The sequence below is a fragment of the Candidatus Chloroploca sp. Khr17 genome (genome assembly GCF_004138165.1).
Lineage (GTDB): Bacteria > Chloroflexota > Chloroflexia > Chloroflexales > Chloroflexaceae > Chloroploca.
The window spans coordinates 1-57671 of record NZ_RYFF01000003.1 but is presented as its reverse complement, the minus strand read 5'-3'; the positions used below and the strand labels follow the sequence as shown (position 1 = coordinate 57671).

Annotated in this window: 44 protein-coding genes, 1 tRNA gene and 1 pseudogene (1 of these 46 running past the window's edge); 17 read left to right on the top strand and 29 right to left on the bottom strand. The window is 60.0% G+C overall.

What is annotated here, in order from left to right:
* Together pulA and EKD05_RS02795 are read right to left on the bottom strand one after the other, a co-directional pair.
* On the bottom strand, nt 1–1181 hold the 5' portion of the coding sequence (gene pulA, locus EKD05_RS02800; protein WP_129670793.1) for a pullulanase-type alpha-1,6-glucosidase. 5455 nt of this gene lie to the left of the window's left edge; the window shows 1181 of its 6636 coding nt (coding positions 1–1181); the start codon lies at nt 1179–1181; its stop codon lies beyond the left edge, outside the window.
* A 563-nt stretch (nt 1182–1744) separates the two neighbouring features.
* Nucleotides 1745–2599: pseudogene (locus EKD05_RS02795) on the bottom strand (transposase).
* A gap of 624 nt (nt 2600–3223) precedes the next feature.
* On the opposite strand from EKD05_RS02795, the gene EKD05_RS02785 reads away from it, so the two are divergent.
* The 3 genes from EKD05_RS02785 to EKD05_RS02775 all read left to right on the top strand — a co-directional run bounded on the left by EKD05_RS02785 (nt 3224) and on the right by EKD05_RS02775 (nt 4362).
* The gene (locus EKD05_RS02785) at nt 3224–3493 is read left to right on the top strand and encodes a hypothetical protein (protein WP_129670790.1); all 270 of its coding nucleotides are present in this window, start codon (nt 3224–3226) and stop codon (nt 3491–3493) included.
* Nucleotides 3490–3888, top strand: coding sequence for a type II toxin-antitoxin system VapC family toxin (locus EKD05_RS02780; protein WP_129670789.1), 399 nt, complete (start codon nt 3490–3492; stop codon nt 3886–3888). Before EKD05_RS02785 ends, EKD05_RS02780 begins: the two co-directional genes overlap by 4 nt.
* Nucleotides 3889–4140: 252 nt before the next feature.
* Nucleotides 4141–4362 (top strand): hypothetical protein, encoded by a 222-nt coding sequence (locus tag EKD05_RS02775; RefSeq protein WP_129670788.1) that lies wholly within the window; start codon nt 4141–4143, stop codon nt 4360–4362.
* Nucleotides 4363–4445: 83 nt separating this feature from the next.
* On the opposite strand, the gene EKD05_RS02770 is transcribed toward EKD05_RS02775, so the two are convergent.
* From EKD05_RS02770 to EKD05_RS02700, 15 genes are all read right to left on the bottom strand, one after another.
* Entirely contained in the window at nt 4446–6500 is a 2055-nt protein-coding gene (locus tag EKD05_RS02770; protein WP_129670787.1) for a hypothetical protein, read from the bottom strand.
* Nucleotides 6501–6505: 5 nt separating this feature from the next.
* The gene (locus EKD05_RS02765; RefSeq protein ID WP_129670786.1) at nt 6506–7174 is read right to left on the bottom strand and encodes a nitroreductase family protein; all 669 of its coding nucleotides are present in this window, start codon (nt 7172–7174) and stop codon (nt 6506–6508) included.
* 14 nt (nt 7175–7188) lie between these two features.
* Nucleotides 7189–7407 (bottom strand): Franean1_4349 family RiPP, encoded by a 219-nt coding sequence (locus EKD05_RS02760; protein ID WP_129670785.1) that lies wholly within the window; start codon nt 7405–7407, stop codon nt 7189–7191.
* 512 nt (nt 7408–7919) lie between these two features.
* Complete coding sequence (locus EKD05_RS02755) at nt 7920–12401, bottom strand: adenylate/guanylate cyclase domain-containing protein (protein ID WP_240695602.1); 4482 nt, start codon at nt 12399–12401, stop codon at nt 7920–7922.
* Between the two features lie 67 nt (nt 12402–12468).
* Nucleotides 12469–13887 carry an MFS transporter gene (locus EKD05_RS02750; RefSeq protein WP_129670784.1) on the bottom strand — a complete coding sequence of 473 codons (1419 nt, stop codon included), beginning with the start codon at nt 13885–13887 and terminating at the stop codon, nt 12469–12471.
* A 218-nt stretch (nt 13888–14105) separates the two neighbouring features.
* A complete protein-coding gene (locus EKD05_RS02745; RefSeq protein WP_205703849.1) occupies nt 14106–14915 on the bottom strand; it encodes an ABC transporter permease in 810 nt (269 codons plus the stop codon).
* A complete protein-coding gene (locus tag EKD05_RS02740; RefSeq protein ID WP_240695601.1) occupies nt 14905–15762 on the bottom strand; it encodes an ABC transporter ATP-binding protein in 858 nt (285 codons plus the stop codon). The genes EKD05_RS02745 and EKD05_RS02740 overlap by 11 nt, the downstream gene beginning before the upstream one ends.
* Before the next feature lie 18 nt (nt 15763–15780).
* Entirely contained in the window at nt 15781–16815 is a 1035-nt protein-coding gene (locus tag EKD05_RS02735) for an ABC transporter substrate-binding protein (protein ID WP_205703848.1), read from the bottom strand.
* Nucleotides 16812–17498, bottom strand: a complete 687-nt coding sequence (gene lipB / locus EKD05_RS02730; protein WP_129670783.1) for a lipoyl(octanoyl) transferase LipB — start codon at nt 17496–17498, stop codon at nt 16812–16814. Before lipB ends, EKD05_RS02735 begins: the two co-directional genes overlap by 4 nt.
* Nucleotides 17498–18385 carry a DUF58 domain-containing protein gene (locus EKD05_RS02725; protein WP_129670782.1) on the bottom strand — a complete coding sequence of 296 codons (888 nt, stop codon included), beginning with the start codon at nt 18383–18385 and terminating at the stop codon, nt 17498–17500. Before EKD05_RS02725 ends, lipB begins: the two co-directional genes overlap by 1 nt.
* A gap of 9 nt (nt 18386–18394) precedes the next feature.
* On the bottom strand, nt 18395–19408 hold the full coding sequence (locus EKD05_RS02720; protein ID WP_129670781.1) for a MoxR family ATPase: 1014 nt from the start codon (nt 19406–19408) through the stop codon (nt 18395–18397).
* A gap of 292 nt (nt 19409–19700) precedes the next feature.
* Nucleotides 19701–21443: a hypothetical protein gene (locus EKD05_RS25630; RefSeq protein WP_240695600.1), complete on the bottom strand. Its 1743-nt coding sequence runs from the start codon at nt 21441–21443 to the stop codon at nt 19701–19703.
* A gap of 5 nt (nt 21444–21448) precedes the next feature.
* Nucleotides 21449–21826 (bottom strand): zinc ribbon domain-containing protein, encoded by a 378-nt coding sequence (locus EKD05_RS02710; RefSeq protein ID WP_240695599.1) that lies wholly within the window; start codon nt 21824–21826, stop codon nt 21449–21451.
* A gap of 130 nt (nt 21827–21956) precedes the next feature.
* Nucleotides 21957–22742, bottom strand: a complete 786-nt coding sequence (gene tatC / locus EKD05_RS02705) for a twin-arginine translocase subunit TatC (protein WP_240695598.1) — start codon at nt 22740–22742, stop codon at nt 21957–21959.
* Complete coding sequence (locus EKD05_RS02700) at nt 22739–23611, bottom strand: twin-arginine translocase TatA/TatE family subunit (RefSeq protein WP_129670779.1); 873 nt, start codon at nt 23609–23611, stop codon at nt 22739–22741. The genes tatC and EKD05_RS02700 overlap by 4 nt, the downstream gene beginning before the upstream one ends.
* Before the next feature lie 134 nt (nt 23612–23745).
* Between EKD05_RS02700 and EKD05_RS02695 the strand changes: the two genes are divergently transcribed.
* The 7 genes from EKD05_RS02695 (at nt 23746) to EKD05_RS02665 (ending at nt 30786) form a co-directional block, all read left to right on the top strand.
* Complete coding sequence (locus EKD05_RS02695; RefSeq protein ID WP_129670953.1) at nt 23746–24390, top strand: ABC transporter permease; 645 nt, start codon at nt 23746–23748, stop codon at nt 24388–24390.
* Nucleotides 24391–24402: 12 nt separating this feature from the next.
* Nucleotides 24403–25341, top strand: coding sequence for a glycine betaine ABC transporter substrate-binding protein (locus tag EKD05_RS02690; RefSeq protein WP_129670778.1), 939 nt, complete (start codon nt 24403–24405; stop codon nt 25339–25341).
* Between the two features lie 89 nt (nt 25342–25430).
* Entirely contained in the window at nt 25431–26414 is a 984-nt protein-coding gene (locus tag EKD05_RS02685; protein WP_129670777.1) for an ABC transporter ATP-binding protein, read from the top strand.
* Nucleotides 26411–27034 (top strand): ABC transporter permease, encoded by a 624-nt coding sequence (locus EKD05_RS02680; protein ID WP_129670776.1) that lies wholly within the window; start codon nt 26411–26413, stop codon nt 27032–27034. The genes EKD05_RS02685 and EKD05_RS02680 overlap by 4 nt, the downstream gene beginning before the upstream one ends.
* A gap of 110 nt (nt 27035–27144) precedes the next feature.
* Nucleotides 27145–27630 carry a hypothetical protein gene (locus EKD05_RS02675; RefSeq protein ID WP_129670775.1) on the top strand — a complete coding sequence of 162 codons (486 nt, stop codon included), beginning with the start codon at nt 27145–27147 and terminating at the stop codon, nt 27628–27630.
* Nucleotides 27631–28185: 555 nt separating this feature from the next.
* Nucleotides 28186–29322 carry an RNA polymerase sigma factor RpoD gene (rpoD, locus tag EKD05_RS02670; protein ID WP_129670951.1) on the top strand — a complete coding sequence of 379 codons (1137 nt, stop codon included), beginning with the start codon at nt 28186–28188 and terminating at the stop codon, nt 29320–29322.
* A gap of 216 nt (nt 29323–29538) precedes the next feature.
* A complete protein-coding gene (locus tag EKD05_RS02665) occupies nt 29539–30786 on the top strand; it encodes a hypothetical protein (RefSeq protein WP_129670774.1) in 1248 nt (415 codons plus the stop codon).
* A 73-nt stretch (nt 30787–30859) separates the two neighbouring features.
* Here EKD05_RS02665 and EKD05_RS02660 read toward each other — a convergent pair whose 3' ends face one another.
* Nucleotides 30860–33595 carry a collagen binding domain-containing protein gene (locus tag EKD05_RS02660; protein ID WP_165360553.1) on the bottom strand — a complete coding sequence of 912 codons (2736 nt, stop codon included), beginning with the start codon at nt 33593–33595 and terminating at the stop codon, nt 30860–30862.
* Nucleotides 33596–34016: 421 nt separating this feature from the next.
* On the opposite strand from EKD05_RS02660, the gene EKD05_RS02655 reads away from it, so the two are divergent.
* The gene (locus tag EKD05_RS02655; RefSeq protein ID WP_129670772.1) at nt 34017–35231 is read left to right on the top strand and encodes a radical SAM protein; all 1215 of its coding nucleotides are present in this window, start codon (nt 34017–34019) and stop codon (nt 35229–35231) included.
* A 25-nt stretch (nt 35232–35256) separates the two neighbouring features.
* A complete protein-coding gene (locus tag EKD05_RS02650; protein WP_129670771.1) occupies nt 35257–36816 on the top strand; it encodes a YdiU family protein in 1560 nt (519 codons plus the stop codon).
* Between the two features lie 93 nt (nt 36817–36909).
* On the opposite strand, the gene EKD05_RS02645 is transcribed toward EKD05_RS02650, so the two are convergent.
* Complete coding sequence (locus tag EKD05_RS02645; RefSeq protein ID WP_129670770.1) at nt 36910–38070, bottom strand: RNA-guided endonuclease TnpB family protein; 1161 nt, start codon at nt 38068–38070, stop codon at nt 36910–36912.
* 175 nt (nt 38071–38245) lie between these two features.
* Between EKD05_RS02645 and EKD05_RS02640 the strand changes: the two genes are divergently transcribed.
* A complete protein-coding gene (locus tag EKD05_RS02640) occupies nt 38246–39769 on the top strand; it encodes a DUF512 domain-containing protein (RefSeq protein WP_129670769.1) in 1524 nt (507 codons plus the stop codon).
* Between the two features lie 34 nt (nt 39770–39803).
* Nucleotides 39804–41519, top strand: a complete 1716-nt coding sequence (locus tag EKD05_RS02635) for an HD domain-containing phosphohydrolase (protein WP_129670768.1) — start codon at nt 39804–39806, stop codon at nt 41517–41519.
* On the opposite strand, the gene recJ is transcribed toward EKD05_RS02635, so the two are convergent.
* From recJ to EKD05_RS02615, 4 genes are all read right to left on the bottom strand, one after another.
* Nucleotides 41494–43200, bottom strand: a complete 1707-nt coding sequence (gene recJ, locus EKD05_RS02630; RefSeq protein WP_129670767.1) for a single-stranded-DNA-specific exonuclease RecJ — start codon at nt 43198–43200, stop codon at nt 41494–41496. The genes EKD05_RS02635 and recJ overlap by 26 nt on opposite strands.
* A gap of 333 nt (nt 43201–43533) precedes the next feature.
* Nucleotides 43534–44100, bottom strand: a complete 567-nt coding sequence (rfbC, locus tag EKD05_RS02625; protein ID WP_129670766.1) for a dTDP-4-dehydrorhamnose 3,5-epimerase — start codon at nt 44098–44100, stop codon at nt 43534–43536.
* A gap of 124 nt (nt 44101–44224) precedes the next feature.
* Nucleotides 44225–44299, bottom strand: a tRNA-Ile gene (locus EKD05_RS02620).
* Between the two features lie 177 nt (nt 44300–44476).
* Nucleotides 44477–44680, bottom strand: coding sequence for a hypothetical protein (locus tag EKD05_RS02615; RefSeq protein WP_129670765.1), 204 nt, complete (start codon nt 44678–44680; stop codon nt 44477–44479).
* 116 nt (nt 44681–44796) lie between these two features.
* On the opposite strand from EKD05_RS02615, the gene EKD05_RS02610 reads away from it, so the two are divergent.
* Entirely contained in the window at nt 44797–48270 is a 3474-nt protein-coding gene (locus EKD05_RS02610) for a cyclic nucleotide-binding domain-containing protein (protein WP_129670764.1), read from the top strand.
* 118 nt (nt 48271–48388) lie between these two features.
* Here the strand turns inward: EKD05_RS02610 and dnaG are convergent, their stop codons facing one another.
* From dnaG to EKD05_RS02590, 4 genes are read right to left on the bottom strand one after another with little or no spacing between them, the layout of a single operon-like run.
* Nucleotides 48389–50419 (bottom strand): DNA primase, encoded by a 2031-nt coding sequence (gene dnaG, locus EKD05_RS02605; protein WP_129670763.1) that lies wholly within the window; start codon nt 50417–50419, stop codon nt 48389–48391.
* A complete protein-coding gene (locus tag EKD05_RS02600; protein ID WP_240695597.1) occupies nt 50406–51974 on the bottom strand; it encodes an MFS transporter in 1569 nt (522 codons plus the stop codon). The genes dnaG and EKD05_RS02600 overlap by 14 nt, the downstream gene beginning before the upstream one ends.
* Nucleotides 51971–52690, bottom strand: coding sequence for an LppX_LprAFG lipoprotein (locus tag EKD05_RS02595; RefSeq protein WP_240695596.1), 720 nt, complete (start codon nt 52688–52690; stop codon nt 51971–51973). Before EKD05_RS02595 ends, EKD05_RS02600 begins: the two co-directional genes overlap by 4 nt.
* 22 nt (nt 52691–52712) lie before the next feature.
* Nucleotides 52713–53498, bottom strand: a complete 786-nt coding sequence (locus tag EKD05_RS02590) for a hypothetical protein (RefSeq protein WP_129670762.1) — start codon at nt 53496–53498, stop codon at nt 52713–52715.
* 335 nt (nt 53499–53833) lie between these two features.
* Between EKD05_RS02590 and tyrS the strand changes: the two genes are divergently transcribed.
* Nucleotides 53834–55006, top strand: a complete 1173-nt coding sequence (gene tyrS, locus EKD05_RS02585) for a tyrosine--tRNA ligase (protein WP_129670761.1) — start codon at nt 53834–53836, stop codon at nt 55004–55006.
* Between the two features lie 23 nt (nt 55007–55029).
* Nucleotides 55030–56487: an Asp-tRNA(Asn)/Glu-tRNA(Gln) amidotransferase subunit GatB gene (gatB, locus tag EKD05_RS02580; RefSeq protein WP_129670760.1), complete on the top strand. Its 1458-nt coding sequence runs from the start codon at nt 55030–55032 to the stop codon at nt 56485–56487.
* Between the two features lie 64 nt (nt 56488–56551).
* On the opposite strand, the gene EKD05_RS02575 is transcribed toward gatB, so the two are convergent.
* Together EKD05_RS02575 and EKD05_RS02570 are read right to left on the bottom strand one after the other, a co-directional pair.
* A complete protein-coding gene (locus tag EKD05_RS02575; RefSeq protein WP_129670759.1) occupies nt 56552–57145 on the bottom strand; it encodes a hypothetical protein in 594 nt (197 codons plus the stop codon).
* Between the two features lie 110 nt (nt 57146–57255).
* Nucleotides 57256–57591, bottom strand: a complete 336-nt coding sequence (locus EKD05_RS02570) for an FCD domain-containing protein (protein ID WP_165360552.1) — start codon at nt 57589–57591, stop codon at nt 57256–57258.
* Nucleotides 57592–57671: the final 80 nt, after the last annotated feature.

Sequence of the window (57671 nt, the reverse complement as noted above, 5' to 3'; positions counted from 1 at the left end):
AAATGGGGGGCGATCTGCGTGAAATCGACCGGCCAGTAGCCATGATACCCCGCCGAACAGTCGTCAATTGATGGCTCCTTGGTGCGGTCACACTGCACGGGCTTATTCTTGAACATGGGCGTCATCCAGATCGCGGTGACCCCAAGGTTCTCAATGTAGTCAAGGTTGGCCTGGAGCCCGGCCAGGTCGCCGCCGTGGTAGTAGCCCTTATTGGTGGGCAAAAAGCCCGTCTGAAGCGGATCATCACCGACGATGCCACCGCGATCATTGGACGGCTCGCCATTGGCAAAGCGGTCGGGCATCACAAAATAGAAGATCTCGCCCTGGTTGATGGCATCACTGACCGGGGGTTGGATCAAAGCGGCGTCTTCGGCAGGCGGCGGCGGCGGTGGCGTCGTCGCAATAACCTCGACGCTCACCGTATTGTCGGCGGTATCGAAGCTAAAAACCACTTCAGCGGTATCTTCGCCCACCGTGAAGGGGACATTATTGCCGTTGTCGCCGTAGTTCGGATTGCCCCAATCCTCGTTGGTCGCAACTTTGAACCCGTAACTCCCGATGGGAATAGCGTCACTGCGGAAGGTATAGACGCCATCAGCGTCCACATCGCTCATCAGCGTGCGCAAGCAATCGGCCTGCCAATCGCCAGAACAGCCAAGTTCGCTATTGAAATCACCAGGAACGGTATAGATCGTATTGGCGAAGCTATTCGCGATGTAGTGAGTCTTGTGGTCATAGAAAAACCTGACCGAAGTTGTCGTGGTCAGGTTCAGCGTAAAGTTGGGGCCATTTTGTTGGAAATCACTGCCGTAGTTCTCGTCCCACGCCCCATTGAGCGCGATCTTGAACTCGTAATTGCCTGCTGGGATCGGGCCAAGGGTGCGCGCCCAGACCTCGTTGCCCTGATCTTGCAGGTCGTTGCCCTCGGGGGGCGTCGGGGTAACTGGCGTGACTCCGGGGTTCGTGGTACACCCGGGTTCCCAATCACCGCCAGCATTGCTACTCGTAGCCGTGCAGCCAAGTTCGCTATTAAAACTCCCAGGAACCGTCACGCGGGTAGGGGCAGCGGTTTGCTGAGCCAGGGTAAGGGGTGTCGCTGCCCCGGGGATCCCAAGCATGCTGAACAGAAGGGCAAACGCACAGAGGATCTGCACGGCCCGCCATGGCGTCCGACGTCGCATAGGTCGCTCCTTACAAAAAAACTTCAGCCCAACCGGGACGCAACAGCGCAATCCCGGAGACAGAAAGACGTGGCTGAAGAAAGCACGGGTCCTAACCCGCCCCCAACGCTGGGGAGATCAAAAGTTCTGTGAAGGATGCTGGATAGTTGCATTAGGAATTATATGGCTTATCGTAGGAGGTTGTCAAGCAACAGCCGTGGGCGGCTAGGGCTGATGCAGCTTCTTCCGTCGCCGTAAACGGCTCGACTTTTGGTTTGACGCGAAGGCGCAAAGGCGCAAAGGCGCAAAGGCGCAAAGATTGGAGCGTAGGAGCGCTGACCCTTCGCGGCTTCGCGGCTTCGCGTGAGCTTCTAGGAGCGCTGACCCTTCGCGCCTTCGCGGCTTCGCGTGAGCTTCTGTGCATGGTAGCGGAGTCGCATGCGCCGCGTAGCACGATGAACGCGGCGTGTTCGCGGTATAGCATAGACAAGACCATTTCGGTGGTACAATTACCTCGTATAGCACAGGTATAGCGGGTATAGGTGGTAAAAATGCTGTCTACTTCATCAATACCCTCGCCAAAATCATACCGCGATCGCCTCCGTTTCAGCCGGATGAATCCGACCAATGCCCGTTCTTCGGGTGATGGTGCGCTTCAATAAACTCGGCTCTGGGATTTCCGGAAGCATTTGTATCGTTTCCTCGACATATTTCAGGCCACGCTCGTGCGCCTTCAGATCCAACAGGCTGAATTCCGGATCGCGCTCGCGGCAGGGTCGGAGCAGACAGTACGAGAGATGACACAGAAAGAGCGCCATTTTGCGCGGGCGTCCGGGCTTGCGTTTGGGCGGGTCGGGCGTGGGCTGGGGTGCCGCGTCTTTGCGCGGGCGTCCGGGCTTGCGTTTGGGCGGGTCAGCACTCGGCCTGGTGGGGCCATCCGAACGCGAGGTGGGATGATTCGCATCCGGCGTGGGGGTGGCGTTCGCCGCGTCGTCTGGTTCGTTCCGCGCACGGAACATCTGGACAACCTGCATGGGGAACGAGATGCGCTGCTTGGGACTGATCAGCGCCAGGGTGAAGAAGGCCAGCCCCGGCACCGGCTTGCCCGCCAGGCTGGAAAAGAAGCGATCGAGTCCATGGGTCTCCGTTCCGGCTTTGGCCACGATCGTTTCATCACCAGCGAGGCTGGAGACATCGTCCGGATCGAGCAGATGCGTACAAAAGAAGTTCTAAAACAGATCGTCCCAGGGCAGGATCGAGGCGAAGAAGCGTTGGATGGTGCGATAGCTTCCGCCAGCGCCCGTCCAGCGGGAGATGCCCAGCATGGTGACCCGACCCGTCATCGCGAGGATCGCGGAGGTGATCCGGCTCCATTGCCGCAGGGTGACGGCCTTCACGAACGGGGCCAAACAACGCAAGCGTGTGAGAGGATCGTCCATGGGCTTTTGTGGTACTTTCGTTGGTGTTGGTTTGTTACCCCAACGAACGATACGACAAAAGCCCTTTGTGCGCTACGCTTCAGGCACGGCGTCTCACGTAGGCCGACGAAAATAGGACATGTATTCGATTTTCAAGGGGCCGATTTTGGCGAAGGTATTGCAAACTCCAGAGCCGCGTTTATTTGCGCGCATTATCGCCCGACGAACGGGTATTGGTCGGATTCATCCGGCTGAAACGGAGGCGATCGCGGTATGATTTTGGCGAGGGTATTGACAAGAGGCAAAGAGTTATGAAGGCGTTACTGAATCGCCTCGATACAAGCGGGATAGAGCAGTAACCAAGCCGCCCAACATCGGCTCGCACCTGACGCCGCTGGCGCGTCCGGGAACCTGGTGCGTTTTTCAAGCGCGTGGCGTGCCAACGCACGGTGCGATCTATCGAACCTGCCAGCGGCACCGCTGAAGCCCGGTGTTAGGCGGCAACCTTCAAGGCGGTAGCACATTTCAGCTCCCCTGGTACGCGCATATGTTCTATTTATGGTCATCTCACCATTTGCGCAAACCGCTTGCCTTCGGTACAATAGACCATCGTAGGCGTGAAAATCCTGACAAGGGAGGCCGTCCATGACCGCAAGCGTTGAACGCGTATTGCAGGCGGCGCAGCATCTGTCGCCCGCAGAACAATTAGAATTGATTCAAGCCATCTCGCAATCGCTGTTGCGCCAGTACCGACAAACGCCGTCGGATGCGATCCCTCGGCATGTGAAACGGACTGCACCAGTCACCGATCTGGCCCAGCTTACGGCCGATTTCTGGCCGGAGGACGAGTCGGCTGACGATATTAACGACTATATCGCGCAACAACGCCGTGAGGATCGGATGCGCGACCTATGACCACGGTCCTCCTGGATACCAATATTGTCTCGTACCTCTTCAAGCGCGACAGTCGTGCGGCGTTGTATGCTCCGCATCTCTTGAAGCGCGAGTTGGCGATCGCCATGATGACGATTGCGGAACTATTCCAATGGGCTGCTCTTCGCAACTGGGGGCAGTCCCGCGTGCAGCGACTCGAACAGCACGTGGAGCACTACACCATTTTGCCCGTCGATATCGATCTGTGTCGAGAGTGGGCCGAGGTACGCGCTACGCGGAGTAGAGCGGGCTTGCCGATTTCGCCGCAAGATGCGTGGATTGCCGCAACAGCGCTGCGCTACAAACTAGCGCTCGTCACCCATAATCCCGATGATTACCAAGCCATCCCAGGATTGACGATTATCACCGAAGCATAAGGTTGTTCCAGAACCAACTTGCGAAAAAACCGCATCCGAAAGCCGTAATGCGATTGCCGCCCAACCCGGCGTTGCAGTTGGCCCGCGCCGCGAGCGGCCCTCTTCAAGATCGTCGGCATACGGAAATCATTAACCAAGCGAAAGACCATCTGTCACTGACGGACGCCATCGAACAACGGGCAAACGATTTTACGCTCAGCGGTATCAAGCCCGTTGATGCCTTGCACCTCGCACTCGCCGAAGCTGGTTCGTATGAGTACCACCACTTATCTGGCCTTAACCGAAATAAACGAGATTGCCGTACGCGTGCTGGTGCAGGAACTCGGCATCGCGAACACCGCACGCTTTATCAACCAATTCACACGCGGTGTCGGCGATTCGCTTGCCGAAAAAGATCGCCTGTTTGGTCATATGACCGTGGCCGAGCTTGCTGCAGCAATTCGTCAAACAACAACGCCGCCCGGATCAAAATAACCGGAAGGAGATGGAGCGTTGGGCGGCGGCGTAACGGGCTGCGAGCACAGTGGAGTTCGTGTACCAACGGCGTTACGCACCCATCACAACGCCCCCGGCGGCAACAGATACCAGAGCACCCGGTTGCCCCAGGCGCTCAGGCTTTGCCAGAAGAGCCAGATGAGCAAGAGGCTGACGGTGATGCGCCCGGCTCGGCCCCGTTGCCAGAGCCACGCGCACCCGAGGCCGCTCAGCAGCGCGACCAGCGGGGCAATGAAGACCATGTGTTTGTTCCAGAGCCCGAACCATTGCTCGGCCACCGAGGTGGCGATCAGCAGCGCGGCGTAGCCAAGCCCCAGGTGCGTGATGAAGCGGTTCCGCCAGTTCCCCACCAGCACGATGAGCACAAGCCCAGCGAGCATGACCGGCCAGAGGCGAAAGTGCGCCGCGAGATGTTCGGGGAAGCTGTTGATCGGGGTGCCAAAAAAGCTGTCGCTGCCCCGCCCGACGCTCCCTTCGCTCGCGATGAGCCCAAGATAGGCTGGGATGGTGCGCTGAATGAGGGTGATGGTGTAGCTGCGGTAGACAATGACCCAGCCGACCAGAAAGGCTAGGCCGACGGCAGGCAGCAGGATCAGACCTTGACGCCGCGTGCGGCTTTCGCCCAAGAAAAAGAGGCTGCTCGCGATGGCAACGATGAGAAAGGGGATAAAGGCAAGATGCGTGACATAGGCGGCAATCGCGATGCCGAGCAGCATGATGGCGCTGCTCCAGCGAAACCACGCCTGGCCCTGCGGTGCCGGTTCCAGCGCCCATTGCAGCGCAACCAGAGCGAGCAGGGTGAGCCAGATGCCGATGGTGGTTGGGAAGCTGCCGTCGTGAAAGAAGAGGTAGCCGACCGGCAAGCCGGCGTAGATCAGGCCGCCCCACGCTGCCCCCCACATCCGCTGTGGCCCCTGGCGCATCAAGGCCAGAAAGAGAAGCGGGAAGGTCGCTTCGAGCAGGGCCGTGACGATTTTGACGGCCTTGATCAACTCAAAGGGGCTACCCCAGACGACGGTGAGCGGCAAGAGCAGGTAGTAGGTGACGAGGCTGTAAGGCACCGGTTCGCGGGTGCCCCATTCGTATTGTTGCTCGAGCCGCTCGCGCACGACCGCTTCTTGCCCATCGGCAATCAGCAGCAACTGATTTGCGCGGAGGCCATGGTCAATGTTGATAAACTGCGGGTGGAGCATCCCGGCAAGCCGGAAGACAAAGATGAGCAAGACGGCGAGCCGTAGCAGGGTCAGTGCCTGAGCATTGGGCGTCGGTCGGCGTTGGCGGAGATCGGGCAAACGAAGGATCAACGCGAGCACGAGCGCGTAGGTGAGCACCTCGACCAGCACGGACAGCGCCAGGGCGGCCTGCAGACGCAACGCGATACTCGTGCTCCCGCCCCCCGCGACCAACAGGCCCACCCCGAGACAGAGCAACCCACTAAGGCCCAGCGCGATCCGCGTTGCCACCCCGCTGATCCGCAGAGCCAGCAGGCTCAAGAGGGCTACGAGGCCGAGTTGCAGCGCCATCCCTGAAGGCGGCGGCACCACCCCTTGTTGGCGTGAGGCAAGCGTCAGTCGGTCGAGCGAGACGCCAAGCAAGCGCGGGTCATCGGCAACCCGAAAGCCGGGCACCTCAAGGTTCAGCCCAAAATCGCCACTGACCGGATCGCCCAAACCCGCCGGCACCAGCACCCACACCTCTTGCCTACCGTGGCGTACCTCTACCTCGGCGAGCACCTGCGCCCCACTGCTCAGACGTACCACCCGTCCGGGGGGCGCATCAGGAGGCCCAAAAAAGCGCAGGCGCACCTCGAAGGGGGCCGAACCAACGCCAGGCACACGGATCTGCGCCTGCTCGGTTGTCCAGCGCTGAAACCCAAACGCCCCCGCCTCAGGCGGATAGACGCCACGGAAGCTGAGGGGCGACGGGTTCGCGGCGAGCGCCTCATTGACCGTGACCGGGAACTGGTACCCCGCCACGATCATCAGCCAGGCCAAGAAAGGCACAACCAGCAGCGCCAACCAGAGTTGATCGATCAGCCTTTGGTGGGAAGAAGAACCGGCTGGCCGGGTTGCCTCCTGCCCACGCACGGCCTGGAGCAACGCGCTTGATCTGCCCATCCAGTTCAGGTTCCCTCGCCGGGCTCATCAGGCACACGGCGTTGCTTCCAGCCATTCCAGTGCGTACGTTCGCTGGCCGAGGCACGCTGCGCTGGGCGAAAATCGTCGCCGGTATAGTAGGCCACCGGCAACAGCACCGCCTGCGTCAGATGCGCCGGAAGCCCCAACAGCGCCGCGACCTCGGCTTCTTCCTGCAAGTGCAACGTTGTCCAGACCGCGCCGAGCCCCCGCGAGCGCAGGGCCAACATAAAAGACCAGGCCGCTGGCAAGATCGACCCATAGAGTGAAGCCTGGGCCGTAACACCTTGCTCTTCGACGCGCCCCTCGTAACAGAAGAGCACCATCACCGGAATTTCATGAAAATGCTCGGCCAGATAGATCGCCGAAGCTTGCAAAGCATTCGTCGGCGTATAACGCCCCCCGTGCGGACCCTGCGGCGCACCAAAATAGGCGGCAAACGAGCGCCGGTAGATCTCGGCGATGCTTTGGCGCAGCGTCGCATCAGTAATCACGACAAAATGCCAACGCTGGCGATCCGAGCCACTCGGTGCCTGAGTCGCGATCTCTAGACAGCGCTCGATCAACTCAGGTTCAACGGGGCGGGTCAGATCAAGCCGTTTGCGCACCGAACGGGTTGTCGTAAGCAAATGATCAATTGTCGCAAGATCAAACATAGCTTCTCTGCAACCTAAATAAAACCACGTCCGGCACTCTTCGACAGACGCGGATCGAGCGTCCCGGCAAACGCCTTCAAACTCTCGGCATCAAGCGCATCAAGCGCATCGAGTTCATCGTCGGTCAGTTCATAGTCGGCACACGCACTACGCGCATCTTCAATCAACTGCTGACAAAACTCAACATCGGTAATCGCCCGCCCGATAACCTGTTGTACAACATCCAGTGACATAGAGAGCCTCCTTTGGTATGGTGCCTAGAGTATACACCATCTTGCGGGAGCCCGTGCCAGGGGCACAGGGGCGGGTGCAACGCCATTGCGATCGTCCGCAGATTACGCAGATTACGCACCCAGACCATGCGGGGAACATGGGAGACCTAGCAGGTGTGCGCCGCAGTGATCACGGTCATACCGAAACCATGTCCTGGCGCCCACCTGCCAGGTCTGACGGGCGGGCACGGCGGCGGGGACGCGAGGGGCATGAGGGCGCATGGGTGCGGTGTAGGGGCGCAGCAGCCCTTGGCCCACCCGTTGCGGGAACGCCCCCCCGATTGCTGCTGCGCCCTCAGGCCTCAAGGAACGCCCCCCCGATTGCTGCTGCGCCCTCAGGCCTCGATGAGAACATGCCAGCCAGGGGCGAGGGGGATGCGATGGCGCGGCGGCGGGCACGGCGGGGGCACGGCGGGCACGGCGGCACCGTACCCGTACGGTGGGCGGGGTAGGGGCACGGCGGCACCGTGCCCCTACCCCGCCAGACGCTGCAATTCACCGGTCGCACCAATGGCGGCAAAGATCGCACGGGCGGCGGTGAGGTGGCGCTGGGCCGCTGGATCGCCGTCCAGGGCCAGGGCCTCGCCGAGGCGCGCTTCGGTGCGGGCGCGTTCGAAAGTGCTGCTGGCGGCAGTAAAGAGGTCAAGCGCAGCGGCAAAGTATGCATCATAGGCATTGCCCTGGCAAGCGGCAATTTCGCCCTGGAGGCGCAAGGCAACCCCTTGGTCGAGCTTGTTGCCCAGACGCTCGGCAAGTCTGGCGGCGTCCCTAGCCCATTGCGCGGCACTGACCAGGATGTTGCCAGCAACCTCAGAGGGAACCTCGTCATGCTGCACGGCGAGCAGACTCGCTTCGGCGAGGGCGTTCAGGGCTTCGATTTCGAGTTGAGGCACCTGGATCTTCTGGGCAATTGCGAGCGCCTGTTCGGCCAGGGTATAGGCGCGCTCAACCTCGCCTCGCGCACTCTCACAGACCGAGAGCAAGGCAAGGGTATTGCCTTCCTGGTAAGCGCTGTGTTGCGCCTGATAGATCGCCAAAGCATGTTCATAAACGTCGACGGCAAGATCGTATTGCCCTCGACTATAGGCGATAATGCCTAGCGTATCGTCTGCCTGGGCCATGCCTGGCTCGTCGCCCATTTCGCGGCAGAGCGCCATCGCTTTGCGGCACGCCTCTTCGGCTTCCGCATAGCGGTCAAGCCGGTAATAGCCGTAGGCGGCGTTGAGCAAGACGCTGCTGAGGATGTATTTGGCACTGATTTTGTGTGCCAATACTTCGGCTTCGCGATAGTGCGCAACCGCCTGCTTGTAGTCACTCTGTAGTTGCGCGAGATAGCCAAGGTTGTTGTGCGAACGGGCGCGCCCATAGAGATCATCAACCTCTTCCTGCGCGGCGAGGGCGTTGCTGAAGTGAAAACGGGCGCGCTCATAGGCCCCACGCATCGCGTAGAGGCTGCCCATCAGTTGTTGCAACTCGGCTTCGATGCGCTCGTCTTCAAAGCTACGACGGTCGCTGCGGATCTTTGAGAGGCCAGTTTTGCAGATGTCGAGCGCTTGATCAAAGCGGCTCAGACGCCGCAAAACCTGGCCCATGTCGGCGTAGATCGCCGCCAGCAGCAACGGTGGAACTTCGTTGAGGTGCTGCTCGCAGATGTCTTCGGCTTCACGGAGCCGCGCCAGCGCTTCGTCGTAACGCCCCTGTTTTTCGAGGGCGTCGCCCCACGAACGCAAGACTTCGGCCTCGACCGCCGGCGGTAGGGTGTAGCCAGGTGCGGTTGTTGCGTGACCGGGGCGGCTTTCGCCATGACCTGAACGGGCTTCGGGATCACCATAGAGCAACATCGCATATTCGGCAAGCGCTTCCTGGTAACACCCGAGTGTGCAGAGCACGTCACCCAGCGCTTCGCGGGCTTCCCAGTAGCGCGGGTCGGCTGGTTGGACACCAAGCGCTTCGAGCGCCCAGCGGTAGTATTGCACCGCCAGGTCGTTGGCAGAGTCGTCGCGGGCAATGTGCCCAGCAAGCAGCAAGTAATTGACCGCCTGTGCGGGGGTGTCGCTGAGCCGGTAGTGGTTGGCAAGCAGGAAGATCGTGCCGTCACCTTCACGTACGACGCGATTCAAGACCGAGCCGTTACGCCCAATCTGGACTGGCCCGCTGCCATAGGCCGTCCGAATTTCAGCCAGTTCGTCGGCGTAACGCTCTTCAAGATAGGCCGCGATGCGGCGGTGCAACTCGCGCCGCCTGACGTAGAGCAGGCTCTGATAGGCGACTTCTTGCAACAGCGCGTGCCGGAAGAGGTGGATGCGCTCAGGGCGTTCGCGCTCGGTAGCCGTCAGTTCGTCGGCATCAAGCTGCATCAAACGCCGCACGAGGTTGTCCAGGTCGGTCTCGTAGATCGAATGGACAATATCCACTGGGAAGCGCTGGCCGATGACCGAAGCCACGCGCAAGAGGGTGCGCGAGTGCTCGTCCAGCCGATCAATGCGGGCCAGCAACAGGCCGCTGAGGCTATCGGGCAACGCATCAAGCGTATCAGGCATACTCTCGACGGCGCGCAGCAACTCTTCGAGGAAGAGCGGATTGCCAGCGGCCCGCGCAACGAGGCGCGCCTGCACATCGTCACTCAACCGTTCGGGAAAAGCGAGAAAGGTGAGCAAGGCGTGCCCAGAAGCTTCGCTCAGTGGGCCGAGTTCGCGCACCTCGGCATGATCGCCCTGTTCACCGGTGCCCCAGGCAAGCTGGCCGCGATGCAAGCCAAGCAGGAGAATCGGATCATGGCTCAGCCGGGTACTCAGAAATTGCCAGAGGTTGAGTGAGACTTCGTCGGCCCATTGCAGGTTATCAAGCAGGACAATCAGACCCGGCACTGTCACCTCAGACGCGATAGCAACCTCGGTGTGCCCGGCAAGCTCGTGTTGCCGCATGTCCTCGGGCCAGGCGGCGGCCTGGAGCAGAGCGAGCACAATTTCAAAGCGGCGCACCTGGCGTTGCCCAGGGTCGAGCGTGCGCAGAATGGGGTTATCGTCAACTTCCAGGCGCACGAGTTCAGCCATTAACGGCAGCCAATCTTCGGCAAGCAGGCCAGCTCGCGCAAGCATCGCGCCAAGCTTCTGCGCCCGCGCGGCCTGATCATCGCGACCAGTGATCCCACAGAGATCGCGCACGACCTTGCCCCAGGGCAGATAGGGCGTCACCCGGTTGTAGGCGAGACAGCGAATATGCAGCACGCGGGTACCTTCGGCGGTGGCCTGTTGGAGCAGTTCGGCGGCAAGACGCGACTTGCCAATGCCAGCCTCGCCAAGCACGCGTACGGCGCGGCCCTCGCCCTGCCGCATCGCTGCGAGATGGCCTTGCAACCAGGCCATCTCGTGATCACGGCCGAGCAAGGGAAGCACCAACGCCTCGTTCTCACTCAACTCTTGCTCGCCGACCAGACGCAAGAGGGTCAGCGGCTCACGTTTGCCTTTGACTATTACCACCTGGGGATCATCAAAGGCCAACGCCTTGCTCACCATCGCCGCCGTCACCGAGACGGCCCTGATCTCCCCCCATGCCGCTGCCGCCATCACCCGCGCCGCCACATTGACGGCGTCACCCATGACGGTATACTCCTTGCGCGTGGCGGTGCCAACATTGCCCGCAAAAACATTGCCCGTATTGAGCCCAATACGGAAACGGAGTTGGGCCAGTTCGGGCTGAAGGTAACCGGTTAGCAACGCCAGGGTCTGCATCATCAACGCCTGGCCTTCACCGAGCATCAGCAACGCCGCCCGTACGGCGCGTTCGGCGTGATCCTCGTCGGCGACGGGGGCACCAAAGACCGCCATCACCTTGTCGCCGTCTGTGGCCAGATCGAGTTTGTTGATAAAGCCACCCATGCCGGTAATCACCGTTTGCAGCGGGCGCACCAGCGCATCCACAACCGCCGCAGCCTCGGCTGGGGGCAGGGCTTCGATCAATGTCGTCATACCGCTGATCTGGGCAAAGAGGATCGTCACCGGACGGAGATCGGCCTCGACCTGGGGACGCTCAGGCTCGGCAAGAATGCGTTCCAGCAGGCGTGCAGGCAAATAGGGGGTCAACTGGTCAAGCTGACGAGCGAGCGTGACCAGGTGCGCAGACGCAAGCACGGGAAGTTGTGGCGGTACGGGGAGGATGAACGGTAGCGGCGGTGCGAGGTGCAACGCGGTCAGCTGGACAAAGCCCTCGGTGCATGGTGCGCCAATGGCATGAGGGGCCAGGGTTGACCAGGCATGTGGCCCGACAACCAGTTCGCCCTGTTTGGCGAGATGTTCGGCCCGCGCTACATCGGTGACCGTGCGCCCCATCACGGCATACCGGCGCGCCTGCGGATGACCGCAACTGACGAGGGCCACTGCGCCAGCTTCGAGGCCAATATGCATCGTCAACGGAAACTGGCCCAAACCAGGCACCTCGCGCACAAACCCGGCCAGTTCGCGCAACAAGGTCAGCCCGGTCGCCGTCGCCGTTGCAACGGAAGCCGGGCCTTCAAAAAAGACCAGCAGGGCATCACCACCAAAGGTCAGCAGATCGCCGCCCGCCTCGCTCATCAGGTGAATCATCGTCCCAAAATAGCGATTCAGCGTTTCGGTAATCACCTCAGTGCCCTCGCGCCCCAGCACACTGAGGCGCTCGGCGAGCGCGGTCGAGCCGCTCACATCGGCCAGCAGCAGCGTTCCTTCAAGCCAGGTAAGCCAGGGGCCTTCATCCGAGGCTGCCAGTTGGCGCACGAGCACATGCCGGGGCAGATAGGTTGACACCGCGTGATGCATCGCCGTCAGCGAGGCAAGCGCCTGAGCAAGTTCGGCGTCACTGGCACGCCCGGCTACGAGTGCAGCGGCGGTCTCGCCACCAAGGTAACGCGCCAATTGCGCCACGTCTACCTCTTCAAGCTTTGGCTCACGCACATCATCGCCCATTGGCGTAACCCTCAACAAGCTTTCCTTCCGCTGAGTGCAAAGTCAGCCTAGCTGGCTTTGCACTCAGCGAAGAGTTTCTATCTCACGCACCCGAAGAAGCTTCGCTCGTTGCTAAAGCGGTGGCTAATTCCTCGCCATGCGATTTGAGCCCCAGGCTTAGCAGGAACATCACGCCCATGCAGACCGCCGAGGCAAAGTAGGCAATGGCAAGACCGGCCATCCCGCCGCCCCAGGCATCGGCAATCACGCCGAGCGTTGCAACAACGAGCAGGTTGCCAACGCTAATGCCGACGTTGACCAGACCCTGCGCGGCCCCACGCTCTTCGAGGTTGACTTCGTTCAAGACAATCGTGCGCAATGTGCCCCCGACGATAATCCCGACCCCGAGCCCGATCAGCATGCTGGCAGGTAAAAAGATCCAGAGCCCCGCTGTCTCGGTGAGGCCAAGCAAGGCCGAGCCAAGGCCGGTCGTGCCAAAGCCGATCAGCATGATCAAGCGCGAGCCAAGGGTGTTGAGCAGGCGCCCGAACAGCACCGAACCCGCCGATGATGCGATCACCAGAGGCAACAAGAGCAATCCGGCCTGCTCGGCGGCAATGCCAAGTCCGGCAACCGCCACCGAGGCAATGTAGATGACACTACCCATGCCAAAACCAGCCCCACAACAGAGGATGTAGGTCAGACGAAGCTGGCGCGAGTAGAAGAGGTGCAACGGCACGACCGGGCTGGCGGCGCGGCGCTCGACCATGATCAGCAACGGTATGCAGAGCAACGCCAGGCCAAGCAACGCCGGCCAGAGCATCAAGCCAAGCGCGTTGTCAAGCACGCGGTTGATCCCGAGCACCAGACTGGTCAGCATGACGGCCACCACAGACACCCCGGCCCAATCAAGGGGCGCCGGGTTTGCGGCCAGTTGTTTGCCAGGCAGGTTCCGCAGTCCGAGCCAGATGACCACTGCCGCCACCGGCAGGTTGATCAAAAAGATCCACTGCCAACTCAAGACCAACAGAATCAGCGACGCCACGAGTGGCCCCAACAGAAAAGCCATGCCAAACGTCGCCCCCAGCATGCCAAGCGCCTTGCCCCGTTCTTCACGCGGAAAAGCATCGCCCACCATCGCACTCGCGGTCGGCGTCACGCCACCCGAGGCAAAACCCTGGATCGCTCGCCCAACCAAGAGCATCGCAAAACTTGGGGCCATCGCGATGATCAACGACCCAAGCGCAAATCCAGTGACACAAAAGAGGTAGACCGGGCGTCGCCCGTAGCGATCACCAAGGCCAGCCATCAAGGTCGTGCTGCTGAGCGTTGCCAGGCTAAAGATGATCGTAATCATCCCGATCTGGCTATTGTCGACCCCAAACGCCTGGCGCAGAGCAGGCACCGCTGGCGCAACCACCGCCGTATCGAGCGCCGCCATAAAGACCCCGACAAAGAGAACCAGCATAATCCGCCGACGTGAGAGCGCATCAACTGCGGCATCAAGACTCTGAGCGTGCATAGGAACTCCGTCCTACAACCTGTCCCTGTGCTGGCCGTTGTCACCAGCACAAGCGCGACTCCTGAGGGCATAGCCCTCAAATCCTGCTTCTTCGCTGGAAAAAAGCCAGCGTAGCTAGCTTTTTTCCAGCGAAGAAGCTTCCTGGGGGCCGTAGGCCCCAAACCCACCTCCTATTATAATCAATCTTGCAATATAGTCAATCTTGACTATATCGTCGCTCACGCCAGCCCCCAGCGTTCGCGCACACGGCGTTCGACAGGGGCAAAAAGGATCTGGTCGATCGTGACCCCGACGATCACGATCATCACCATGACCGCCATCACCTGGGCCGCATCGTTCAGGTCGCGCCCAGTCTGCAGCAGGTTGCCAAGGCTCAGGGTGTAGTAGAGCAACTCGCCAGCCATCAGCGAGCGCCACGCGAATGACCAACCCTGCTTGAGCCCGTTGAGGATTGCGGGGAGGGCCGCAGGCAAAAGCACCTGGGTATAGAGACGGACCCCGCGTGCGCCAAGATTGCGAGCCGCTTTCAAGTAGACCGGCGGCGTATTCTTGACGCCTGCTTCGACGCCGAGCGTGATTGAAAAGAGCGCCCCAAGCACAACGACAAAGATGATCGCTCGTTCGTTCAAGCCAAACCAGAGGATCGCCAGTGGCAGCCAGCACACACTCGGCAACGCCTGCATGCCAAGCACCAGTGAGCCGACGGTCTCCTGGATAAGTTTATTGCGCCCGAGCAGCAGGCCCAGCACAAGGCCAAGCGAGAGCGAGATGCTGTAGCCGATCGCGAGGCGGCGCAGACTCACCAGGGCCGCAGGCAGAAAGAGCCCCTGCGTGACCCCTTCCCAGAGTGCGGCAGCAACGATCAGCGGCCCGGGGAAGAGATACGGCGGCCAGATTTCAAGGCGGACGATGCCTTCCCAGATGCTCAGCAGGATCACGTAAAAGATAAGCCGCCGGATCCACCGCATAAGTCTGACCCGACCGAGACGCGGTTGTTCGGCAAGCATGGTCGTCATCTCACCACTCATCGTTTGCCTCCTCGGTAGGGCGTTGACCGGCGTGCAGCACCGCGAGGATCTCGCGGGCCTGGTCAATTGTCTGGTGATGTTCGAGGCTACGCGGGCGGGGCAGAGTGATGGAAAATTCTTGCAGGATGCGTCCGGGACGCGGCGAAAAGACCAGCACCCGATCGCCGAGCGCCACCGCTTCCCGTACATTATGGGTCACAAAAAGGATCGTCTTGCCGGTGGCCGCCCAGATTGTTTCGAGCTCGATCTGCAACTTATCACGGGTCATGGCATCGAGCGCCCCGAAAGGCTCGTCCATCAAGAGTACCGCCGGGTTGAGCACGAGCGCCCGGGCGAGCGCGACCCGCTGCCGCATACCGCCCGAAAGCTGATGCACATAGCTATGCTCAAACCCACTCAGATGCACGAGTTCCAGATATTCGCGGGCCATGCGCATCCGCTCGCCTTCAGGCATACCAGCCTGCCGCAAGCCAAAGGCGACATTATGCTGCACATCGAGCCACGGAAAGAGCGCCGCTTCTTGAAAGAGCAAGACCCGGTCAATGCCTGGACCTTGCACCTTGCGCCCGCCCGCCCGGATCAGACCACTCGACGGCGGTTCAAGTCCCGCAATGATGCTCAAGAGCGTTGATTTGCCGCAGCCACTCGGCCCGAGCAGGCAGATCAGTTCGCCCGCTTTGACCTGCAGATCGACCGGGGCAAGGGCTTCCACCATGCGACCACGGGCGAGAAAACGCTTGCTTACGCCAACAATTTCCAACGAGATCCCACCCGAAGGCTGCTCCGACGCATCAGCCATACCAGCCGCCGCGTGCCCGTGCTGCGCCACGAGGTGTCGCTCTGCCATGTTTCGCTCCAATCGAGGCTATGGCAGCACCATTGGTGCCAGCCCCTGCCCTCCAAGCACCTTGTTCAGCAATGCAAGGTCGTAGATATTCTGGAGATCGGGCTCCGTTGCCCCCAGAAAGCCAAGTGCGTAGGCATGATCCGCTGCCAGCAAGAGGGTCGCGGGCAAGGGATCATAGGTAAACTCCAGGGTCGAGAGCGAACGCTTCAGCACCTCTTCAGGAAGTGGCCGCGTTGTGATGCGCTCGATCTCCTGGTTGATCAACTGCGCCGCCGTTGCAGGTTGCGCTTGCATATATTGTACGGTATCAACGTGCGCACGCAAGAAGGCTTCGACTAGATCAGGATGTTCACGCAGAAAACGGGGATGCACGGCCACAACCGTGCTGATAAAACGGCCTTCGGGCCAAAGCGAGCGCTCATCGATCAAGACGGTGCCACCTGCTTCCAGTACCAGTCGCGAAACCCACGGCTCCGGCACCCAGGCTCCATCAAGCTCACCTTTGCGAAAGAGCGTCAGAATATCGGGGTTCTGGCTCGGCAAAATCGTGACGGTGCCGCCACGATCCGCCGGTTTGAGGCCGTACTGCTGCATCAGGTGGCGCAGGGCAACATCCTGGGTGCCCCCATACTGCGGGGTCGCCAGGCGCTTGCCAGCAAAATCGGGCGGCTCATTGATGCCCGCCTCGGGGTTCACCACCAGCGCCGCGCCGCCCTCGGCGGCCCCGGCAATGATGCGCACCGCCTCGCCGTTGCTGCGCACATAGCCATTGATCGCCGGGTTTGGCCCGAGATAGCCAATGTCAACCTCGCCGGCAAAGAGCGCCTCGACTAGCGCTGGGCCGGCATTGAAATTCGTCGTTACCAGCGTCACCTCTGGCCCAAGCGCCTCTTGAAACGCACCCCGGGCGACCCCGACCAGCGCGACCCCGTGGGTGACATTGGGAAAATAGGCCAGGCGCAGCCGATCACCCGCAGGCAAACGCTGCCCGCTGAGCGTACAGCCTGCCAGCAGCAAGAGCACCATCAACCAAACGAAATGCCGCCGTTTCACTGCGCGTCCCGAGGTTCGCAGGTTACCCCAAAGAGTGCACAAAAGTGGGCCAGCACGCGCTGCTCAACGTCGGTCAGCGCTGGCGCCGCGCCCAGCAACGCCTCCAGCGAGGTCACGGCGCGATCGCTGATACCGCACGGCACTATCTGCGCAAAACCAGCGAGATCCGGGGCGACATTCAGCGCAAAGCCGTGCGACGTCACGCCGGCCGCGCTGAGCCGCACCCCGAGCGCACAGATCTTGGCGGTGCCTCTATGCACCCAGACCCCCGTCAACCCGGCGACGCGTTCACCCACTAGGCCATAATCGGCGAGCGTGCGGATGATGACCTCTTCCAGCATGCGCACATACCGTCCGAGATCGGCACCGTGGTGGGAAAGTTTGAGCACAGGATAGCCAACAAGTTGCCCGGGCGCGTGATAGGTCACATCGCCCCCGCGGTCACTGGCAACCAGCGCAAGGCCGCGTTCCGCCAGTTGCGCAGCCGAGAGCAGCACATGCGCAGGGTCAGCGCGCACCCCAAGCGTAATCGTGGGCGGATGTTCAAGCAACAAGAGCGTATCAGGCACCTCGCCTGCCGAACGCGCCGCCACCAGACGCCGCTGCCAGGCCAGCGCCTCGGTGTAGGGCACTAACCCGGCACGGATCAGATCCATCCGGCGGAGGAGAGCGTGGCTCGTCATTAGCGTAAGACCCCTCGTTTGCGCAAGCGCCCCAGCACAAACTCCTCGACAGGAACCCCCGTATCAACCGGCAGATAGACGATCCCCCGGCCACTGCAAAAGCTCTCGATTTCGCCCTGCCACGTCGCGAGTTGCTCGCGATAGCGGCGCAGCAGATCAAGATCGGCACTGATCTCGACCGATGGCCCACCCTCGACATCAATCAGGCGAAAATCGCCATCGAGTTCGGGCGACAACTCTTGCGGCGCCAGCGTATGCATCACCGTAATCTCGAACGGGCGCGACGACAGGGTTTTGAGCGCATCTTGCCAGTTGGCATCAAGCAGATCTGAGCAGAGCAAAAGCGGCCCCGGATTCCGGGCTGTCTGCATATAGCGCCGACACGCTTCGGTGAGGTTGCCGCCCCCGCTGACCCCAAGGCGTTGGAGAAAGGTGAAGAGCCCGACGGCCCCGCGCTTACCACGCACACTCGGCATCTGCACCGGCGTCGCGCCAGCCGCAAACGCACTCACGCTCACCCGGTCAAGATTGCTCAGGGCAATATAGCCAAACGCACCGGCAAGCTTCGTCGCATACCGCAGCTTATTCGGCGTCCCCCAATCCATCGAGGCACTCGTATCAACCAGCAGATGAACCGTCAATTCTTCCTCAGCCACAAAGAGCTTGAGAAAAACCCGCTCCATCCGCGCATAGAGGTTCCAATCAATCTGACGGATATCATCGCCGGGCGTATAGGGGCGAAAATCGGCAAACTCAACCGACGAACCACGGCGCGGACTGCGACGTTCGCCCTGGATCTCACCCGCCATCGCCCGCCGGGTCAAGATCATCAGCCGATCGAGCTTGCGCAAAAAACTGCTCTCGAGCAGCGGTTCGGTCGTGGTCATAAGGCCAGCCTATTCCTCTTTAAGCGCCTCAAGCACGCCTTTGACCACCTCATCCGGCGAAACGCCTTCGGCCTGCGCCTCAAAATTGAGCACCACACGGTGGCGGAGCGCGGGGAGCGCGGCCAGTTTGAGATCGGCAAACGAGACATTATAGCGGCCATCAAGCAGCGCCAAGATCTTGCCGGCGAGAATGAGCGCCTGCATCCCACGCGGTGAGGCACCATAGCGCACATATTGTTTTGTGACCGACGAAGCCTCACGGGTCTCGGGATGGGTCGCCGAAATCACTCGGGCCGCATAGGCGAGCACATGGCTAGCAATCGGTACCGTTCGCGCCAGGTCTTGCATCTCGACAATCATCGCCCCACTCGTCACGTGGCGGATCGTCGGCTGACGTTCGCCCGTGGTACGCTGCGCAATCTCAACCAGTTCAGCCGTCGTCGGAAAAGGCACATTGACCTTGAAGAAAAAGCGGTCAAGCTGGGCTTCCGGCAGCGGGTAGGTACCCTCCATCTCAAGCGGGTTCTGGGTCGCCAGCACAAAGAAGGGCGGCGCAAGCTTATGGATCGTCTTGGCGACACTGACGGTGCGCTCTTGCATCGCCTCAAGCAGCGCCGACTGCGTCTTGGGTGTGGCGCGATTGATCTCATCAGCCAGCACCAGATTCGCAAAGATCGGCCCCGGCTCAAAACGAAATGTCTTGCGTCCCTGCTCATCTTCGCTGATCAGGGTTGTCCCAATAATATCAGCAGGCATCAGGTCGGGCGTAAACTGGATGCGCGAAAAACCGCAATCAATCACATCAGCCAGTGTCCGCACCAGCGTCGTCTTGGCAAGACCAGGCACGCCCTCAAGCAGCGCATTACCACCAGCCATCAGCGTCACCACAACCTGACGGATCAGTTCACGCTGCCCAACAATCACATTGCCTACCTCAGCTTCGATCATCTGGACACGCCGACGAAATTCATCAGGACTAATCCGATTGGCCGCCGCCGCCGCCTTTGCTGGAGTTTCACTCATTTCGCTCACATTCCTTACAACGTCCTTGCCAAACAACGTAATCGTCTGGCAAGGACGTTGGCATCTGCATCTAGACGTTTAAGACATGGTTCAGAATTGGGTATGCTCGCTTGACCGTTTGCAGTGTCGGCTTTAGTCGGCTTTTCACTCAGCCGACTGAAGTCGGCACTCCAATCACCACAAACTGTCAAGCTCGTTTGAACCATGCCCAAGGCAAGGTTATAGCTCTAAGGGAGGCATCGTATTCTGATGTGCTCAGCTATTTCCTATTTCCTCGTTGCTATTTCCTAGTCTAAGGCTCAAGCTGCGAAAAATAATCCCGGACAAAATCTTTCAAATGGGGGGGAATATAACCACGATCCAGCGCCTCGCTGGCAGCCTGGCTATATTCGGGGAAGATCTGCTGATAGGGGACGACCGACGGACTATTCGTGCCGGGCAGCGTGCTCTGCCCCGGTCGTGTCTCGGTCGTTCCGCCTGAACCCTGCTGACCCTGGACAAAATCGGGGTCGCCCTGCAAGCCCGATGGGCGGAACGGCTGATAGACCAGACCCTCGCTGCCCGAGCCACTGCCTTGCTGACCCGCAGGTCGGTTTGGATCAACATTGCCCGGATTATTGCTCTGCCCGGCCCCAAGGTTATCGGCATTCGAGCCCCCGCCGCCACCGGGTTGTTGCCCATCCTGGCCCTGGCCTTGGCCCTGGCCTTGCTGGCCTTGCTGGCCCTGCTGGCCCTGCTGGCCTTGCTGGCCCTGCTGGCCTTGCTGGCCTTGCTGGCCTTGCTGGCCTTGCTGGCCTTGCTGGCCTTGCTGACCTTGCTGGCCTTGCTGGCCTTGCTGGCCTTGCTGACCTTGCTGGCCTTGCTGGCCTTGCTGGCCTTGCTGGCCTTGCTGACCCTGCTGCGCCTGCTGACCAGCCTCGGCAACCTCTTGACGCGCCCCCTGCACTTCGGCAAGCGACTCCTGCGTGCTCTGCTGGTTCGCCAGCGCTTCTTGAGCCTGGCGCACCTGATCAGCAGCCTGACCAAGTTGCTCGGCGGCGCGCTGGGTATCGCCCTGTTCAAGCGCCTGCGACGCCTGCTGCAGATTCTGGGCGAGTTGAGGATTCGCCGAGGCCTGCTGCGCGGCCTGCTGCCCGAGTTGCTCGGCGAGGTCGGCGCGTTCAGCGTCACTCAACTGGTCAAGCTGGCGAGCCAATTCTTCGAGTTGTTGCGCGGCCTGCTCCACACTCGGACGCTGCCCCGACTGACTGCCCGCCAGATTCTCCAGATTCCGCGCCATCTGTTCAAGTGCGGCCCGCTGCGCATCGCTATTTGGGTCAAGCCGCTGTTGCAAGCGCGCCTCAGCCGCCGACAGATCCGCCAGCGCCTCCTGGCGATCACCGGGATTGTTGCGCAACTGCTCTTGCAACGCCTGCAGCTCGGCAAGAATCTGCTCACGATCTTCAGGCGAGAGCTGCGTATCTTCAGCGATCTGCTGTTGCAACTCGGTCAACTGCTGATCGGTCTCTTGTACCGCCGCTTGCACCGCCTGGCGTTCGGCGAGCACAAGATCCTGGGGATTAGGCAGGCCAAAGAGCAACAGAAGCGCGAGGGCAAGCGGAGCGAGCGACCAGAGCAGCGGCTTACGAGCGACCCGCAGCGGCAACTGCCCAACCTTGAGCGCCTGAGCGACACTGCCTGCATCCTCCTGCTGACGTTCACTCAACAGATCGTGCGCATCGCGGTCGTGCAACTCGATCGCCGTTGCCAACCGCTCACGCAGGCCAAGGATCAGGTCAACGCGGCGGGCAACCCGCACCAGTGGCAGCGGACGGAAGAGGCCGTAGCCAAGGACGACCAGGAACCAGATCAGGAGGGGGAGCAGCGCCCACAACAGCAAGTTTGCAATCGGCACCAACCGCCCAAGCAGCGCCACCCCAGCCATCACCAGCGTCGCCACCCAGAGACTGTGACTAGCAAACCAGAGTGTATCGCTCAAGCGGAGGCGCAACCCGAGTGGGCGCAACTGCTGCCGCACCTGATCATATGGTGACACGGTACTCAACCCTCTTTTTTCCAGACGTGCTTTTCAACAATTTGACGGGTCAAATTACCATGATCCCAGATCTCAACCACACGTTGACTAACAATCGTCACCGCCCCGAAAACAGCCTCGGCTTGCGGCAACCCATGCGACGGCGTAAGTGTCGTCGTTTGCGGGGCAACGGCAAGACTCGTCGGCTCACTGCGGCGTCGCAACCACGCGATCCCTGCCTCGACCGCAACAGCGGCGAGCCCCACGGCGACAGCTTTGCCCACCTGACGCACCTGTGTGAGCGGGATCGTCTGCCCGGCGATCACCAAGGCCTCAGACGGGCGTTGCGCCAGGGCATGCTGCTCAAGTGAAACCCCGCACGCCCCACAGAAACGATTTTCCATTGGATTGCCATGCTGGCACACAGGACAGATGCGCTCGACCATCCGCTTTTGTCCTCCCGTTTAACCTGACAGCGCCGAACGATCCCTCATTTGCAGTATAGCACCGCGCAAGGGCGCGGCGCAAATCTGTTCAGCGTTTTGGCACAAAGTGCGCCATAATCGCTCCAAGCTCATAGAGCAAATACATCGGAATGGCCAGCAACGCCAGGTTGATCGGATCGCCCGTTGGCGTAATCAACGCGGCAATAATCACGACCGCCAGCACGGCAAACCGGCGATATTTTGCCAGTTGACTGGCGGTGACAACGCCAAGAAAGGCCAGCACATAGATGATGACGGGCAACTCAAAGACAATGCCGTTGATCAAGAGCAAGGTCGTAATGGTGCGAATAAAGTCGGCAACTGAGGGTTGGCTTTCGATTAATTCTGATCCTGAAAAGCCAATCAGAAAACGAATCGCTGTTGGCACCGTAATAAACCAACCAAAAGCAAGACCAGACGCAAAGAAAAAGGTCACAAACGGCAGCGAGATATAGATAATCCGGCGTTCGCGTTCATTCAAACCAGGCACAATGAAGGCCAGCAGTTGATAGACAATGACCGGCATCGCCATAATCAGGCCAACCGTCAGGGCAACCGTCATATAACTGGTAAACTCTTCGGTTGTGCCAACCGACTGCACAGGCGGGCGATCGGTCAGGGGTGCAAAGGTATTGATAATGAGATCAACCAGCTTGAACGGCCCCAACACCAGGAAAATACCGAAGCCGATCCCGATGAAAATCCCGATACTCGCGCGCACCAGGCGCATCCGCAATTCTTTCAGATGCTCAATGAGCGACATCGCGTGCTCATCTTCTGAAGCATTCCTGGGAGGCGGTGGATTCGTGGTTGCTTGTTCTGTTTTGGTCGTCACCGTGACAACGTCTCCTGCACTTGTCTTTCACCCTCTGCCGACCACGCTTCGCTCAAGAGGCCACGTTCACGCAATTCAGCAACCAACTGGTGCAGCGCAATCGTCACAGCCTCAAGCTGTCCCACCAGGTGGGCGTGCTCTTCAACACTCAGCGTTACCGTTGCTGGCTGTGGTTCAGGCTGGGCAATTGCCGCATGCGAGTCAGACGTTTGCGGTTCAGCAATTGTTCCCTCGACTGGTGCAACCGAAGCCCAGTCTTGCACTGAGTTGAGCACACCCGTAGGCTGGGTCGCCGCCATCCGCGCCGGGCGTGGTGGAGCCGCCGGCACGCTCCCTGCGGCAGGGGCAGGCACAAGCGGTGGTGGCACAGCGAGTTGCTCACTCACCGTTTGGACAGTCGCGGCGAGATCATCGGGCGCAACGACACCATTCGGGTGTGCCACCTCGGTCAGGTTCGCCACCTCAGGCCCGAGCTCAGCTATGGCCTCCGTCTCACGCGGAGGCAGGATCGTCTGGGCGGGATCGCCACCACTCATTAGATCTGCGGCCTCAGCAGGCGTAGGTGCCGAGTCGGTCAAACGTAGCATCGGGCGCAACTCTTCGCGGAGACTGGTTAGATCAGGTGAAATATCGAACTGCTTACGCGTACGCACCAACTCATCACGCAGGCTCGCAATCTCTTGCTCAAACTCAGCGCGCACCTCATTGATCATCTGGAGTTCAGGTGACTGCTGTTGCCAGGCGAGAAACCGGGCCACCTGCTTGCCCGCGAAGCGTCCCAGTTCAGGCAACCGCTCAGGCCCAAAGATCACCAGAGCGAGGCCAGCAATAATCAGCAACTCGGTCAAATGAATATTAAAAAACTCCATAGCTGCCTTTCGTCTCCAGGCTTGCTCTGATACCATCTTACCATAGCATTTGACGTACATCGGTGAATGTGCGAACATAAAAAGAAGACCATAGGCGGCGTCATTCCGCACAACTTCCAGGAGACTCTTTGCTCATGATCGAACTGCTCGGCGAGGCCTACGCCTACTATCTCGCCAATCAGACACGCTTCTGGACTGAGTTTGGGCGCCACCTGACTTTGAGTGGGACAGCCCTTGGCATCAGCATGCTCCTCTGCCTGCCCCTGGGGATCTGGGCGGCACGTCACGCAGCCAGTGCGCAGTATCTTATCAATGCGGTTGGCGCGATGCGCCTCATTCCGAGTCTGGCGATCCTCTTTCTGGCCCAACCCTACCTCGGCACTGGTTTCACCCCGGCGTTGATTGCCCTCACGGTGCTGGCCCTCCCCCCGATCTTGATCAATGTGTATGCTGGACTGCTTGGCGTTGAACGTGCCATCGTTGAAGCCGCCCAGGGCATGGGCATGACGGTACAGCAGCAGTTGCTGCAGATCGAACTGCCGCTTGCGTTACCCGTCATTCTGGCAGGCATCCGGATCGCAGCGGTTGAAGTTATTTCAAGCGCGACGCTAGCCGCCTTCATCGGGGCCGGTGGCCTCGGAATTTTTATTACGCGCGGCTTTGCCCTCTTCGAGCCACGCATTATGCTGGTTGGTGCAGTGCCTATTGCGCTGCTCGCCCTAGGCAGCGATCTGCTGCTTGGTCAGGCCGAGCGATGGGCAACTTCGTATCGTTCATAAGGAGACATCGTGATGAGAACATTGTTGCGCGCATGGCGTCCGGGAACGCTGATCCTGCTGCTTGTTCTGGTACTGGCCGCCTGTGGAGGCCAGCCAGCGGCTGGGCCGGGTGGCGGGCAACCTGCCAGCCCGACGATCAAGATCGGCTCGAAGAATTTTACGGAATCGCTGCTCGTCGCTGAAATGTATGCCCAGATGCTCGAAGCCAATGGCTTTACCGTCGAACGCAAACTCAACCTGGGGGCCACGCCCATTGCCCATACGGCCCTGACCAATGGCGAGATTGACCTCTACCCTGAGTATACGTCAACCGGTCTGCTCGAGGTGCTCAAACAAGAGCCCATCGCCGATGCGGCTGGCATTCTGGCTGCGCTGCGCGAAGGCTATGAAAGCCAGTTCCAAATCACCTGGCTCGAACCAGCCCCGTTCAATAACACCAATATTTTTGCCATGACTGAAGCGCGAGCCTCCGAGTTGGGTGTGACGAGCTTTTCTGACCTGGTACCCTTATCGGGTGAATTGCGCCTTGGTGGGCCGCCTGAGTTTCCCGAGCGTGAGGATAACAAGGCTGTGCTCGCCCTCTATGGCTTTGATCCGAAGTTCGGCGGCGACAACTATGTGCAACTCGATGCCGGCGGTTTGCGCTATGAGGCGCTCGTCCGTGGTGACGTTGATGTTGTGCTCGCTTTTGGGACGGATGGGCAACTGGCCGGGCTCGGCTTGCGCCCCCTGATTGACGATAAGAATGCCTACCCAATCTATCAAGTGAGCCCCGTGATTCGTCAGGCAACGCTCGAGGCCAACCCAACGATCACCGACCTGCTCAACCGGCTCTCCGCAACGCTGACGGGCGAAGTAATGTCGGGGCTCAATTGGGAAGTTGACGGGCCAGACAAGCGCGAAGTGCCCGATGTCGTGCGTGACTTCCTGACCAGTCAGGGCTTGACCTAAAGGTTCATCTTCCTGCTGGGAGCGAGGGTGGGACGCTCTCGCTCCCAGCAGGAAGATGAACCCGCACGTTAGATCTAAGGGTTCCATCCATGAGCATGCTCGTTGCTGACGAACTGACCAAACACTTTCCTGGCGAAAGTCAGCCAGCCGTTGATGCGGTCAGCTTTACGGTTGAGCCAGGTGAATTCATTGTTTTGCTGGGTCCTTCGGGATGCGGCAAGACGACGCTGCTCAAGATGATCAACCGGCTGTATGAGCCGACGAGCGGCCGCTTCTTCATTGAGGGCGTGGATGCACGCGATATGCCGGTCACCGAGTTGCGACGGCGCATTGGTTATGCCATCCAGCAGACTGGGCTCTTTCCGCATCTGCGCATCGCACAGAATATCGCGGTGGTGCCCAGGCTGCTCGGGTGGCCGAGCGACCGCATCGAAGCGCGGATTGACGAGTTGCTTGAACTCGTTGGCTTGCCCCGTGAGTTTCGCCAGCGCTATCCACGGCAACTCTCGGGCGGGCAACAGCAACGGGTTGGCCTGGCCCGCGCCCTGGCTGCTGATCCGGCGATGATGCTCATGGACGAGCCTTTTGGGGCGCTCGACGCGATCACGCGCACCCGCCTGCAAGATGAGTTAATGGCGATCCAACGCCAATTGCACAAAACGATCCTCTTTGTGACGCATGATATCGAAGAAGCCTTGCGGCTCGCTGATCGGGTGATGGTGATGCAACATGGGCGGATCGTTCAGTTTGCCCCGCCCCTGATGCTGCTCGCTCAACCAGAAGATTCCTTTGTGGCCGAGTTGACCGGTGCGAGCGATCTGCTCCGTCAGTTGAGCCTGATGACCGTCGAACGAGCCCTCGCGCTTCCTGATCCTCAACCGCCGACACACGCGCCCGCTGACCTGACCCCGCTGCATCCGCAGGACGACCTGCGTTTGGCCTTGACCCGTCTGCTCAGCGTCGGTGACGAGGGATTGGTCGTGGTAGAAGACGGGCAGATGTGTGGGCGTTTGACGCTGAGCCAGCTGCAAGCAGTGCTCCGTGACCCAGCCCTCCTGGGAGCACAACGATGACGTACCTGGTGCAGAACTGGCGCTCGGTGGGCGGCCTGCTGATCGAACACCTCTGGCTGACGCTCTCGGCGCTTGCCATTGCCCTGGTCATCGCCGTGCCCACGAGCATTCTGCTCGTACGGGTGCCACGGCTGCGTGGGCCAGTGCTCGGGTTGCTGGGGGTACTCTACACGATCCCCAGTCTCTCGTTGCTGGTCTTGCTGATCCCACTGCTGGGTCTGGGCTACTGGCCGGCAGTGGTCACGCTCGTCATCTACGCCCAACTGGTGCTAGTGCGCAACCTTGTGGTTGGCATGACCGAAATCGACGCCGCGATCCTCGAAGCAGCCAATGGCATGGGCATGAATGCATGGCAGCGGCTGATCATCGTTGAATTCCCGCTGGCCCTGCCGCTTTTGCTCGCCGGGCTCCGCATTGCAACCCTCTCGACCATTGGCATTGCAACAATTGCCGCTTTCATCAATGCAGGTGGCCTGGGGATGCTGCTCTTTGACGGTGTGCGCAGCAGCAACCAGGAAAAGATTGTCGCCGGCGCGCTTGCGGTCTCACTGCTCGCGTTTGGGGCCAACGCCCTGCTGCGCCAGGCCGAACGCTGGTCACGGCACGGGTTGGATGCGTAAGACAAGGATTTAGGAGCTAGAAAATAGGAAAGAGCCGAGCGCATCAGGACGCGATGGAGGCCTCCACACTGTAAAGTAACCTGAAACCTTGTCTAACGACAGGACATACCGTGAGTTTCCTGACGATCCTTGAAATCGCGAGCTATATGGTTACCATTATTGGCCTGCCGTATGCCATCGTGATTTATGTGCATGAACAGCGCCTGGCCGAACAACGTGATGAAGAAGCCGTCTATCTCGCCCTGATCGATGAGTATGTCCGCTTTCAAAAACTCATCCTCGAGCACCCCGATCTCCACTTGCGCATGATTGGCACCGCGCCGCCACTGAACGACGATCAGCAGGAACGCCGCCTGATCATCTTCGACATCCTCGTCTCGCTCTTTGAACGAGCCTACATTCTCGTCTACGAAGAGGTGATGCACCCCCGTCAGCAGCGTCTCTGGCGCTCGTGGGAGGGCTATATGCGTGAGTGGTGTCGGCGCGAAGAGTTTCGTACGACTCTGCCGCTGCTGCTTGAAGGCGAAGATAGCGACTTTGCGATGCACATTAGCCGCATCGCGGCCCAAGAAGCCGTACGGAAGCAAGCGGGTTAAAGGGACTACCTTGCACATCAGGTTGACCCATGTTGACGCAAAGGCGCAAAGGCGCAACGTTGTCCTTGGCTCGCTTCGGGGCACCGCGTTGGCCTGGGCGCACAGGCACCTTGCCCAATAACGGTCGCTATAAGGGGTTGACTTTCCCCATGCGATAGTGCTATAGTAGCAACCAGTACATCAACGGGGTGCCAGGATCGCGTCCCTTCGATTGTGTGATCCTGATGGGGTTGGAGCTACCCAGCTCGGCCCTCTCTTTATGCTAATGCAGGTCATACGATGGCATAGGGGCCAGAGTGGGGTGACAAACTCGCTCGGGCCTTCATCGTTCTTTGGCATTGCGATGCCATAATGATCGTGTTATGCTGAAGAGCCTCTCCTTGCAGAGGGTGAGCGTTGATATCGCAAGTTGGCAGGAAAGGCTTGACAGCATGGGTATGATAGAAGTACATACGACTGCTGTTGACAGCACTTGTTATGGCGAGTGGTGTCAGGCGTTTCCTGGAGATTAGGATGGTAACGCAGCACAAACTATCCACACAGGAGTCGGGTCTGATGATCGAGCGGCTGTTAGAGCTAGCCCGGAGTCGTGGGTATCTCACGTATGGTGAGATCCTTGAAGCGTATCCGCAACCAGAATTTGAAGTTGCAGAGGTTGATCAACTCTACGCTAGATTGCAAGCTGAAGGCATTAAAGTCGTTGAGTCGGCGGCCGATCTGGAAAAAACCACCGAACTCAGTGATGAGGAACCTGTCAGCGACATCCATGATCTGGCTGACATTGCGTTTGATGATCCTGTCCGGATGTATCTCCAGGAGATCGGACAGGTGCCTCTGCTCACTGCGGCCCAAGAGGTGCAACTCGCCAAGGCGATGGAGTCAGGCGATGCGGCGAAAGTCGCCCTCGAACGTGAAGAGTACGCGACCAGTCGTGAGCGGCTCTTGCTTGAGCGGGCTTTTGCCCAGGGCCAAGAGGCACGCCAGCATTTGATCCAGGCCAACCTCCGCCTGGTGGTTTCGATTGCCAAAAAATATACGTCCTATGGCCTGACCATGATGGATCTGGTGCAAGAGGGCAATATTGGCTTGATGCGTGCCGTCGAGAAGTTTGATTATACCAAGGGGCATAAGTTCTCGACCTATGCCACCTGGTGGATTCGTCAGGCGATTACACGGGCGATTGCGGATCAGAGTCGCACGATCCGGCTGCCTGTGCATATGGGCGAGGCGATTAGCCAGGTCAAACGCACGAGCCACAAGCTCCAGCAGTCGATGCAGCGTGAGCCAACCCCAGAGGAGATCGCCGAGGCGATGGGCATTAGCGCTGGCAAAGTGCGCCGTACCCTCGAAGCAAGTATGCATCCGCTCTCCCTCGAGATGCCGGTTGGACAGGAGGGTGAAGGGCGGATGGGCGATTTCATTGAGGATGATCGCATCTCGACCCCTTCTGAGGCCGCCGCCGTTTCGATGCTGCGTGAGCAGATTGAAGAGGTGCTGCAAAAACTTCCCGAACGCGAGCGCAAGATTATTCAACTGCGCTATGGCCTCAAGGATGGGCGCTATCGCACGCTCGAAGAGGTTGGCGTGGAGTTTGGTATTACCCGTGAGCGTATTCGCCAGATCGAGGCGGTGGCCCTGCGTAAGTTGCGCCATCCTCACCTGGGGAAGAAGCTGCGTGGGTACCTTGATTAGGGCGGTTGCTCTACAATCCGGTGTGTCGCTGATCGAAAAAGCCAGCTAAGCTGGCTTTTTCGATCAGCGACACAAAAGTGCTGACAGGCTGCCTGAAACGTCGACGGGTTGCTCCGGAGTGCCGACTTTAGCCGGCTAAAGCCGGCACTCCAACGGCACACCACATGGTGGCGAACGGTGCTGACACTCTTTTCAGCCAGCCGCTAAGGAGTTTCTATGCGGACAACGACAAGGTTCTGGTTGCTCGTGCTCTGTGTCGGTGGGTTGGCCTTGCTGATCAGTCGCCCAGCACTCGCGGCTGAACTGGCGAATACCGAGGTCTATCGCTTAGAGGCTGGTCAGGTCGTGACGACTGATTTGATCGTCACCGCAGGTGAGGTCTATATTGATGGGACGGTTGAAGGCGATCTTGTGGTCTTCGCCGGTCTTGTTGAGGTAAATGGGGCGGTTGAAGGCGATCTGCTCGCGCTCGCGGGCGAGGTGCGCATCAATGGCGTTGTGGGTGACGATCTGCGCGCCGGTGCCGCCGGGGTGATCATTCATGGTGAGGTCGGTGACCACGTGCTCGTTGCGGCAGGCGGTGGCGATGGTCCCGCAGGTTTTGTTCCACCTATCGGTGGACGTACAGTGCAGCAGGGCTTTGTCGTGGCCCCAGATGCGCGGGTGGGTGGTGGCGTGATCGTGGCTGCCGGTGGGGTGCAACTTGAGGGCACCATCGGCGATGATGTTCTGGTGGCAGCCGGTAGCGCCGTGCTCGAGGGCACGGTGGAGGGCAATGCGCAGTTGAGCGTGGGCGCGTTGGAGGTCGCCGACACCGCACGCGTGGCTGGTCAGTTGACCTATACCGCTCCTGAGCAGATCAGCATCCCTGATCAGGCCGCTGCCGAGATCCGCTTTGAACCAGCGGCAACAAGTGCAACGACTGGTGGTGGGTCAAATCTCTTCAGCCAGGCGCTGCGCTTGCTGTTAGTGCTGCTTGGTTTTGCTGGTGCCGCATGGTTGCTGTTGCGTTTTGCACCCCAGGCCCTGGCAACCCCTGCCGGAGCCATTATGATGAGCCCTGGCAAAGCCCTGCTCTATGGCCTCGTGGCCGCACTCTTGCTCGTCGGCGTGCCCTTGCTCTCAACCCTGATCGGTGTCATCTTGCTGCTCTTCTGGGGGCCTCTGCCTGCGATCATGTTTGGGTTCTTCTTAACCGGTGCCATCGTGCTGATCTGGACACTCAGCCCCCTCGTTACGGGTCTCTGGCTCGGGCAGGCCATTTTCCAGGCAACCGGGCGCTATGCGAGCCGCCTCGCGACGCTGATGCTGGGTGTTACCGTCATTGTTTTGCTTGGCATGGTGCCGTTCCTGGGATGGTTCGTCTATCTGCTCAGCTTCCTCTTTGCTGTTGGCGGGACGCTCTTGGCCCGGAATGCGGCCCTGGCACGGCGCTCTGAATCGATGGTAGGGGCACCCGGCTAAGGATCGATACGTATGCGCACAAAAACGGCCAGCTTCGCTGGCCGTTTTTGTGCGCATGCGCGACCATCAGAAGCTATGGCGCAAGATCCAGTTGCAGATTTTGTTCGACCGTGGTGCCAACCACCACCGTCACGGTTGCGCTGGCGACGGCACTCGTGTAACGGCGAACCGTTAGCAGCGGCGTCGCTTCGGTATAGACATCCAACGTCACTTCACCAGCCGGCAGACCAGCCAGGTCGTACTGGCCAAAGTTGTCCGTGACCACACTGCCGACGGCGTTGCCGTTGACCCGTGCCACCACCGCAACGCCGGCCAGGCCTTCGCCCGAAGCGGCAGCACTGACCCGGCCACTGATCGCGCCCCCAAGCTCAAGGGCGATATCACGCCTGGTTGTGCCCAGTGAACGCGGCACCATGAACGAAGCCCCATCAACACTCTGATAGAGACGCGTCGTTGCATCCGGCGAGAGCCGTGTGGTGTACCGGACACGGTAGCGCCCACCGTCAACTGCCGCTGAGCTGAAGGACCCCGTGGCGTCGGTCAAGGTCGCCCCGATGACACTGCCGGTCAAGTCATCTTCAAAGATCACGATGACCTGGCTCAGCGGTGCGCCGGTAGCAGCGGCGGTCACTGTGCCAATGATCTGATGGCCGCGATTCAACGTGATATCGCGGTTGCTCAGGTTTTCGCCTGCGCCAAGCACAAGCGGATCGAGGGCGCTGTTGAAGAACGCCCGCACCTCGGCATTGGGTGATCGGCTTGCCAGGAAGCGCACGGTATACTCGCCCGCCTCGAGCCCACCAATACGATAGCCACCGGTTGCATTGGTACGCGCCAGCGCACGGATGATGTTGTTGCTATCTGTAGCTACAACGAGAACCCCGGCAAGCCCATTAGCGGCATCGCCGCTGACAGTTCCCGTGATGCTGCCACCGGCAACCAGTTCGGCATCAACATTCGAGACCAGCAGACCCTCGGTAATAGTCACCGGGTTACTCGCATAGAGTGTGCCACCATAGCCGAGGGTGGTAGTCACCGAGGCAAAACTGGTCACAAACTGCACACGATAGGCCCCAGGGAGAAGTGGCTTGCTGACATAGGTGCCATCGGGATCAGTCTGGGTCACGGTGACAAACGGGAATTCAGCCTCATTCGCCCCAAGGCGGGCCAAGACAACAATGACCCCACCAAGCCCGGCCTGACTATCAGCGGCCTTGACCATGCCACGGATGGCGCCGGTTTGCGTCGAAGCCGGCAGAGCGATGGGCGCAACCTGGCTGATCTGACCCGCCGTCACGGCAACATCGGCCAGCGTCGTCGAGCCAAAAGCCCCACTCGTGGGTATGGCTCGATGATCGAAGCGCAGCGTGTAGGTCCCTGCCGGGACATTGCTCAAGGTGTAGGTACCGGTTTCGTCGGTGAGGGTGCCGGCAACCGGGTTCTCGTCAGCATCAACTGCGGTCACCCGCACAGCACCCACGGGCGTACCAGCGGCAGTCACGGTTCCACGGACAGCCCCCACCGCCGGCACGAGCAGATTGACCTCGGGGGTTACATTCGGCTCGGTGACCTGCACCGGATCGCTGCTGACCGTGCCGAACAGCGCCAACGCCGGATCGCCTGTTGCGCCGGGCAACGCTTTCACCGTGTAGGTGCCTGTCTCCAGACCGGTTGCGACGGTATAGATCCCGTCGGTAATCGTGCGCGTGACGGTAATGATGTCACCCTGGCTATCGAGTACCTCGACGACAATCCCGGCCAACCCGGTTCCCGTTGCATCACGTACCGTACCGGCAAGGCCACCCGTACCGGCGAGCATGGGGGGTGCCGGAATTTCAAACGCATTCACGGGCACCATCAACTCAGCCCCGCCTGCCATCCCGGGCATCGTCGCGGGCTGACCATTGATCTGCACAATGAAGGGGGCCACATTCTGCACCGAACTGCTCATCCCGTGGGCCACCATGCTATAGAAGCCAGCCTGGGTCAGCCCACCCGAGCCAAAGGTAAAGCGGATATTGCCCTGGGCATCAGCATTCCCGGTGATCGAGAGGGGCATCACCCCGCCACCGGGCATATTGAGCCAAGTGCGGAACTCTTCGCCGGGCAGGAAGCGTGACCCCTGAAAGACATGAACTGTGCCAATCGGGCCACGATCCGGCGAAACACCCATGGTAAAGATGCCACCAGTTGTGCTCTCATCATCATTGGCAAGGACTTCCACTTCAGACAGGTTCGAGTTGCAGGTCTGGGCTGGCGTACAGCGGAAGACCGCAAAAAGGGCAATTCGTGACTGCAATGGCGCATCGCGGCGCACAAAGAAATTGATCCGCCCGCGACGCTCTTCACCCGGCGCGATATTCCTCACTTCAACCGTCACGGTGCTGCCATCATGGGCAAGATAACGATCTCCAGGGGCCGGACTGACCGACGTAAAGGAGAGCAAGCGCGACTGATAGACTAATTGCAAGGTATCGCTTGCAATGAAATCAGTGCTGCTCTGGTTACGAAAGCGATACTCAACCGACAGCGTTGTGCCGCGCTGCACCTGGGTCAACGGCACCGGGCGAATCGTCACCTGACGCGCAGGGAAGGGGGGCGGGGGTGGCGGCGGCGGGGGTGGCGGCGGCGCGGGCGGCTGCGGCAGGGCCGCAAAGGGCATGTAGGCGGTCAAGCCACCTGAGGTAGGCGAGCCTTGCTCAGCGGTGGTCGAGGCAACTCCAAAGGCCATCCCGACCATCCCCATCAACAAAGCAACAAAAAGCAATAACCGTAACGAACGAAACACTCCATCAGAACGTAGCTTCATGCTCGAACTCCCAATACAGATTGATCGACACTGCACATAGGGCGGTGTCCCACAGCTCCAGTTGCGCTTGCAAAGGCGAGCTCACGCCACCCCAGGCAAGCACTCCGGGAATCATTCTACCAGATATGCACCTTGGCCCGCTTCTACCATGAGGATAGGGTGTTTTTTGGCGCCAAGGCGCGAAGGTTGACCAGAAATAAAGCTTTGGCTCCTGACCCCTCCTTCTGCTGGCACAAGTGGAATATGAGCAGCAATACGTCGATATTTCCCCACGAGGCGGTTCACGACAAAGCGTTACGCCTCTGTGCCTTTGCGTCAAAAAACCGTCTTCTGTGAAAAGCATTGCTCCTTGGGAGGCACCACCTTGTTCAAGGTCGTGACACCGTGTACAATGAATGTGGGCCTACGCAGGGAGTTTCGTATGCAACCTTCGCTTACTGGTGCGCAGACAATCGTGACGCCCGACCAGCATGTGCTGTCACTCAATGTGCAACCGCATTTTTTTACGCTTGCCGATAACTTTACCCACCGCTATTCGTTCGATGGCGAAGGACGGCTGATCGGCGCGTTTCGCGAGGGGATCAATTATCGACGTGGCCTGCGGGGCGATGTGTTGCGCAAGCAGTCCCTGGCTCCCGGGCAGAAACTCCGCCATAGGCTGAATCAAGATGAACGGCAGACCTTTCTGCACGAGATGGTCACGCATATGAGCCATCTTGCTGGTCAACTTGAAGCCGCCCAGCAACCTGCGCTCAAGGATTGGCTCGAACGCATCCTCGCCTGGGATGTCCCTCGGCTTGAGGCTGAACGCAAACGCTTCGATGCGGTCTACAAGCCGATCTCTATTCTTCCGCCTGATCATTATCAGGCTGTGGTGGTACAGGCAACCGAAGGATGTAGCTGGAACCGTTGCACGTTCTGTACGCTGTACCACGACCGGCCTTTTCGGATCAAAGGGACTGATGAGTTATGTCAACACATTCATCAGGTGCAGGCCTTGCTCGGGCGTGGCATGGGGCTGCGCAATGCCATTTTCCTCGGTGATGCCAATGCGTTAATCATCCCCCAGCCCCGCCTGCGTGAGCTGCTTGAGGTGGTGCAGCGTGAATTTGCGTTAGGGGCGGGCAATGCGTTGCGTGGGATCTATGCGTTTCTCGATATTTTCGGGGCTGAACGCAAGTCGGTCGCCGATTATCGTGAACTGCGCGAGGCCCAAGTGCGCCGGATCTACCTGGGCCTCGAAACGGGCGACCCCGAGGTCTTTGGGTTGCTCAATAAGCCCGGTTCGCCCGCTGCTTGTGTTGAGGTGGTGCAGGCGATCAAGGCGGCGGGGATCAGTGTCGGAGTCATCCTGCTCGCGGGGGCCGGGGGCGAACGCCTCGCGGCGCAGCACGTCGCCAATTCGCTGAGCATCGTTGGCGCGATGGGCCTCGGCGAGGGCGATCTGGTCTATCTGTCGCCCCTCATGGTGCCCGATGATAGCCCCTATCTCGCTCAGTTGCGCGACGCGAACAGCCAACCCCTCGACGAACAGGCCATTGAAGTCCAGCTTGCCCACCTCAAGGCAGGGCTCAAAACCCGAGTTGATCCGGCTGCAAAAGTTGTTCTGTATCATCTATCGGAATTTATCTATTAGCAGATCTAGAAAAAGTCGTTCTTCTATGCAAAACTGGCGCTTTGACAATCGTTTTGTGACCGAGCTCCCCGGCGATCCCGAAGAGAGTCGGCATCCGCGGCAGGTTTTGAACGCCTGCTGGTCACCGGTGCTGCCCACACCCGTGGCCGAACCACGCTTGGTGGCCTACGCTGAGGAAGTTACCACGTTGCTCGATCTGAGCCACGAAGCGATCACGTCACCGGCCTTTGCCCAGGTCTTTGGGGGCAATGCGCTGGTCAGGGGGATGCAGCCGTATGCGGCCTGTTACGGTGGGCATCAGTTCGGCCACTGGGCCGGGCAATTGGGTGACGGGCGGGCAATTACGCTCGGCGAGGTGATCAACCGCGCTGGCGAACGCTGGGAATTGCAGCTCAAAGGGGCCGGACTCACGCCCTATTCGCGCACCGCCGATGGGCGGGCCGTGCTGCGCTCGTCGATCCGCGAGTTCCTCTGCAGTGAGGCGATGCACCACCTCGGGGTGCCGACAACCCGGGCGCTCAGCCTGGTCGCAACCGGCGAAGAGGTCATCCGCGATATGTTCTACGATGGACATGCCCGCCCCGAGCCGGGAGCGATTGTCTGTCGGGTTGCGCCTTCATTCATTCGTTTTGGCAATTTTGAGATCCTGGCGGCCCGTGGCGACCGCGATCTGTTGGCGCAACTCGTTGATTTCACGATCAACCGCGATTTTCCCGAACTTGAAGGCGATCCCGCGACGCTGCGGAGCCGCTGGTTTGAAGCGATCTGTGAGCGCACGGCGCACATGATCACGCATTGGATGCGGGTCGGCTTTGTGCATGGTGTGATGAATACCGATAATATGTCGATCCTCGGACTGACGATTGATTATGGGCCATATGGCTGGGTCGACAACTTTGATCCCGATTGGACGCCCAATACGACCGATGAGAGCGGGCGACGCTACCGCTTTGCCCATCAACCGCAGATTGCGCACTGGAACCTAGCCTGTCTCGCTGGGGCGCTTGCCAGTCTCTTTCCAGATCAGCAGACCTTGCAGGCCAGCCTGGATCGGTATGTTGTGGTCTTTTTGGCAGAACAGCGCACCATGACGGCGGCAAAATTTGGCTTCAAGAGCTTTGACGAGCAAGATCAGGCGCTCGTCAGCGAGGCGTATCGGCTGATGCAGATCGCTGAAGTAGATATGACCTGGTTCTTCCGCGGTCTGGCCGAACTCAACCCCGCCGCACCATCGCTTGCGCCCCTGCGTGAGGCCTTCTATCGTGATGACCTCTTCACCCGCCACGAGCAGAGCTTTGCCACCTGGATTCACCACTACGCGGCCCGTGTGCGCCGCGATCGCAGCGACCCCGCCGAGCGTCGAGCGCAGATGAACGCGGTCAATCCACGCACTGTTTTACGGAATTATCTGGCCCAACAGGCCATTGATCTTGCCGAAGAGGGCGACCCGAGTCGCATTCACGCCCTGCTCAACGCCCTCCGCAAACCATACGACGATCAGCCCGTCAGCGCCCCGTTCATCCAGAAACGCCCCGACTGGGCCCGCGAACGTGCCGGGTGCTCAATGCTTTCGTGTAGTTCGTAACCTCTGTGTCTGCTGAGGCCAACGGCCAGCTTCGCTGGCCGTTGGCCTCAGCAGACACGAGATGCCTGAGGGCCGCTGAAGGATGGTATAATGTCAGATACCCACCGCTAAAGCGGGTGGGCTTGTGCTCGCTCCTCCTACGGGTGTAGGCGCAGCACAATAGGCCGTCTGACGGACGGCCCTGGAAGCGATATTCACGGCAGCGTTCGTGTCGGCGGCAGCGGTATGGCCGCAAAGGAGACACCTGAAATGGGCTTGATCAACCCGGTTCGCTTTCTCGCAATGGCCGCACACGGCACAGGTGCGGCTGGTGTCGCGCGGGTCAACCGCCACCACCAGCACACCGGCCTGTGCCGCTTTGTAGCTCAGAAAGCTCCGAAGCTGACGAAAGGCCCAGGAATGGCGCGCACGGCGCTGCGCCCGTCGAACCGTAACCCGCTCGCGGATCTTCGTCAGATCCTCGACGGCGAGTGCCTTACGGGCCGTGCGTGCCTTCGCAACCAGCTTTTTGCTGATGCAGTGGTTGACATCTCGCTGAAAGCGCGCCTCACGGCGGGCCTGCTGCCTGAGCCGCCAGCGAGCGCGGCGGGTGTTCACGGTCTGGAGCCGCTGCCGATGCTGGAAACGCCGTTCCCGTACCCGCTGGACGGTCGCCCCGCTGTAGGTCTCACCCTCGCTATCGGCGGCAAGGTTGACGATCCCCAGGTCAACCCCCAGCAAGCCGGTCGGCTCGTCAGGCGTGGGGTTGAGCTTCGTCTGCGTGATGTGCAGGTAGAACGTGCCGTCGCGCTGCACCAGTTCCGCCCCGCCGATCTTCCAGCTCGTGTCGTACAGATGGCGACGTTGGAACTCGCCCAAGACAATCTGGCCCATCACCCGGCCCGTGAGCGTGTTCAGGCTGACCCTATCGAGGCTCATCAGGCGGTAGGTGCGAGCATCGTAACGGATCGAGCTATCTGGCCGGAAGGTCGGGCAGGTGTCGTGCCCGTTCGCCCGTGCCGCCCGAACCGCCTCAGCCGCCTTGTCCCTGGCGCAACAGGCCAGTTGCGCCCCCAGCCCGTAGTTGACGCGGGTGGGGCCGTAGACGATGTGGTGCAGCTTGTTCTTGTTGGTGATGCGCTCTGACCACGCAACCGAGGCGCAGTAGGTTGCCGCCGCGTTGAACGCTTCAGCCGTGGCCCGAATGGCGGTTACAGCAGCAGCGTCAAGCGACAGCTTACAGCATACGGTTCGTGTGGAGAGCGTCTGTATCATAGGACAAGTATACCACAATCCGAACACATGTGCAATCGGGCTAAAGCGGGGCGCTCCTCCCGGCGCTAAAGCTGCCGGGTTTCCGCGCCTAAAGGCAAGCTATCTATGAATCTACGCGTATAGTTAGCAGAGCCTCTGGGGGACGATTCATCAGAGGTTCTCGTATGTAGGTGCTGTGGAATATCAACCTGATCTCAAACAGATTACGGGCGAAGGTGGGGTCATTGCCTCGGTTGCGCCGGGTGGTCTCGGGGCAACGCTTGGACTCAAGCCTGGTGATACGCTGGTCGCGATCGGGCAACAACGCCTGCGCGATGTGATTGATTATCGGTTTGCCATCGCCGAAGAGTCGGTCACGTTGCGGGTACGCACTGTCGGTGGTGATGAACAGCTTTATCAACTCGCCAAAGATCCCGACGACGATCTTGGCATTGAATTTACCGAACCGCTCTTTGATCGTTTGCGTACATGCAATAATAAATGTCCCTTCTGCTTTTTGACCCAGATGCCCAAAGGGTTTCGCAAAACACTCTACCTCAAAGATGACGATTACCGCCTCTCGTTTCTCTACAATAATTTTGTCACCTTTACCAATCTGACCGAGGAGGATTGGCAACGCATCGGCGAACAGCGCCTTTCGCCGATGAATATTAGTGTTCACGCGACTGATCCCTTCTGGCGGGGCCTTATGCTTGGCAAGCGTGATGTGCCCGATGTGCGTGAGCAGATCCGCCGTCTCGGTGCCATGGGCATTGATGTTCACGCCCAGATCGTCGCCTGCCCGGGGGCCAATGATGGCGACGTCTTGCGGCAGAGCATCGAGGATCTGCTGGCCCTCCAGCCGATGGTCCAGTCGATTGCGGTTGTTCCGGTAGGCTTGACAAAGTATCGCTTTGACGGCAAACGCCCGAGCACGATCAAGGCGGCGATTCAGGTTCACGAGACGCCCGATTGGATCAATACGAACTGGGAAGCACAGCCCCTCTGGGAGGAGCAAAAGCCCCCGCAGGATCAACCCGTACAACCACTGCACAACCCCGAGATGGGGTTCTGCTCACGTCTCGGGGCGGCGACCGATATTCCGCTGCGTTGCTACACGGGCGAAGAGGCAGCAGCGGTGATCGACCTGATCGAGCCTATCGGCGCACGCTGCCGGACTGAAACCGGCTTTACCCTTGTCTATCCGAGTGATGAGTTCTATCTGCTGGCCGAACGGACGGTGCCCCCTGCCGAACAGTACGATGATATGCCTCAGTATTCGAATGGGGTCGGCATGGTACGCGACTTCCTCGACCTGTGGGCACGCGCTCGCCGCAAACTCCCTGCCCGCCTTGCCCAGCCAACCAGTCTGGCGCTCGTCTGTGGCACGCTGGCTGCGCCGCTGCTCGAACAGGTCGCCCAACGGCTCAGGAAGATTGAAGGGTTAACGATCCACGTCTTGCCGATCACCAATCACTTCTTTGGTGAAACCGTCACGGTCAGCGGGCTGCTGACCGCCCAGGATCTGATCCCGGTTCTCCGGGCAAGCGGCTGCACCCGTGCGCTGTTGCCACGGGTCATGTTCAACTATAGTGGTGAACGCACCATTGACGACTATACGCTGCACCAGATCACGGAAGCCTCGGGAGTCCCGGTCGCCCTCGCCGGTGATCCTGACGAACTGGTGCGCTATGTACGCGCCCTGGCCTATGATGTTTGAGGGCGGCAGCCCAAAGGGTAGAGGATACCGTATCATGCCAGAGCAACAGAAACGGATGGCATCAATCATTGATGTCATCCAACGCGCCAATCAAATCGCTGCTAGCACCGAATTAGACGCATTGCTCGATCAATTGCTCGATTTGCTGATCGAAATAACCGGTGCCGAAGCCGGTACCCTCTATTTATATGAAGAGGCCAGCCACGAACTCGTCTTTACGGTCGTCAAAGGCAATGAAGCGAGTCAGAAACTGATCGGCATGCGCATCAATGCCGACCGTGGGGTCGCAGGGTTGACTCTTCGCCAGGGTCAACCCCTTTTTATTGCCAATGTCGTTGATGATCCCCATTGGGATCGCGTGGTCGGCGAACTCGCAGGCATGGAATTGCGCACGATGTACTGCGTTCCTTTGATGCTACGAGGCGTCGCCGTCGGCGTGGTACAACTCTTCAACCTCTCCAACGACACATGCGACGACCCAGACGAGATCGCTTTGATCGACCTGATCTGCAACCGGCTGGTCACCGAAGTCGAAAAAGCTCGTTTGCTCACCGAGGCCCGCCAGCGCGAACGGCGGCAACACGCCCTCATCGAGATTATTTCACGCCTGACGACCACGCTCAACCGCGACGATCTGCTCAATCGGATCATGGAGTATGCGCGCGAACTGCTCAACATCGAGGCTGCTTCAATCTGGCTCTATGACGAGATTCAGAACGAACTGGTGCTCTATCTGGCGACGGGGGATCGACGGAGCGAAGTTGAGGCGAAGCGGATCCCAGCCGGCCAGGGCATCATTGGTCATGTCGTCGCGACCGGCGAAACCGTCGTGGTCAATGATGTCCATCATGACCAGCGCTTCTATCGCCAGTTTGATACTGAGAGTGGCTTTGTGACCCGTTCGATTCTCTGTGTTCCCCTCAGGGCACCCAAAATTGATGTTGGCGGGCAGCTTGGCATCCTAGAGGGGCGGATCATTGGTGGAGCCCAGGCGTTGAACCCGCGCCAGGGACGCACCTTCAATGCCGAAGATATTAGCCTCTTCGAGTCATTAGCCGGACAAGCCGCAACGATCATTCGTCTGGCCCAGCTCTATACCGATGTCGAGACGCTTTCGACGCGCATTATTGATGCAATTACCGGGGCCATTGACCTAAAAGATCCCTACACGCGGGGCCACAGTCAACGGGTCAGTGATTTCTCGGTGTCCATTGCGCAAGAGTTGGGGCTTGATCACGCCATGATCTATCGGGTACGCATTGCGAGCAAGTTGCACGATGTCGGCAAGATCCGGATCCCTGACCGTATTCTGAAGAAACGCGGCACGCTGACCGAGGCCGAATTCCGCCAGATGCGTCAACATCCGCTCTATGGCGTAGAATTTCTCAAAGACAATGGCTTGCTTGAACTAGAGCTACTGCGTGACGCCTGGCAGGCCCTAGCGCAGCACCACGAACGCCTGGATGGAGGTGGGTACCCATATGGGCTGAAAGATGATCAGATTTCACTGATCGGGCGCATCGTCGCTGTTGCTGATGTCTTTGACGCGATCACGAGCCACCGCACCTATCGCCCGGCGCGCTCGGTCGAAGAAGCGCTCGCCATTCTGCAACGCATTGCCGGCCGTGAATTGGATGAGGAGTGTGTTGCCGCGTTGCTGCGTGCCCGGTCACAGGGGGCGATTCTTACGCAGGACGAGCGCACAATGATGGCGAGGCTCACCCCTACGTCGCCCGACGGAAATCCTTGATCTTCAACTGCAAGCGGCGCTCGTTATTCCACTCGTCGTCCTCGAAGGTATAGGCGAGATCGAGCAATGGATGGCGGCGCACCGCCTCGGCAAGGTGGCCCAGGCGAAAAGCAATCGCCTCGTGGGTGGTATCACCCTTGCGGACCAGCAAACGCAGATGCTGCCCCCCTGCCCCACGGGTACGCGCATCAACAACCTCAACGCGGCTGCTCATCAACACCGGCATTGGATTAGCTTGACCAAAGGGTTCGAGCCGTTTCAGTTCCTCAAGCAGATCCCAGTCGAGCCTATTCAGTTCAACTTCGGCATCAATCAACAGCCGCGGCACCAGCATCGCATCGGTAAGGTGCTGTTCCGCAATCGCCAGCAACCGTGCTTCAAGTTCAGGCAGCCGCAGCGTGTGAATGGTAAAGCCAGCCGCAGCCGCGTGGCCTCCAAACCGCACAAACAGATCCTGGCACTGCGTGAGCGCATCAATGATACTGAAACCCGGCACCGAACGTGCCGAGCCACGAGACTCGCCTTCACCGCGTTCGATCAAGAGCACGGGACGCGCCCATTCTTCGACTAGGCGCGCCGCCACCAGGCCCAGCACCCCGGCGGGAAAATCCTCGTGCGCAAGCATCACCAACCGCCGCTGCGCGAGACCAGTTGCCTCGGCCAGCGCCTGCGCCTCGGCCTGGACACGTTTGGTCAAATCCTGTCGTTCACGGTTGGCTTGATTCAGCGCCTGGGCGAGCGTCGCGGCGATTGGCGCATCCTGGGCAAGCAAGAGGTCATACGCACGCACGGCATCATCGAGGCGGCCCGCCGCATTCAGACGCGGCCCCAGCGCAAACCCGATATCAGTTGCCGTCACCGCATTACGACGCAAACCCGCAAGCTCAATCAACGCCTTAAGGCCGGGCCGTTCGGAGGAATGGATCGCCTTAAGCCCCATCTTCACCAGGGTGCGGTTTTCGCCGTGCAATGGCCCCATATCTGCCACCGTGCCCAGGGCAACCACATCAAGCAGATCACGCCCGCGCAACCCGTTCAATGTCAACCCGCGCCGAACCAGTGCCTGCACCAGTTTGTAGGCAATGCCAACACCCACCAGATCTTTGTAGGGGTAGGCACAGCCAGCCTGTTTCGGATTGATCACGACGAGCGCGTCGGGCAAGATAGCATGGGGTTGATGGTGATCGGTAATGATCACATCGAGCCCAAGTCGCTTTGCTTCGGCAACCTCAACCACATTGCTGATGCCACAATCAACCGTGATCAAGAGTTGTACCCCGCGCGAAGCCAGTTCGTTGATGGCAAAAACATTGAGCCCATACCCCTCACGGGTACGATGGGGAATATAGGGCTGCACCTGTGCCCCCATTGCCGTCAAGGCCTGGATCAGCAAGGTGACCGCAGTGACACCATCAGTATCAAAATCACCATAGATCGCAATCTTTTCTTCATGCTGAATAGCATACAAGATGCGATCACATCCTTCAGCCATACCCTTCATCAAAAACGGATCATGCAGACCTACACGGTGATCGTCAGTCAGAAACGCAGCAATTGTTTCTGGAGTATGTTGCTGACGCTGATAGAGCAACGTCGCGAGCAACGGACTCAGCCCGGTAGCCCTGGTAAATTCGGAGGATGCAGGCGGCGCGAGCTCCCAACGTTTGCGACGTGCAGACATAAGCCTCTCTTTTGCGCAACAAAGCAGAAATGTAAGACTAGGAAATAGGAAAGAGCAAATAGGTAACAGCAAATAGGAAAGAGCAAATAGGAAAGAGCAAATAGGTAACAGCAAATAGGTAACAGCAAATAGGAAAGAGCAAATAGGTAACAGCAAATAGGAAAGAGCAAATAGGAAAGAGCAAATAGGAAAGAGCAAATAGGTAACAGCCGAACGCATCAGGACGTGATAGATGGCTAAGAATATTACAGTCGCCGGAAAGCTTGTCCAAGCGAGCCATGAGCCTAACGATCTACCGTTGCAGCGCCGGTGAGGATACGGATGGCATCATCTTCAAGGCTTATAGACAAAGGCCGGACGTTCGGAATAGGCAGCAATCGCTTGCGCCTGCTGATCGCGGAGCGAGACAATGGGGTCTGCAACCGGCCAGATAATGCTCAGGGCCGGATCGTCCCAACGCACGGCCCCCTCAGCGGCAGGTGCATAGTAGCCCGAGCACTTATATTGCACCTCTGCCACTGCCGACAAGGTAAGAAAGCCGTGCCCAAAGCCAACGGGAATGAAGAGTTGACGGGCATTCTGGTCACTCAATTCAGCTGCCACCCACCGCCCAAACGTTGGTGACCCGACCCGCAAATCAACGGCAACATCAAGAATCGTGCCCCGTGAACAGCGTACCAGCTTTGCCATCGGGGCCGTCAGATCTTGATAGTGCAAGCCCCGCAAGACCCCCTGACGCGACTGCGAATGGTTATCCTGAACAAAACTACATGTAATGCCCTCAGCCGCATAGAGATCGTGGCGATAGGTTTCAAGAAAGAACCCACGCTCATCGCGAAAGAGATCGGGCTCGACAATCAAGACTCCGTCCAGTTCAGTCTTTGTGATCCGAATAGCCATAATTGTTGAAGGGTAAACAAGGATAGAAGCTTAGTCTATTGTACCACACGCCTTGCTTGACAGTTCGCATATACAATACGCCGGAGAGAGACCAGGATAACTGGCATCTCCGGCGTATGCGGTGTGGTGGGCCGCCCCGGATTCGAACCGGGAACCAGTCGGTTATGAGCCGAGTGCTCTGCCGTTGAGCTAGCGGCCCCAGCAATGGGCCGCCCTATTATAGCGCAAACTCAGGTCGGTTGTAAATGCATGACGCAGGGCGATTCAGGGCGATGGCATCACACGAAACCGGATACAACAAGCTATCAGGGCACCCGCAACGGGTGCCCTGGCGGGGCGAATGAACGGAAGATGCAATTGCCCTGTGGGTAGCAGGCTAGGCGGCGAGAACCATGTTTTCGTGTGTTTCGAGCAGATCAAGGCCAAACTGCTCATTGAGGAAGTCGCCGAGGGCCTCGATATCAGGGAAGCTCACGACGGTTTCGTCGGCACCATCACGATACGCCAACCGCCAGATACATCCGAACCGCTCATCCTGCCAGACGCGAAACTCAGTCCGAAGGGTTAGCATCTGCTCCATGACTATCTCCTCTGCCGTACACTGACGATTCCAGACATAAGCCGCATCCTCGCATCAGGGGAGGGGGTTGCGCTTGCGTCATTGCATCATCGGCAATCCCGGCTTATCTGTTATGTATGACGTATAATCGAGATACATGGTTCTATGTCGTTGATGAGATCATGATGAGAATTATCTTTGCGCGCCGTCAACCACGTCCTCCCGGCGGAATCTGGGCCACGCTTGCGCAACGAGTTGCGTCGCACCAGCCACCCGAGCAGCCGTTCGCACGCCTGAGCAAGACGCTTGGCGCGGGGCCTGCGCCGTCTCCGCCTGCCCCAATCTGGCGTCTGCTTGAGCAACGCACGAATCTGGCGCAGGCTGTGCCTCGCCGTGCCGAGGCCGTGGTCGAGGAGGTGGTGACCGAAGAGGGGCAGACCTATCTCGTGTTGCGCAGTCCTTCGGGGAGCTACCTGCGCCTCTCGGCGGCTGAGGGTGAGCTCTGGCATGCGATGGATGGCACCCAATCGGTGACAGCCCTAGCGACGATGGGCTTTCTGCGGTTTCGTCAGCTTTTGCCGGTCGCCGGGCTCGTGGCGAGTCTACGTGAGGGCGGTTTTCTCGCTGAGCCTTGCGTTGGCGTCTACCGCAACCTGAGCGAGCAGCAACGTTCCCGTGGCCTCGGTGGTTGGGGCCGCCGCCTGACTAGCATGCTCCGTTCGCATGAAGTAGACATCGGGGGCATTGATCAGCTGGCGGGAGCACTCTATCGGTGGGGGGGCTGGTTCTGTTTTACCAAGCCCTTTCTGGTATTGCTGGCCCTGATTGTGATCGCTGGCTTGACGGCGTTTGGCCTGGTGGCGAGTGCGACGGTGCGCAGCTATCAACTCATTGACAGTGGCAACCTTGGGCTAAGCCTGCTGGCCTTCTGGGTGGCGCTCTTGTTTTCGTTCGTGTTGCACGAACTTGCGCATGCGGTCGCCGTCAAACATTTTGACCGCCACGTCTTGCGGGGCGGGGTAATGATCTACTATGGCATGCCAGCAGCGTTTGTGGATACCAGCGACATCTGGCTTGCAGGGAGGCGGGCGCGGATCATCGTGTCGCTTGCCGGGCCGCTGTGCGACCTGTTAGTTGGCTCGTTGGCCGCCATCGCGGCGGCGATGCTTGCCCAGGGCTTTGCAGGTGAAGCGGCCTATCGGCTTGCCGTCGCCAGCTATCTCGCCGCGCTCTGCAACCTCAATCCACTGCTCGAGCTCGATGGGTACTACATGCTGAGTGACTGGTTGCGCCTGCCCAATTTGCGTCGCCGTGCGCTGACGTTTATTCGCGGTCCGCTCTGGCAAAAACTGCGAACCCGTGCCCCGTTGACCAGTGATGAGCGGATCTTTGCCCTGTATGGGTTGCTGGCCGCAGCCTACACAACGATCGCGGTCCTGCTGACGTTCTTCTTCTGGAATAACCAGTTGCTTAGTCTGCTCGGCAATCTCTGGAACCAGGGTGGCTTGCCCGGACGAGTCGCAACCGTCTTGATCAGCGTGGTCGCAGTCGTACCCTTGATCCTGGGGTTGCTCATCGCGGCCTGGGGGCTCGTGACGGCAGCGGCGGCCTGGGTCAATCAGCGTGGCTATGGGCGCAACCCGATGATCGTCGCGTTGGCCTTCAGCGGGTTGGCGGGCGCACTTGCGCTGCTGACCCTGCGCTACGATGTCCACGTCGAGACGGGCCTGCTGACACCGATGCTCTGGAGCCTTGCGGTAGCTGCGCAGCTCGCCCTGCACGCCGATTATCGGGGGGCCACTATCACGCATGCCCTCGATGCGTTTCTCATCGTCAGCCTGATCGAACTCGTCGCGCAACTTGGCCTCTTCTTTGCGCCAACCCAGGTGCTCTTTTGGACAGCCCTGCAACATATTGGCTTCCTGCTCCTGCTCTTTGCCGGCTTTGTCGCCCTGCTCGATATTGATCTGCATCAGACACCAACCAGTGAACTCGCGCTCAGCGCCGTGCTCTTGATCGTCGCTTTTCTCGCGGGCGGACTCGCCATCCAAGGCATTCAAGAGGCGCAGCCGGCCCGTTCCTTCGTGCAACTTGTCATCCTGGCCGCCCCAATTTACACCAGCATCGTCGCCATGGCCCTGCTGCTCCCCCTGCTCACGGCGTTGCGTGACTCACGGCTGCTCTGGAGTTGGGGGTTGCTCTGGGTGGGCATTGGCATGCAAGCCTGGGCCTACCTGCTCGAACTGCGCGCCGCCGGCCAGTTGCAGGCAAGCGATCGGGCCGTGCTTGTGCTTGCTGCTGGCCTCTGGGCGGCAGCCTGGTGGAGCCACGTCGCCACCTTGCGGCAGAGTGGGGTACGGTTAGCATCCTGGCCGTTGATGAGTGCGCCCAGCGAACGTGAGCGACTGCAAGCGGCCTTTCACCACACCTACGCAGGCCTCTATCAACAACTGCGCAGCTATGGCGGCATGCGGCGCGCCCGCACACTCGACAACCGGATGGATGTGCTCGCCGCAACCGCCAACTGGGGCATGACCCTCGAACGTGACACCGTGCGCATCGGGATGGAACTGGCCGGCAGTCCGCTCGACACCCAGGGCATTCAGTATGCCGAAGCCTTGCGCTACACCGTCACCGAGATCGAGCGCTTGACCGGGGCCACCTTTGCACGGCAGGCGATCCGTGCCGCCTACGATGCCCTTCCCTGGACCGAGCGCGAAGTTGCGAACCGACGCTGCTTTCCCAACACTCCCTGGGCGCGCGAACTTTCACGCACCTTTGGCGACGCACGTGCAGCGCGGCTCCGCCTGCTCCGCCAGGTGGATCGTTTTGCCGCGTGTGACGACCGCGAACTCGAACGCCTCGCAAGCCTGCTCGAACCGCACCAGGTGACAGCGGGAACCGTCATCTGGACACCTGGCGCGAAACGAACGGGGCTCTGGATCATCGAAGCTGGCGAGATTCTGGTGAAAGAGGGAGCCCAGGTGATCGAGGAGTTGCATCGCAGCGAATATTTTGGTCACCAAGAGGATAACCCGATCGCCCCAGGTTGGCACTACCAGGCGAGTATCAACAGCGAACTCCTTTATCTCCACCCCACGGCGCTCGCCGACCTTGCCAGTAGCACGGGTCCACGCGTGACCGATGGCGATATTGCCGCACTGGTGATGCGCACGCTTGAACGCGCCCCCTTCTTTCACGACCTCCCCCGTGAAACACTGCGCAGCCTTGCCCGTGAGGCCCGCCATCTCAGCCTCGCGCCCCGCAGCATCGTCATTCGGCAAGGCCAACCGGGTGGGCAGATCTATGTCATTATCAAAGGCGAAATCGCTATTCTCCGGCGCGATCCACCGACAGCTGAAAACGCGGCAGGAGCGCCGCCAAACCGGCCCCGACTCATCGTTCGCCTCGGGCCCGACGAAATCTTTGGCGAACTCGAAATGCTGCGCAGCAGCCCACCCGTCGCCAGCGCGCTCGCGATCACCCCGGTCGAACTGGTCGCCATCCCACACCAAGCGGTCACGGCCCTGTTGACCATTGGTGGCAGCGCAACCTATCACCTCGAGCAGATCGGCAGCGGACGAATGCAAGCGCTTGGGCCATCCGCATGATGCCTTGGATCACTGAAGGTGGTTGTTTTGACGCAACGGCGCAAGGGCGCAAGGTTTGGACGCAACGGCGCAAGGGCGCAAGGTTTGGACGGAAGAAGAGGGGGCGCGAGCATTGCGCTCACTCTTTGCCGAGCGTGTCGCGCAGATCGGGGTAGGTGCTGCTGCGCCGAGGGGTGGTGGTGGTGGCGAGAAAGGCGGTCAGGGCGCTGAAGCGACCAAGCATGTCGTTATGCAAGCGTGGGTCTTGCTCGTCTTTGATGCGTTGCAAGAGGTGTTGCTGCATCCGGCGGGCCTGTTCGATGCGCAGGCTGCGGGCACAGTGCTCGGCTTCCTGGCGGTAGCGAAAGTCTTCGGCGGTGCGTTGATGCGCGGCGAGCAGTTCGCTCACGGTGCTGCGTAGCGCCTCATCGAGCCCGTCGATCCAGCGGGTCAGTTCATCGGCGTTCGTTGGCCTCCATTCGATTGGGAGGGTTACGTAGTGTCGCCAGATCTCTTTGTAGATCGGATTTTCAAGTAAATCTTCGATACCCGTGCCAAAGATGTCGCGCAGAGCCGGTTGGTGGAGGTTGCTAGCTTCGAGGAGCGCCTCGACTGCGGCTTCGACGGTGGGGTGGCGCAGGGCGAGCGTCAGCAGAAAGGCTTCGGTGGGGGAACCCGTGCGCCGCTGGGGTTGACGCCCCTCGCTCTCTTCGGCGCTTGTCGCAGGGTGCGGGGCATCGTCGGGCGGTGGGGTTGGGATGGTGCGCACCTGGATGCCGGGGCGCACGCGGTCGGACTGGCCTTTGCCAGTGGGACGCCGGTTGGTCGGACGGTCAACCTTGCCTTTGAGCAGATCGAGGATCAGCTCGGCCCTGATGCCGACCACCTGCTCGATGCGTGCAATGTAGACCCGTTGCTGCGTACCGTCAAGTTCTTTGAGCAAAGGCAAGAGCCGGTCGAGCGCCTGACGCTGAGCTTCGGGGCGCGTCAGGTCAAGCCCGGCGGTATACGCGCTCAGGTAGAATTCCATCACCGGCACGGCACTGGTGACGAGATTTTGCCAGAGTTCGGGGTCGCTACGGATCACCTCATCGGGGTCGCGGCCCTCGGGCATGCGAATAATGCGCAGGGCGACATCGCTTTCGAGGCGCACCGCGCCCTGCGCCGTCGTCACCAGATGGCCGCCCTCTTCGTCGGCACTCTCGCGGAGCGTCGTGAGGCCTTTGAGGGTGGCGCGCTGCCCGGCGGCGTCAGCGTCGAGGGCCAGATAGACCTGGTGCGAGAGGCGCTTGAGCAGACCGACATGACTACGGGTCAGAGCCGTGCCCAGCGGGGCCACGACATTGCGAAAGCCGTGCTGATGCGCCGTGATCACATCAATATAGCCCTCGACCACCACCGTGCAATCGGCGACGCGGATCGCCTCGCGGGCAAGATCAAGGCCATAGAGCAGTTCGCCCTTTTTGTAGATCAGCGTTTCGGGGGTATTCAAGTATTTGGGGGTACCATCGCCGAGGGCGCGCCCGCCAAAGCCCACCACTTCGCCTTTGGCGTTGCGGATAGGGAAGATCAGCCGCCCGCGAAACCGATCATAATAGCCCCGATTTTCGTGATGGATCGCCAGACCTGCCGCTTCGACATCCTCAGGCGCATAGCCCTTCTTCTCGGTCAAATAGGTGAAGAGATGGCCCCAGTCATCGAGGCTATACCCAAGTTGAAACGCTTCAACCATGGCATCGTTGATCGCGCGGTGCGCTACATAGTCCCGTGCCGGTTCGCCGCGTTTTAACTCGCGCAAGACATAGTTGAAATACTTGGCGGCGGCGGCATTGATCTCGAGCAACTTGGTGCGCCGGGCATCCTCGGCCTGCGCCTGTTCGGTGCGCGGCTTCAACTTGACACCCGCGCGTGCCGCCAATTGTGCGAGGGCCGTTGGGAAATCGAGGCCCTGCTTGCGCATCAGGAAATCGAAGGCCGTGCCAGAAGCCTGGCACCCGAAACAATAGAAACTCTGGCTATCGGGAAAGACCGTAAAGGCTGGCGTGCGCGAATTGGGGTGAAACGGACAAAACCCGACGTAGTTGCGTCCCGCCTTGCGCAGACTCACCCCATTGCTGTTGATCAGTTCAACCAGATCGATTTTGTCGCGGATCTCATCAAGCTCGTTCATCGCGCCCCCGCTGCGAACGTGACGGCTGCATCAAGCCTGCGCTTATGAGCGCGATACCCAGGGCCACGACCCCAAAGAGAAAGGTTTCGCCGATAACCTGGGCGGCAATCTCCATCAAAAAGAGAGCCGGATCGCTACTCACCAGCGGATTATCGGCCCCGGCGCGCCGGAGCGCATCCTGGCGCTGCACCCCCCAGAGCGTCAGCATGGCGACACCCACGGTCATACCAACAAGGCGCAGGGCAATGACAACGGCCGAGACAGCACCGCGGCGGTCTTCGGCGGCGGCACGAATAACGGCGTCGGCAGCGGGGGCAATGACGAGGCCAAGCCCAAGACCAGCAAGCATCAAATGTACTGCCATGGTAGCATAGGTCTCAGTTGCACTCCAACGACTCATCAAGCCAAACCCGAGCATGGTCAGGGCGAGGCCGATGAGCGCAACGGGACGATCGCCAAAACGACCGGCGGCGAGACCACCGGGGAAGGCTGCTGCGGCCATCGTCAGGGTCAGCGCCGACAGCATCCAGCCGGCATCCCAGGCCGCCTGACGCAGAATAGCGGGATCAGTCGGGGCCGCCAGCAAGAGGCGCGTATTAATAAAAAGCGGGACATTTGTGATCGCCAACGCGATCGAAAAACCGATCATAACATTGATCACCGAAGCGGTGGCGGCCCCACGGTCACGAAAAAGGGCAAGATCGAGCAACGGATCGCGGGCGCGCTGCTGCCAGACGACAAAGGCGGCCAGCAACACAAAGGCCAACAGCACGAGCGGAAGGGCATACGGTGGCGGCCCGAGGCGCTCGCCATAGAAATCGGTCGCCCCCAACTCGGCCCCTGCCGAGAGACCAAGGTTGAGCGCCGTGAGGCTCGCGCTGATCAAGAGCGTCCCGAGCCAATCGAAGCTGCCGGTAGCCCGTTGTTGGGGCACGTTGCGCAACGCCCACCAGGTCAGACCCAGCGCAACGAGGCCAATAGGCAGATTGATCCAGAAGAGCAAGCGCCAATCATCGAAGAGGCGCATGAGCACCCCGCCATAGAGGTGCCCAACCATCCAGCCGGCGGTGTCAACAGCCCCGATAAAGCCGAGCGCGGCGGCCCGCGCCCCGGGCGGAAAAATATCGCTGACGAGCGCCATGCTCACCGGCACCATCGCGCCCGCGCCGAGGGCCTGCACGATGCGCCCGGTGATTAGCACCGTCAGCGTTGGCGCAGACGCAACGATCACCGAACCAACGAGAAAGACAACGAGCGAAACCAGATAGACCTGACGGCGGCCAAGCAGATCCGACAGGCGGCCCATAAACGTCATGCTGATCGTATAGGCGAGCAGATAGCCACTGACCACCCAGGCCGCGCGATTAAGCTCGGTATCGAGCGAGACGCGCAGATCGAGCATGATCTTGGGCAGCACCGCACTGACCACCGTCAGATCGACGGCACCCACAAAGATCGCCAGCGAAAGCAACGCCAGCGTGAGGCGTGGATCAACGCCAGGGCGTGGTGACGCCGGGGCAGTGTCTGAGGCTTCTGCAATCTGCAAGCGCATCATGGACACTGCACCGGCGCGCGGACATCAACGGCCTTGCCATAATCGCTGAAGTCAACCGTCCACGTCGTCGGATTTTCCGGATCAGTCGCGGTATCAACCAGGATCAACCGGGTTGCCAGCATCGTCGCCTGGTCAGCCCAGAGGTCAACGGCCACCGAACCAGCGCCGAGCAGACCAAGACTAATCGCCTGCAACTGCGCCCCGTCCATCGTGCCGCGCAGATGGTAATGGGGGCGACCGTCAAGATCCTCGATACCAACAAGAGTCACCTCATCAAAACCCTCTTGCAGCAGATACTCAATGCCGCGATCGGGCGCAAAGAGCACAGCCGGATCAAAGGCAGTCCCCTCGGCAAGACAAGTCCACTGACGCGTCAAGGGATTGGTCAGATACTGCTGACCCTCAAACGAGACCGTACGCAACTCGGCGATGGCACCGCCGAGCGTGACGCTGAGCACCGCCAGCACCGCATCAGGGCGCAGCAGATCGCCCTCCATCGAATTGAGCACCGTCAGACCCGTCGCATCAATCGCCACCGGGCGACCACTGAGGGCAATTCGAAAATGGACACTCTGGCTGGCCTGGGTTGCCTGACCAACGGCGGTACTAAGTTCACGCGGCGTCGGGGTTGGCGTCGGGGGCGGGCCGGATGGCCCGCCACAGGCACTCAGCAGAGCGATGGCAAACAGAGCAGCAACGATGCGGTGGAGCAACACAACAAACCTCCTAAGAAACTACCTATTGCAGCCCACTCAGATCGAGTGACGCAAAGACAGCATCTACAGCCGCAGGATCCCAGAGCTCGCGAGTCGCGATGCCAATGACGGTCACAATGCGAGCATCATCGATTCTAGCGATCCCGAGGCGCACAAAGACCTCCTCATTAGCATCGGGCACAGAACCGGTGATATTGACGGCACGTCCAGGCAGGCCACCGATGCTTACATTTTCCACATCACTTACCGTCACAGTCGGATCTTCTTGAACCATCTGATTCTGAAATGAACCAAGGAGATCATCGAGGCTCGCATCGGGGGGCACGGCAGCATCTTCAAAGACAACCGAAGAGTCGCCAACATTGACAGCAAGAACGTTCTCATCAGGGCCTTCCATCGGATCGGTACCTTCGGGCACCATCATCACCGCGCCAGTACCCTCAAAAGCAACATTCATCAAGACTGACCAACCCTCAGGAACGACCAAGGAATAGCCGAGTTGATTCGTTACGGTCTCACCGGCCCCAACGCCACCACCGAGGAGGGCGCTCAGATCAATTTCAGGGGTTGCGGCATCGCCAGGAACTGACGGAGCAGCCTCGGGCGCACCTGTTTCAGCAGGCGTTTCAGCGATAGGCTCAGCCGTCGGCTCAACCGTTGGGGCAGGCAGAACCGCAGTTGGTTCAGGCACGGACGTAGCTGGTGCGGGAGGCACCTCGGTCGCGGGACTGGCAGTGGGTGTACCGCCGCAACCACTGAGCGCCACGAGGAGCACGAGGGTGAAGAGGGCCAGAAAACGTCGAAACATGAGACTTTCCGTTCTTTGCTCGTTCTGGTGGCAGAGCGCGCAACCAAGACGAGCGCTAGTGCGTGGCCTAGTACCAAAAGGTGGTTCTTTTGGCGCAAAGGCGCACAGGCTTTCGCGTAGGTGCGCTAACGCTTCGCGCCTTTGCGTGAGCTTAGCGGGCGGGCCGCCCGCGCTCCCGGGTCTGTACCTAGGCGCATGGTGTCAACGTCGCGAAACGGCAGAGGCGGATGCGTCGCCCCTGCTGAGATTGTAGCACAGGCCAGTGCTAGATGATCAGCTTTTTGGTGTACAATACCCCCTGCGAGAACGCTTGCTTATGATGAATAGAGAGACAGATGGAGCCGAATGATCTCTTGTCGCGCGGGGTAGCCGAGGTGATTGTCGAGGCAGAGTTGCGCCAGCGCCTGGCTGCGGGCAAGCCGTTGCGCTTGAAACAGGGCTTTGATCCGACCAAACCCGATATGCATATTGGTCACGCGGTGGGCCTACGCAAGTTGCGGATGTTCCAGGATCTTGGGCATCAGGTCGTCCTGATTGTTGGCGACTGGACAGCGCAGATTGGCGATCCGTCAGGCCGCGACGAAGCCCGCACGCGCCTGACCGCCGATGAGGTACGGCAGAATGCCGAGACCTATATGGAGCAGTTCTTTCGCGTGGTCGATCGCCAACGCACCGAGGTACGCTGGCAGAGCGAGTGGTTTGGCACCTTCACGCTTGAGCAGGCGCTTGACCTGACCGGGCGCTTTACCCTTGCCCAGATGCTGGCCCACGAGACGTTCCGCAAACGGTATGATTCCGGAAGCCCCCTGACCATCCTTGAGTTGATGTACCCGATGTTGCAGGCCTATGATTCAGTCGCGATCAACGCCGATGTTGAATTTGGCGGCACCGATCAGAAGTTCAATATCCTGGCTGGTCGCGAATTGATGGGGCAACTCGGCATGACACCGCAACAGGTCTTGCTCGTCCCCTTGATCCCCGGCACCGACGGGCGCAAGATGAGCAAGACGTTCCTCAATACGGTTGATATTCGGATGCCCCCGAACGAAATGTTTGGCCGCATTATGTCAATGAGTGATGAAGTCTTGCCACTCTATTTTGAAGTTTTGAGCCACCGCCCGATGAGCGAGGTCGCCACGATTCGGCAGAGTCTGGTCGAAGGCAGCGTCAACCCACGCGACCTCAAGCTGAGCCTGGCCCGCGAAGTGGTGGCGCAGTTCCACAGCCCAACTGACGGGCAGGCGGCGGAAGAGGCGTTCATTCGTCAGTTTGTCAACCGCGAACTGCCCGAAGTGATCCCCGAGCACCAGCTTGACGCACCGGTGACCATCATTGAAGTGATGGTCGCCGCCGGGCTCGCTGCGTCCAAGAGTGAAGCGCGGCGCCTCATTGACGGTGGCGGGGTCAAACTTGATGGCGAGCGCGTCACCAGCTATGAACAGACTGTGAGCCCTGGGGCCAACGTCGTCATTCAGGTTGGTCGCCGCAAATTTATCCGCATCATCTGAGGCTACGTTCAAACGAGGAGCCTATGCCCACCTATCTTGTCACGATCGGCCTGGAGATCCATGCCCACATCAAGACAGCCTCAAAAATGTTTGACGGCTGCCCATCAGATTACGCCGGGGCCGAACCAAATACCTACGTCTCGGCAGTGAGTCTCGGCTTGCCGGGAACCCTGCCGGTCGTCAATCAGCGTGCGGTGGAAATGGCCGCGTTGAGTGGCCTGGCGCTCAACTGCACCATCAACGAACGGTCGGTCTTCAGTCGCAAATCATACCCGTACCCCGATCTTCCCAAAGGGTATCAGATCTCACAGTACGACCAGCCACTCTGTTCCGAAGGTTCGCTGACGATTCGACGGAGCGACGGCGCAGAGAAGCGGATCGGCATCGAGCGGATTCACATCGAAGAGGACACCGGGCGGCTCTTGCATGCCGACGAGGGCGGCTCGCTGATCGACTACAACCGCAGCGGCGTGCCCTTGATGGAGATCGTGAGTCATCCAGACATGACCACCCCGGAGGAAGCGCGGCTCTATTTTGAGAAGATCCGGCAGATCCTGGTCTGGATCGGCGTCAACAGCGGCAACCTGGAGGAAGGCGCGTTGCGGTGTGACGCCAACGTGAGCGTGCGCCCGGAAGGGCAAGCGGCCTACGGCGCGAAAGTCGAAATCAAGAACATCAACTCGTTCCGCTTTGTCGAACGTGCGCTGGCGTACGAAATCGAGCGCCAGACAGCGGTGCTCGAAGCGGGCGGCACGCTCATGCAAGAGACCCGGGGCTGGGATGAATTCAAAGGGGAGACCGTTGGTCAGCGGTCGAAAGAATTTGCCCACGACTACCGTTACTTTCCCGAACCCGACATCCCACCGTTGGAACTAGATGCAGCCTGGATCGCCGCACGCCGCGAGGAACTGCCTGAACTGCCTGACGCCCGGCGCGAGCGGTTCGAAAGCGCATACGGGCTCAGCCCACAAGACGCCGATCTGCTCACGCTCGAGCGATCGATTGCCGACTACTACGAAGCGGCAGTTGCGGCAGCAGAAGCGAGTGGCGGCAGCCCAAAAGACGTCGCCAACTGGGTCTTAAACGAAGGCTTCCGGCTCTTGAAAGAGCGTGGCGAAGCGTCGACGCGGCTCAGCGAACGCATGCCCGTGAGTCACATTGCCGCAGTCATCGAACTGATTGCCAACGGCACGATCACACGCAGCGTCGCCAAGCAAGTCTTTGAACTCAGCTTTGACACTGGCGCAGCACCGGCGCAGATCGTCGTCGAGCGCGGGCTGACGCAGATCAGCGACAGCGACGCATTGCTGAGCATTGTGCGCGACGTACTCGCCGACAGCAAAGCAAGCAAAGCGATCGCCGAATACCGTGGGGGCAAAACGAGCGCGGCGCAGTTTTTGGTTGGCATGGTGATGAAAGCGACGCGCGGGCAGGCGAACCCGCAGCAGGTACGTACGTTGCTTGAGCAAGAACTCGGGTAAAGGATGGCGCACGCGGCTGGCTCTGGCAGCCGCGCGCGGCATAGGCCTGGGGAAAGGGTGGGGGCTACGCCGGCTGGCGTGACAGTCGCAGCATATGGGCAAGCTTCATGGCTACGATCACGCCGCTTGTCGCTAGTTGCAAACCGGCAAAGATCATAATCGCCATGTCCGGTTGGATAAGCGTGTAGAGACCCCAGACGAGCCCATCGGCCATCGAGAGAAGCCAGGTACCAAGCGATACATCGGCGAGATTGCCTTCACGCGAGGCGACCCACAGCTGAGGTACATTCGCAGCGAGCACGCTAACGGGAAGGATCATGCCGAGCCCGGTCGTCCCTCCCAACCCAGCGGCGAGAAGCAGAACGACGAGCCAGACGGGTGCGATAGCGAACTCGCGAACCCGACGTCCAAAGCGGAGGGCCAACACCGTAATGATCGCAAAGACAACGCCGGAGGCCCCTGTAGCGAGGCTGACATAGAACTGATTGGTCCACAACCCATAAGTAGCCCAGCCGAAGCTTACAAGAGAACTAGTGGCAGCCGTGTCGACGGAGACCCCGTAGGCATGGCGGGTGCGTAGCAGCAGGACAAGTTGTGGCATTGCGCGAACCAGGCCGATGAGCGTTCCTAAGGCACCGAGGATGGCGAGACTTGTCATAGGATGCGGTACACTTTCTGGATAGAACTGCGATCACGTACGTAGGACACAGGAACATTGGTACGTGAAGCGTCGGGAGACCGGAGCGGCTTACACGTGGGCGCCAAGGTTCAGCGCTGAATCGGCAGAACCAGGCGGATAGCCCGGTCGCAGGAAGCGCGCAGGTGTCGCTCCATCGCCTGTGCGGCCCCGTCACCATCACGATCGTTAATCCGCGCAACAACGGCGCGGTGCTCATGCTCGGCCTCTGCGATCCACCCCGCCGAGCGTGGGAGCAGCACGCGGATCCGATACATCTGGTCGTCTAATGTTGCCAGAATTGACCCGAGGCGCAGATTCTGGGTCGCCATGATGATACGCTTGTGGAAGCGGACATCCGCCGCAAGGAGCGCAGTGACGAGATCTTCGGGCGCATCGTGCGCACTGACCGCAAGCTCCTGCTCCAACGCCGGAATGTGTCAAGCACCTTTGGACACGAGTCTTGGTCAAATGCGGTGCATACGTGCCACCAGCGTCACGCCATCCG

Excerpts from the sequence above, each read along its gene's own strand:
- EKD05_RS02645 (WP_129670770.1), bottom strand. The coding sequence starts at position 38,070 with ATGATACAGACGCTCTCCACACGAACCGTATGCTGTAAGCTGTCGCTT.
- lipB (WP_129670783.1), bottom strand. The coding sequence starts at position 17,498 with ATGACGAGCCACGCTCTCCTCCGCCGGATGGATCTGATCCGTGCCGGG.
- EKD05_RS02700 (WP_129670779.1), bottom strand. The coding sequence starts at position 23,611 with ATGGAGTTTTTTAATATTCATTTGACCGAGTTGCTGATTATTGCTGGC.
- EKD05_RS02600 (WP_240695597.1), bottom strand. The coding sequence starts at position 51,974 with ATGATGCGCTTGCAGATTGCAGAAGCCTCAGACACTGCCCCGGCGTCA.
- EKD05_RS02690 (WP_129670778.1), top strand. The coding sequence starts at position 24,403 with ATGAGAACATTGTTGCGCGCATGGCGTCCGGGAACGCTGATCCTGCTG.
- EKD05_RS02665 (WP_129670774.1), top strand. The coding sequence starts at position 29,539 with ATGCGGACAACGACAAGGTTCTGGTTGCTCGTGCTCTGTGTCGGTGGG.
- recJ (WP_129670767.1), bottom strand. The coding sequence starts at position 43,200 with ATGTCTGCACGTCGCAAACGTTGGGAGCTCGCGCCGCCTGCATCCTCC.
- gatB (WP_129670760.1), top strand. The coding sequence starts at position 55,030 with ATGCCCACCTATCTTGTCACGATCGGCCTGGAGATCCATGCCCACATC.
- EKD05_RS02660 (WP_165360553.1), bottom strand. The coding sequence starts at position 33,595 with ATGAAGCTACGTTCTGATGGAGTGTTTCGTTCGTTACGGTTATTGCTT.
- EKD05_RS02655 (WP_129670772.1), top strand. The coding sequence starts at position 34,017 with ATGCAACCTTCGCTTACTGGTGCGCAGACAATCGTGACGCCCGACCAG.
- EKD05_RS02710 (WP_240695599.1), bottom strand. The coding sequence starts at position 21,826 with ATGGAAAATCGTTTCTGTGGGGCGTGCGGGGTTTCACTTGAGCAGCAT.
- EKD05_RS02720 (WP_129670781.1), bottom strand. The coding sequence starts at position 19,408 with ATGAGTGAAACTCCAGCAAAGGCGGCGGCGGCGGCCAATCGGATTAGT.
- EKD05_RS02785 (WP_129670790.1), top strand. The coding sequence starts at position 3,224 with ATGACCGCAAGCGTTGAACGCGTATTGCAGGCGGCGCAGCATCTGTCG.
- rpoD (WP_129670951.1), top strand. The coding sequence starts at position 28,186 with ATGATCGAGCGGCTGTTAGAGCTAGCCCGGAGTCGTGGGTATCTCACG.
- EKD05_RS02650 (WP_129670771.1), top strand. The coding sequence starts at position 35,257 with ATGCAAAACTGGCGCTTTGACAATCGTTTTGTGACCGAGCTCCCCGGC.
- EKD05_RS02725 (WP_129670782.1), bottom strand. The coding sequence starts at position 18,385 with ATGACCACGACCGAACCGCTGCTCGAGAGCAGTTTTTTGCGCAAGCTC.
- EKD05_RS02590 (WP_129670762.1), bottom strand. The coding sequence starts at position 53,498 with ATGTTTCGACGTTTTCTGGCCCTCTTCACCCTCGTGCTCCTCGTGGCG.
- EKD05_RS02740 (WP_240695601.1), bottom strand. The coding sequence starts at position 15,762 with ATGGCAGAGCGACACCTCGTGGCGCAGCACGGGCACGCGGCGGCTGGT.
- EKD05_RS02780 (WP_129670789.1), top strand. The coding sequence starts at position 3,490 with ATGACCACGGTCCTCCTGGATACCAATATTGTCTCGTACCTCTTCAAG.
- EKD05_RS02750 (WP_129670784.1), bottom strand. The coding sequence starts at position 13,887 with ATGCACGCTCAGAGTCTTGATGCCGCAGTTGATGCGCTCTCACGTCGG.
- rfbC (WP_129670766.1), bottom strand. The coding sequence starts at position 44,100 with ATGGCTATTCGGATCACAAAGACTGAACTGGACGGAGTCTTGATTGTC.
- EKD05_RS02635 (WP_129670768.1), top strand. The coding sequence starts at position 39,804 with ATGCCAGAGCAACAGAAACGGATGGCATCAATCATTGATGTCATCCAA.
- EKD05_RS02680 (WP_129670776.1), top strand. The coding sequence starts at position 26,411 with ATGACGTACCTGGTGCAGAACTGGCGCTCGGTGGGCGGCCTGCTGATC.
- EKD05_RS02765 (WP_129670786.1), bottom strand. The coding sequence starts at position 7,174 with ATGTTTGATCTTGCGACAATTGATCATTTGCTTACGACAACCCGTTCG.
- EKD05_RS02745 (WP_205703849.1), bottom strand. The coding sequence starts at position 14,915 with ATGAGTGGTGAGATGACGACCATGCTTGCCGAACAACCGCGTCTCGGT.
- dnaG (WP_129670763.1), bottom strand. The coding sequence starts at position 50,419 with ATGAACGAGCTTGATGAGATCCGCGACAAAATCGATCTGGTTGAACTG.
- tyrS (WP_129670761.1), top strand. The coding sequence starts at position 53,834 with ATGGAGCCGAATGATCTCTTGTCGCGCGGGGTAGCCGAGGTGATTGTC.
- EKD05_RS02610 (WP_129670764.1), top strand. The coding sequence starts at position 44,797 with ATGACGTATAATCGAGATACATGGTTCTATGTCGTTGATGAGATCATG.
- EKD05_RS02685 (WP_129670777.1), top strand. The coding sequence starts at position 25,431 with ATGAGCATGCTCGTTGCTGACGAACTGACCAAACACTTTCCTGGCGAA.
- EKD05_RS02760 (WP_129670785.1), bottom strand. The coding sequence starts at position 7,407 with ATGTCACTGGATGTTGTACAACAGGTTATCGGGCGGGCGATTACCGAT.
- EKD05_RS02615 (WP_129670765.1), bottom strand. The coding sequence starts at position 44,680 with ATGGAGCAGATGCTAACCCTTCGGACTGAGTTTCGCGTCTGGCAGGAT.
- EKD05_RS02770 (WP_129670787.1), bottom strand. The coding sequence starts at position 6,500 with ATGGGCAGATCAAGCGCGTTGCTCCAGGCCGTGCGTGGGCAGGAGGCA.
- EKD05_RS02695 (WP_129670953.1), top strand. The coding sequence starts at position 23,746 with ATGATCGAACTGCTCGGCGAGGCCTACGCCTACTATCTCGCCAATCAG.
- EKD05_RS02775 (WP_129670788.1), top strand. The coding sequence starts at position 4,141 with ATGAGTACCACCACTTATCTGGCCTTAACCGAAATAAACGAGATTGCC.
- EKD05_RS02575 (WP_129670759.1), bottom strand. The coding sequence starts at position 57,145 with ATGACAAGTCTCGCCATCCTCGGTGCCTTAGGAACGCTCATCGGCCTG.